At 34.9% G+C, this 57,671-nt stretch carries 51 protein-coding genes (1 of these 51 only partly in view); 33 read left to right on the top strand and 18 right to left on the bottom strand.

Annotated elements, in window-relative coordinates; all coding sequences use genetic code 11:
- From H6W52_RS07595 to H6W52_RS07585, 3 genes are all read right to left on the bottom strand, one after another.
- Positions 1-1,300: the 5' portion of a heavy metal translocating P-type ATPase gene (locus H6W52_RS07595; protein ID WP_372487771.1), read on the bottom strand. The gene continues 350 nt to the left of window position 1, outside the view; only the first 1,300 of its 1,650 coding nucleotides appear in the window; its start codon is at positions 1,298-1,300; its stop codon lies off the left edge, out of view.
- A 353-nt stretch (positions 1,301-1,653) separates the two neighbouring features.
- Positions 1,654-2,073, bottom strand: coding sequence for a Fur family transcriptional regulator (locus H6W52_RS07590; RefSeq protein ID WP_087706550.1), 420 nt, complete (start codon positions 2,071-2,073; stop codon positions 1,654-1,656).
- Between the two features lie 148 nt (positions 2,074-2,221).
- Positions 2,222-3,514, bottom strand: a complete 1,293-nt coding sequence (locus H6W52_RS07585; protein ID WP_185144398.1) for a hypothetical protein — start codon at positions 3,512-3,514, stop codon at positions 2,222-2,224.
- Between the two features lie 481 nt (positions 3,515-3,995).
- On the opposite strand from H6W52_RS07585, the gene H6W52_RS07580 reads away from it, so the two are divergent.
- Together H6W52_RS07580 and H6W52_RS07575 are read left to right on the top strand one after the other, a co-directional pair.
- Positions 3,996-4,979, top strand: a complete 984-nt coding sequence (locus H6W52_RS07580) for a helix-turn-helix domain-containing protein (protein WP_116097400.1) — start codon at positions 3,996-3,998, stop codon at positions 4,977-4,979.
- 42 nt (positions 4,980-5,021) lie between these two features.
- Entirely contained in the window at positions 5,022-5,429 is a 408-nt protein-coding gene (locus tag H6W52_RS07575) for a type II 3-dehydroquinate dehydratase (RefSeq protein ID WP_108410003.1), read from the top strand.
- A 65-nt stretch (positions 5,430-5,494) separates the two neighbouring features.
- On the opposite strand, the gene pckA is transcribed toward H6W52_RS07575, so the two are convergent.
- The 11 genes from pckA to rimP form a co-directional block, all read right to left on the bottom strand.
- A complete protein-coding gene (pckA, locus tag H6W52_RS07570) occupies positions 5,495-7,114 on the bottom strand; it encodes a phosphoenolpyruvate carboxykinase (ATP) (protein WP_116097398.1) in 1,620 nt (539 codons plus the stop codon).
- A 130-nt stretch (positions 7,115-7,244) separates the two neighbouring features.
- The gene (locus H6W52_RS07565) at positions 7,245-8,147 is read right to left on the bottom strand and encodes a GYDIA family GHMP kinase (protein WP_116097396.1); all 903 of its coding nucleotides are present in this window, start codon (positions 8,145-8,147) and stop codon (positions 7,245-7,247) included.
- Positions 8,148-8,159: 12 nt separating this feature from the next.
- Positions 8,160-9,035: an ACP S-malonyltransferase gene (gene fabD / locus H6W52_RS07560; RefSeq protein ID WP_116097394.1), complete on the bottom strand. Its 876-nt coding sequence runs from the start codon at positions 9,033-9,035 to the stop codon at positions 8,160-8,162.
- Positions 9,036-9,105: 70 nt separating this feature from the next.
- A complete protein-coding gene (locus H6W52_RS07555; RefSeq protein ID WP_228457542.1) occupies positions 9,106-11,046 on the bottom strand; it encodes a LysM peptidoglycan-binding domain-containing protein in 1,941 nt (646 codons plus the stop codon).
- Between the two features lie 259 nt (positions 11,047-11,305).
- Positions 11,306-12,892, bottom strand: a complete 1,587-nt coding sequence (bshC, locus tag H6W52_RS07550) for a bacillithiol biosynthesis cysteine-adding enzyme BshC (RefSeq protein WP_116097390.1) — start codon at positions 12,890-12,892, stop codon at positions 11,306-11,308.
- A 12-nt stretch (positions 12,893-12,904) separates the two neighbouring features.
- A complete protein-coding gene (locus tag H6W52_RS07545) occupies positions 12,905-14,839 on the bottom strand; it encodes a putative porin (protein WP_116097388.1) in 1,935 nt (644 codons plus the stop codon).
- Between the two features lie 90 nt (positions 14,840-14,929).
- Positions 14,930-16,333: a RagB/SusD family nutrient uptake outer membrane protein gene (locus H6W52_RS07540; protein ID WP_185216626.1), complete on the bottom strand. Its 1,404-nt coding sequence runs from the start codon at positions 16,331-16,333 to the stop codon at positions 14,930-14,932.
- A gap of 13 nt (positions 16,334-16,346) precedes the next feature.
- Entirely contained in the window at positions 16,347-19,184 is a 2,838-nt protein-coding gene (locus H6W52_RS07535; protein WP_116097384.1) for a SusC/RagA family TonB-linked outer membrane protein, read from the bottom strand.
- Between the two features lie 294 nt (positions 19,185-19,478).
- Positions 19,479-22,499 (bottom strand): translation initiation factor IF-2, encoded by a 3,021-nt coding sequence (gene infB / locus H6W52_RS07530; protein WP_116097382.1) that lies wholly within the window; start codon positions 22,497-22,499, stop codon positions 19,479-19,481.
- A gap of 79 nt (positions 22,500-22,578) precedes the next feature.
- Positions 22,579-23,814 (bottom strand): transcription termination factor NusA, encoded by a 1,236-nt coding sequence (gene nusA, locus H6W52_RS07525; protein ID WP_116097380.1) that lies wholly within the window; start codon positions 23,812-23,814, stop codon positions 22,579-22,581.
- 15 nt (positions 23,815-23,829) lie between these two features.
- On the bottom strand, positions 23,830-24,297 hold the full coding sequence (gene rimP / locus H6W52_RS07520; protein ID WP_076391758.1) for a ribosome assembly cofactor RimP: 468 nt from the start codon (positions 24,295-24,297) through the stop codon (positions 23,830-23,832).
- Positions 24,298-24,514: 217 nt separating this feature from the next.
- Between rimP and H6W52_RS07515 the strand changes: the two genes are divergently transcribed.
- The 24 genes from H6W52_RS07515 to H6W52_RS07400 all read left to right on the top strand — a co-directional run bounded on the left by H6W52_RS07515 (position 24,515) and on the right by H6W52_RS07400 (position 47,588).
- The gene (locus tag H6W52_RS07515) at positions 24,515-25,840 is read left to right on the top strand and encodes a UDP-glucose dehydrogenase family protein (RefSeq protein ID WP_116097422.1); all 1,326 of its coding nucleotides are present in this window, start codon (positions 24,515-24,517) and stop codon (positions 25,838-25,840) included.
- Positions 25,827-26,750, top strand: coding sequence for a glycosyltransferase family 2 protein (locus tag H6W52_RS07510; RefSeq protein WP_116097378.1), 924 nt, complete (start codon positions 25,827-25,829; stop codon positions 26,748-26,750). Before H6W52_RS07515 ends, H6W52_RS07510 begins: the two co-directional genes overlap by 14 nt.
- Positions 26,751-26,754: 4 nt before the next feature.
- Complete coding sequence (locus H6W52_RS07505; RefSeq protein WP_116097376.1) at positions 26,755-28,014, top strand: hypothetical protein; 1,260 nt, start codon at positions 26,755-26,757, stop codon at positions 28,012-28,014.
- Positions 28,011-29,090 (top strand): dTDP-glucose 4,6-dehydratase, encoded by a 1,080-nt coding sequence (gene rfbB / locus H6W52_RS07500; RefSeq protein WP_116097374.1) that lies wholly within the window; start codon positions 28,011-28,013, stop codon positions 29,088-29,090. The genes H6W52_RS07505 and rfbB overlap by 4 nt, the downstream gene beginning before the upstream one ends.
- 21 nt (positions 29,091-29,111) lie before the next feature.
- The gene (gene rfbA / locus H6W52_RS07495; RefSeq protein ID WP_116097372.1) at positions 29,112-29,975 is read left to right on the top strand and encodes a glucose-1-phosphate thymidylyltransferase RfbA; all 864 of its coding nucleotides are present in this window, start codon (positions 29,112-29,114) and stop codon (positions 29,973-29,975) included.
- Positions 29,976-30,151: 176 nt separating this feature from the next.
- Positions 30,152-31,000, top strand: coding sequence for an ABC transporter permease (locus H6W52_RS07490; RefSeq protein WP_116097370.1), 849 nt, complete (start codon positions 30,152-30,154; stop codon positions 30,998-31,000).
- 33 nt (positions 31,001-31,033) lie between these two features.
- Complete coding sequence (locus tag H6W52_RS07485) at positions 31,034-32,284, top strand: ABC transporter ATP-binding protein (RefSeq protein WP_116097368.1); 1,251 nt, start codon at positions 31,034-31,036, stop codon at positions 32,282-32,284.
- 60 nt (positions 32,285-32,344) lie between these two features.
- On the top strand, positions 32,345-33,283 hold the full coding sequence (locus tag H6W52_RS07480) for a hypothetical protein (protein WP_116097366.1): 939 nt from the start codon (positions 32,345-32,347) through the stop codon (positions 33,281-33,283).
- Positions 33,284-33,298: 15 nt separating this feature from the next.
- Complete coding sequence (locus H6W52_RS07475) at positions 33,299-33,697, top strand: sugar 3,4-ketoisomerase (protein WP_116097364.1); 399 nt, start codon at positions 33,299-33,301, stop codon at positions 33,695-33,697.
- Positions 33,694-34,155 (top strand): acyltransferase, encoded by a 462-nt coding sequence (locus tag H6W52_RS21375; protein ID WP_116097362.1) that lies wholly within the window; start codon positions 33,694-33,696, stop codon positions 34,153-34,155. The genes H6W52_RS07475 and H6W52_RS21375 overlap by 4 nt, the downstream gene beginning before the upstream one ends.
- Positions 34,148-35,248, top strand: a complete 1,101-nt coding sequence (locus H6W52_RS07465) for a DegT/DnrJ/EryC1/StrS family aminotransferase (RefSeq protein WP_116097360.1) — start codon at positions 34,148-34,150, stop codon at positions 35,246-35,248. The genes H6W52_RS21375 and H6W52_RS07465 overlap by 8 nt, the downstream gene beginning before the upstream one ends.
- Positions 35,248-36,144, top strand: coding sequence for a glycosyltransferase family 2 protein (locus H6W52_RS07460; protein WP_116097358.1), 897 nt, complete (start codon positions 35,248-35,250; stop codon positions 36,142-36,144). Before H6W52_RS07465 ends, H6W52_RS07460 begins: the two co-directional genes overlap by 1 nt.
- A 1-nt stretch (position 36,145) precedes the next feature.
- A complete protein-coding gene (locus H6W52_RS07455) occupies positions 36,146-36,967 on the top strand; it encodes a glycosyltransferase family 2 protein (RefSeq protein ID WP_116097356.1) in 822 nt (273 codons plus the stop codon).
- Between the two features lies 1 nt (position 36,968).
- A complete protein-coding gene (locus H6W52_RS07450; protein ID WP_087708757.1) occupies positions 36,969-37,847 on the top strand; it encodes a glycosyltransferase in 879 nt (292 codons plus the stop codon).
- Positions 37,840-38,676 (top strand): 2OG-Fe(II) oxygenase, encoded by an 837-nt coding sequence (locus tag H6W52_RS07445; protein ID WP_185216624.1) that lies wholly within the window; start codon positions 37,840-37,842, stop codon positions 38,674-38,676. The genes H6W52_RS07450 and H6W52_RS07445 overlap by 8 nt, the downstream gene beginning before the upstream one ends.
- 14 nt (positions 38,677-38,690) lie before the next feature.
- Complete coding sequence (locus tag H6W52_RS07440; protein WP_116097352.1) at positions 38,691-39,359, top strand: NAD(P)-dependent oxidoreductase; 669 nt, start codon at positions 38,691-38,693, stop codon at positions 39,357-39,359.
- A gap of 12 nt (positions 39,360-39,371) precedes the next feature.
- Positions 39,372-40,289, top strand: coding sequence for a glycosyltransferase family 2 protein (locus tag H6W52_RS07435; RefSeq protein WP_116097350.1), 918 nt, complete (start codon positions 39,372-39,374; stop codon positions 40,287-40,289).
- Positions 40,290-40,319: 30 nt separating this feature from the next.
- Positions 40,320-41,066: a class I SAM-dependent methyltransferase gene (locus tag H6W52_RS07430; RefSeq protein WP_116097348.1), complete on the top strand. Its 747-nt coding sequence runs from the start codon at positions 40,320-40,322 to the stop codon at positions 41,064-41,066.
- A gap of 25 nt (positions 41,067-41,091) precedes the next feature.
- The gene (asnB, locus tag H6W52_RS07425; RefSeq protein WP_116097346.1) at positions 41,092-42,888 is read left to right on the top strand and encodes an asparagine synthase (glutamine-hydrolyzing); all 1,797 of its coding nucleotides are present in this window, start codon (positions 41,092-41,094) and stop codon (positions 42,886-42,888) included.
- A 2-nt stretch (positions 42,889-42,890) separates the two neighbouring features.
- Positions 42,891-43,796, top strand: coding sequence for a GT-D fold domain-containing glycosyltransferase (locus H6W52_RS07420; RefSeq protein WP_116097344.1), 906 nt, complete (start codon positions 42,891-42,893; stop codon positions 43,794-43,796).
- The gene (locus H6W52_RS07415; RefSeq protein ID WP_116097342.1) at positions 43,793-44,746 is read left to right on the top strand and encodes a glycosyltransferase family 2 protein; all 954 of its coding nucleotides are present in this window, start codon (positions 43,793-43,795) and stop codon (positions 44,744-44,746) included. Before H6W52_RS07420 ends, H6W52_RS07415 begins: the two co-directional genes overlap by 4 nt.
- Complete coding sequence (locus tag H6W52_RS07410; RefSeq protein ID WP_123891946.1) at positions 44,736-45,809, top strand: hypothetical protein; 1,074 nt, start codon at positions 44,736-44,738, stop codon at positions 45,807-45,809. The genes H6W52_RS07415 and H6W52_RS07410 overlap by 11 nt, the downstream gene beginning before the upstream one ends.
- A gap of 10 nt (positions 45,810-45,819) precedes the next feature.
- Positions 45,820-46,650, top strand: a complete 831-nt coding sequence (locus H6W52_RS07405) for an FkbM family methyltransferase (RefSeq protein ID WP_116097338.1) — start codon at positions 45,820-45,822, stop codon at positions 46,648-46,650.
- Entirely contained in the window at positions 46,647-47,588 is a 942-nt protein-coding gene (locus tag H6W52_RS07400; protein WP_116097336.1) for a glycosyltransferase, read from the top strand. The genes H6W52_RS07405 and H6W52_RS07400 overlap by 4 nt, the downstream gene beginning before the upstream one ends.
- Here the strand turns inward: H6W52_RS07400 and H6W52_RS07395 are convergent.
- The 4 genes from H6W52_RS07395 to H6W52_RS07380 all read right to left on the bottom strand — a co-directional run bounded on the left by H6W52_RS07395 (position 47,580) and on the right by H6W52_RS07380 (position 51,911).
- The gene (locus tag H6W52_RS07395; RefSeq protein ID WP_228457543.1) at positions 47,580-48,509 is read right to left on the bottom strand and encodes a hypothetical protein; all 930 of its coding nucleotides are present in this window, start codon (positions 48,507-48,509) and stop codon (positions 47,580-47,582) included. The two genes, H6W52_RS07400 and H6W52_RS07395, sit on opposite strands and share 9 nt — an antisense overlap.
- A gap of 1 nt (position 48,510) precedes the next feature.
- A complete protein-coding gene (locus H6W52_RS07390) occupies positions 48,511-49,944 on the bottom strand; it encodes an MBOAT family O-acyltransferase (RefSeq protein ID WP_116097332.1) in 1,434 nt (477 codons plus the stop codon).
- Between the two features lie 142 nt (positions 49,945-50,086).
- A complete protein-coding gene (locus tag H6W52_RS07385) occupies positions 50,087-51,115 on the bottom strand; it encodes an acyltransferase family protein (protein ID WP_116097330.1) in 1,029 nt (342 codons plus the stop codon).
- Between the two features lie 25 nt (positions 51,116-51,140).
- Entirely contained in the window at positions 51,141-51,911 is a 771-nt protein-coding gene (locus H6W52_RS07380; protein WP_116097420.1) for a class I SAM-dependent methyltransferase, read from the bottom strand.
- Between the two features lie 87 nt (positions 51,912-51,998).
- On the opposite strand from H6W52_RS07380, the gene H6W52_RS07375 reads away from it, so the two are divergent.
- The 7 genes from H6W52_RS07375 (at position 51,999) to H6W52_RS07345 (ending at position 57,549) form a co-directional block, all read left to right on the top strand.
- Positions 51,999-52,838, top strand: coding sequence for a glycosyltransferase family 2 protein (locus H6W52_RS07375; protein WP_116097328.1), 840 nt, complete (start codon positions 51,999-52,001; stop codon positions 52,836-52,838).
- A complete protein-coding gene (locus tag H6W52_RS07370; RefSeq protein ID WP_116097326.1) occupies positions 52,838-54,001 on the top strand; it encodes a glycosyltransferase in 1,164 nt (387 codons plus the stop codon). The genes H6W52_RS07375 and H6W52_RS07370 overlap by 1 nt, the downstream gene beginning before the upstream one ends.
- On the top strand, positions 53,998-54,561 hold the full coding sequence (locus H6W52_RS07365; protein WP_116097324.1) for an acyltransferase: 564 nt from the start codon (positions 53,998-54,000) through the stop codon (positions 54,559-54,561). The genes H6W52_RS07370 and H6W52_RS07365 overlap by 4 nt, the downstream gene beginning before the upstream one ends.
- Positions 54,562-55,713: a glycosyltransferase gene (locus tag H6W52_RS07360; RefSeq protein WP_116097322.1), complete on the top strand. Its 1,152-nt coding sequence runs from the start codon at positions 54,562-54,564 to the stop codon at positions 55,711-55,713. It begins immediately after the preceding gene.
- Between the two features lie 42 nt (positions 55,714-55,755).
- The gene (locus H6W52_RS07355) at positions 55,756-56,313 is read left to right on the top strand and encodes a serine acetyltransferase (protein WP_116097320.1); all 558 of its coding nucleotides are present in this window, start codon (positions 55,756-55,758) and stop codon (positions 56,311-56,313) included.
- Positions 56,314-56,559: 246 nt separating this feature from the next.
- Positions 56,560-57,228, top strand: coding sequence for a carbonic anhydrase (locus tag H6W52_RS07350; protein WP_116097318.1), 669 nt, complete (start codon positions 56,560-56,562; stop codon positions 57,226-57,228).
- Positions 57,229-57,249: 21 nt separating this feature from the next.
- Positions 57,250-57,549, top strand: coding sequence for a hypothetical protein (locus tag H6W52_RS07345; protein ID WP_116097316.1), 300 nt, complete (start codon positions 57,250-57,252; stop codon positions 57,547-57,549).
- Positions 57,550-57,671 lie beyond the last annotated feature (122 nt).

Genomic DNA, 57,671 nt, shown 5'->3' with positions numbered 1-57,671 from the left:
TTGCTTTTATTTCCTTTACTTTATTCACTTTGTCTTCGGGAAGCAGATCTCCGTAAGCGTTCTGAATGCCTAATGTATCGGCAACGTGTTTCACGACAGAGGATTTATCTCCGCTCAGCATTGTGGTTTTTACTCCTAAAGATCTTAATTTACTGATGGTTAACTGTGCATCCGTTTTAATGGAGTCTGCAATCGTTAAATACCCGACAAACTTTTTATCATACGCAACAGCGATTAAAGTATACACCCTATTTTCAGGCTGAACATCATATTTGATACTGAATTTATCCATCAGTTTGAAGTTTCCGACCAACAGTTCTTTTCCGTTGATGGATGCTTTTAAACCATAACCTGCGATTTCTTCAACATTTTCCAACAGAATCGAATGATCGACTTCTCCCACATATTGATGAATAGCCGTTGCAACAGGGTGAGAACTTTTACTTTCCAGAGCATTAACGAGTTTTAAAATATCATCTGTATTACATTCATCATTAAAATTAACTTCCTGAACTTTGAATACACCTTCCGTCATCGTTCCGGTTTTATCCATCACTACATTCTGAACGTTTGCCAAAATATCTAAGAAATTGCTTCCTTTAAATAAAATTCCGTTTCGGCTTCCTGCTCCGATTCCTCCGAAATATCCCAAAGGAATAGAAATCACCAACGCACACGGACAGGAAATCACTAAGAAAACCAATGCTCTGTACAGCCACGCTCTGAACTGATACTCTTCTATAAATAAATAAGGTATAAATGTGATTCCGATTGCTAGAAATACGACAATCGGGGTGTAGATTTTCGCAAATTTCCTGATGAATAATTCGGTGGGAGCTTTTTGAGCAGTCGCATTCTGAACGAGTTCTAAAATTTTGCTCAGTTTGCTGTCTTTGTAAGCGGTTGTCACTTTTACTTCGCTTACTGTATTGAGGTTGATCATTCCGGCCAGAACAGTTTCGCCTTTTGTTTTGGTATCGGGTTTACTTTCTCCGGTTAAAGCAGAAGTGTTAAATGATGCGGTTTCAGATAATAATTCTCCGTCTAAGCCTAATTTTTCTCCGGATTTTAACTGAATAATATCTCCGATGTTTACTTTTTCGGCTTTCATAATCAGAGGTTTTCCGTCTTTTAAAACGGTTACTTCATCGGGACGCTGATCGAGTAAAGATTTGATATTGGTTTTGGCTCTTGTTACTGCCATTGCCTGAAAAACCTCGCCAACGGAATAAAAAAGCATAACCGCAACTCCTTCCGGATATTCTCCGATCGCAAAAGCACCTACGGTGGCGATTCCCATTAAGAAAAACTCGGAAAATACATCTCCGTTTTTTATGCTTTCGAACGCTTCTTTCAAAACCGGAAGACCAACCGGAATATAGGCGATGAAGTACCAAACCAGACGAATCCAGCCGGAAAACCATTCAGCTTTGATGAAATTATCCAAAGTAATGCCTACTAATAACAATCCAAAAGAGATGATTGCAGGAAGAAACATCCTGAAAACAGACTGATCTCCCGTCTCATGAGAATGATGGTGATCGTGGTCGTGACCTTCATGATGATGTTGGTGTTCTTTTTTCGGTTTTGTGCTGCAGCATTCTTCCATAACTTAAATTTTTATTCAAAATTACAGTCAAAATGCGTGCAATGCTATTGCAAACTTTCCAGACAGTTTTCGCAGATTCCTTTAGCAAAAAGCCTTATTTCGTCGATCCTGAATTGGGTCTGAATGTTTTCGGGAAACGAAATATCTTCTTTACAGGTGGTCTGTTTGCAGATTTTACAGTAGAAATGAAGATGCCAGTCTTTGTGGGTATGTTCATCACATCCATCGTGGCAGAGTTTGTATTTTGTTGTCGTATTTTCCTGAATGCTGTGAACAATTCCTTTTTCTTCAAATGTTTTTAAGGTACGGTAGATTGTGGTGCGGTCTGCATTTTCAAAATGATTTTCAATTTCCGACAGAGAAAGGGCGGCTTCCTGAGAACTTAAAAAATCATACACCAAAATCCTCATGCTTGTAGGTTTGGTATTTTTATTTATTAATTTATTCTCAATGTCCTTTTTCATACGATTCTATTTAACATCTCTATTCAAAGGTAATGGTTTTAAAGTTTGTTTCTGAGAATGTTTAAGCATTTTAAAAAAAGTTCACAAAAAAAGAGTGGCTCATTACAAACCACTCATGAAAAACACACTGCTTCAAAATACTGAAGTGTTAGTATAATCTTTGGATCGACAGATAAATTACTCTCATATTATCTGCTGTACTTGTTGTATTCATATTATCAACCGTTGGGAAATAATAGACTCTGTACCATTTATCATCTAAAGAAAGATCCATTGTAAGTACTTCCTGATGTCCTCCTTGCCCGCTTCCTTCTGTTCTTGGTATTGTAGATCCTAAAATATCATTATATCCTACTCCATAGTAAATTCCGTTATCCAGTTCCATGTACGCAGAAGGAGCAAGGGTAGCTCCTGAACCTGTAGGTGTGCTTGGAGCCAAAAGATAATTTGAGGCATTAAAACGGTCTACGTTGGTTAAGGCACTAAACCACAGTTTCACCGGAGATGAAGATGTATTTACCAGTCTTGGCCACATCGTTACGCTTCCGTTTCCTCCGTTGGAAGCTCCGTTGAACCATGCATCAAGTCTTATTTTTCCTCCGATAATCGGCAAATCTGTAATAAAAGCACTCATCCAGCCAGAGACATTTGCGGAAAATCCGGCTTTGTAAAATACGAGATCTCCGGGAGCCAGTCCGTCTCCTGCTCCAATTACGGCATTGCATGTTTTGCCTCCGATATTTAAAGAAAATGTAGTTGTAATGGGACTTGTTACGGTAGGTGTTCCGGAAACGGTATAACTCAGCGTTCCTGAGCCGGAGTTAAAATTTCCTGCGGATAAAGTTGCGGTAAGTCCGTTTACAGGACCTATTGTCTGTGCAGCATAAATTCCTCCGTTTCCTCCGGTATAAGGGACATTCATTGTGCCGGTATAAGGAACTCCTGTTGTGTATGTACTTGGAGAGAGGGTAATTCCGTTACAGGTAATTGTTCCTACTGTTCCGGGTGCTAAAGATCCGTTGTTGAAGGTTCTCCATTCTGTTCCGTTCCAAAAAACATATCCGTTATAGACTAATCCTCCGGTTCCTAGATTGTAAACCAAGAGTCCTGTTGCCGGAGAAGGGATGGTGATCTGGTCTGTCTGTGAAGTTAGCGCTGCTTTCGGACCCAAAAAACCTTTTTTGCTTCCTGAAGCCAATCCGTCTGCATTCACGTCCAGCAGTGCAGAAGAATTTGGTGAGTTGGTTCCAATCCCAACATTACCGGAAGAGGTTACCACAAAATCATTTGCCTGTTGTGCAGCCGTAGGATTTCCTGTTGATGGATTGTCTTTTGCTCCGTCTACATGAAAAATACCTTTTGGATTGGATGTATTAATCCCCACTTGGGAATAAAAAAGATTAAAGGCCACGATGGTCATCGATAAAATAATTTTTCTCATAAGAATGTTTTTTTAAGGGATTTTGAAAAAGACTTTTTAAAAACTCATTTTCAGTTTTGCTTCATTTGTTGTTTTTAGAATTTATAGACTCTGATTGATCTGTTTATTTTTTATGCAGATTAAATATTCTTTATATACTGACTTTATGAAAAATCGGAATGACGTGTTTAATTAATATTCATTATCAATTTATTTTCTCTAATTTTGAACTCTATTGTTCTTTTTGTTTGTAATAAATAAAAAAAGATCTTCATCACCTTGTCACAAAAATGCCCTATTCTTAGGAGCATTGATCTTGTACATTTTTTAGTTAAAAATTGTTTTGCAAAGTTATTTCCTCTGATAAATCAAAAAAAGAGCTATGCAAATCATAATTCTGAAAATGATTTACAATGATTATATTTGCTTACATATCAATACTTTAAAAAAGTCATTTATTGAAAATGCCTGCTTAAACTTGTAAAAATGAAGTAAAATACAAATGAGTACAAAATTTGAACAAATTGAAAAACTGAAACAGGAACTCATGGACAGGTATGTGATTCTCATGCTTGCCATTTTAGCTTTTTATATTTTTATCTTTACATTTTATACTTATGATAATTTTCTTATCTGGTATTTGGGATCGGCATTATTTTTTCTGGGATACACTTATTTTCTGATGAGAGGAAGATTTAAACAATCTACAATTGTTCATCTTCATCTTTTAATTGCGCCTCTTTTCAATATTTATATTGTACTGGCATTTTGGGATTATTCTGTGGTAAGTTTTTGCTGGTATCTGCCAATTCCTATCGGAGCCTACATTTTCTTTTCAAAAAAAGAGGTTTTTCTTTACACGCTTTATACCGTACTTATTATTTTAGCCTGTTATTTTATTACCGCAAATTTCAATCTGGAATTTCCTGAACGTACCCAGAAAACGGTTTTGTTCACAGATATTATCATCATTATTTCTAATATTTTAGTGGTTACGCTGCTTATTTATTATAAAGACAAAATAAGAAGGCTGGAAATTCTTTCGGAATTTGAGAAAACAGAAAAGATAATAATTGCAGAGGATAAAAAAACAGCGGATATCTCTGCCGAAAGTACTGCCGAAAACATAGAGAGTATGGAAAAACTTTTTTCCAGAATTGAAATTTCCATGAATGAAAAACTGTTATTTAAGGATATGAAATTCAACCTTTCTGCGTTGAGTGTTGCATTGGAAGTTAACAGCAGTTATATTTCAAAAGCAATCCGTTACAAAGGATATCCTAATTTTAACAGTTATCTGAATACATGCAGAGTAAGTTATGTGAAAAAGTTATTCACTGAAATCGATTTTCAAAAATCAACCCTGATGTATGTATATACGGAAGCCGGTTTTTCGAACCAGTCGACTTTTAACCGTGCTTTTAAACAGATTGAAGGGATAACGCCTTCGGAATATTTCCAGAAACATCTTAAAAATACCATTTAATTGTGTTTTTAAAATGTGCTATCTTTGAATAAATTATTTTCAATGAAAATTCTTATCGTGAATGGTCCCAATCTGAATTTATTAGGAACCCGAGAGCCCGAAATTTACGGAACAGTTTCCATGGAGGATTACCTGAATCGTCTAAGAACCGATTTTCCTTCCCATCAACTGGAATATTATCAGTCTAATATCGAGGGTGAAATTATCAATCAGCTCCAGAAAGATGAATTTGATGCCCTGATTATTAATCCGGGAGCTTTTACGCATTATTCTTATGCTATTGCAGATTGTTTAAAAAACATCCGAAAACCAAAAGTTGAGGTTCACATCAGCAATATTTACAAAAGAGAAGAATTCCGCCAGAAATCTGTAACTGCGGCAAATACGGATGCTGTTTTATCCGGTTTCGGGATGGAAGGCTACAGACTGGCTGTTTTAAGTCTGAAATAATTTCACGAGAAATTTTCAGGAATACAAATAAAAAATCCTCATCTTGCGATGAGGATTTTTTATTTTTAGTTGGTTGTCTGCTCTTGTAACTGAGGACCGGAAGGAATTAATTTTTTACCTTCTTCGGTGTTGCAGTACTGCTCAAAGTTTTTAATGTATCTTGAAGCTAAGTCTTTTGCTTTTTCTTCCCATTCAGAAGCATCATTATAAGTATTTCTCGGATCTAAGATTCCTTCTGAAACATTTGGCAATGCTGTAGGAACTTCCAGATTCATAATCGGAATTCTTGTTTTCGGAGCATTTTCGATAGATCCGTCGATGATGGCATCAATAATGGCTCTTGTATCTTTCAGAGAAATTCTTTTTCCTGTTCCGTTCCATCCGGTGTTTACCAGATATGCTTTTGCACCGTGTTCTTTCATTTTCCCGATTAATGTTTTAGAGTACATTGTTGGGTGCAATGTTAAGAAAGCTTCCCCGAATGCAGGAGAGAAAGACGGTTCCGGAGAGGTAATTCCTCTTTCAGTTCCCGCTAATTTCGATGTATACCCGCAAAGGAAATGGTATTGTGCCTGATCTTCATCCAGAATAGAAACCGGAGGCAATACCCCGAAAGCATCTGCAGAAAGATAAACGATCTTTTTAGCGTGTCCTGCTTTTGAAGGCAGAACAATTTTATTGATATGATAAATAGGATAAGAAACTCTTGTGTTTTCTGTGATCGATCCGTCTGTATAATCTGAAACTCCGTTGTTTACCACCACGTTTTCCAAAAGCGCATCTCTTTTAATGGCTCTGAAAATATCCGGTTCTTTTTCTTCCGAAAGATCAATTACTTTTGCGTAGCAACCTCCTTCATAGTTGAAAACTCCGTTGTTATCCCAACCGTGTTCGTCGTCTCCGATCAGATATCTTTTCGGGTCTGCAGACAAAGTTGTTTTTCCCGTTCCTGAAAGTCCGAAGAAAAGAGCTACGTCTCCTTCTTCTCCAACGTTTGCAGAACAGTGCATTGAAGCCATTCCTTTTAACGGAAGGTAATAGTTCATCATTGCGAACATTCCTTTTTTCATTTCTCCGCCGTACCATGTTCCTCCGATGATCTGAAGTTTTTCAGTAAGGTTGAACATCACGAAGTTTTCAGAATTCAGTTCCTGTGCTTCCCAGTTTGGATTCGTTGTTTTAGAACCATTGATTACGGTAAAATCCGGCTCACCAAAGTTTTCCAGCTCATAATGAGAAGGACGGATGAACATATTGGTAACGAAATGTGCCTGCCACGCTACTTCAACGATGAACCTCACTTTTAGTCTCGTATCTGCATTGGTTCCGCAGAAAGCATCTACTACATAAATTTTCTTTGCAGCAGCAAGTTGGTTCAGCACTAAATCTTTACAAGACGCAAAAATTTCCGGAGTAGTCGGCAAGTTTACTTTTCCGTCCCAGAAAATCGTTTCTCTTGTAACATCATCCTGAACTATGTACCTGTCTTTAGGAGAACGACCTGTGAAAATTCCTGTTTTTACTGATACTGCACCAGATTCCGTAAGCTCAGCTTTCTCAAAACCTTGATTTTCAAGAGAAACTTCAGCCTGATACAATTCTTCGTAAGACGGATTGTACACTACTTCGTAATTTCCTTTAATCCCTAATTTTTCTAAATCTTGGATGATTTTAGCGTGTTTCATTTTACTTATATTTTCTATTTCTTTTTTGGGTATAACAAAATTAAATATTAATTAATTGTTAAAGGTGGTTAAATATAATGATATAAGTCAGAATGACAAATAAAAAATAAACCTTGTAAAAAATTGAAAATCAAGCAATTATTTCAGACCATTCGAAAATTGTGTGAAAACCTTTTCCCCAAAAATAGTCCTTAAAGCCGTCAAATTTTGAGCTCATTACAAAATCTCCTCCCCAAGCTCCCAAACTTTTAACAAAAACAGGGCAATCTGGAAAAAATTTAGCCTTAACTGTAGGAATTTCAAGAAAATCTGATATTTTTTGCTCATGAATCAACATTAGCTCAGAAAATTTTTCCAATTCGTTGCATAGTAAAATATTTCTTGTAATATCCGAAAATTCATCAACCCTTTTTTGAGACCTGGTTTTAGACTTGTAAAAACTGATTCCTTCACGGCTGTCCTGTTTCTGATTTAAGTGAATAAAAATCAATTCATCTTTAAAAGAAGGATTAAAATTTATCTTTTCATATTTAATTTCAGGAACACTTTGATACAGCACTGCCGATTTCTCTTTTGCCACAGCAATATCGTATCCGCTTCCGCCCAGACTTATCTTATTTAAATAAAACGGATCGATCTCCGCCCACTCCGCAAGATTGGTCATTAAAGTAGAGCTGCTTCCAAGTCCGTAATCCGCAGGAAACTGAAGGTTGGTCTTTAAATGGTAAGTAAAATTATTTTTGAATGTAATAGCAGAAAGTGACTGAACATTTTTTAATGTTTTTAAAATAAATTCAGCACTTGCCGGAATATTGGTTTCTAAAATCTGCCAGTTCTGATAATCGATGACAGCTTTCAGCCATAATTTGTTCTGATGATAAGCTTCCCACACAATGAGAGATTTTTCATCATGAATTTCTTCAAAAGAAAACTCTTGTCCCAGCCTGGTAGGTACCGCTAAGACAAGAGCTCCGTCCATTGCGAAATATTCTGAAGTAAGCATCAGCTTTCCCGGTGAAAATATCTCGCCCATGATTTTTATTAATTAGATTGCAGAAGCTACATCTACAGAAGAATCAATTTTTTTGATGAGTCCCTGTAATGTTTTTCCCGGTCCTACTTCCACGAAGTTATTGGCACCGTCTTTAATCATATTCTGAACAGACTGCGTCCATTTTACAGGACCTGTAAGCTGTGCAATTAGGTTTTTCTTAATTTCTTCAGGATCAGAGATTGCAGTGGTAGTAATATTCTGGTATACCGGAATGGTTGCTTTTCTGAATTTTGTTTTTTCTATTGCCGCGGCCAATCTTTCCTGCGCCGGCTGCATCAATGGAGAATGAAATGCTCCGTTTACAGGCAATAATAAGGCTCTTTTTGCTCCTGCTTCTTTCAGCTTTGCACAAGCTTCTTCTACAGAGGCTGTTTCGCCGGAAATAACCAACTGTCCCGGACAGTTATAATTTGCAGGAACAACAACTCCGCTGATTGCTGCACAGATTTCTTCCACTTTAGCATCTTCCAGTCCTAAAATAGCTGCCATAGAACTTGGATTGGCATCACAGGCTTCCTGCATTGCTTTTGCTCTTTCGGAAACCAGTTTCAGACCGTCGTCAAAAGATAAAACTCCATTGGCAACCAATGCTGAAAATTCTCCTAAAGAATGTCCTGCAACCATTTCAGCTCCAAGACCGTTTACTGCTTTCAGGGCAGCAACCGAGTGGATAAAAATTGAAGGCTGGGTAACCTCCGTTTTTTTAAGATCTTCATCCGTTCCTCTGAACATCATTGAAAGGATATCAAACCCTAAAATTTCGTTGGCAGATTCCATCAGATCTTTGATGTCTTTTCTAGAATCGTACAATTCTTTTCCCATTCCTACGAACTGAGAACCCTGCCCTGGAAATACAAGTGCTTTCATGTATTAATTTAAAATATTATGCAAATATAATTATAATGTTAACAATATTCTTTAAAACACAATCAAATGATTAAGGAACCAATCTAATAACGCGGTATCCTGTGTTTACATAGGCTCCGTTTGCTTTGGACTTTACAAACTCAAATTTTGTGGCAAGCTGAGTCTGTACCTTATTCATCTGTTTGAAGATTTCTCCTTTTTTGTTTTCTCTGGTCAACATATCATTCACAATATCAAAACCTACGATGGCAAATTTTGGAGGTGTTTTACAGTATTTATTTTTATAAGCGGCAAGAATTTCTTTTTCGAAACTTCCTTCTGTATTGATCTTTCTGTCCATTAAATAGACAAGATTTGCCTGACTAAGATCATCTACTTTTTTCTCGAAAACAGGAGCATAATGCATACTGAAAGCTTTTACTCCCTGAACTTCTTTGGATAAAGCGATTACTCTGTTGGCGAAAGCTTCACCTGCCGAATCACTATCACTTGCTAAAATCGCGATCACCGGAGCAGACTGTCCTGTCATCATATTTTTATCAAGCTGAATATCCGCTGATGAATTTACGATGGTGATGTTTGGATTTTTAAGCGTTTTTTCAAGACCAGCTTTAATGTAGTTGGCATTTCCTTTTTTGGAATCGGCAACCACATAAATTTTCTGATCCGAGAATGCGGATTTTACTTCTTCTACAATTTTATCGGCATAAGTCTGATCGTTGGTTTCCACAATAATCAGGTTGCTGTAGTTGTACAATTCCGGAGAGTTTGCAAATGGTGCAACAATCGGGATTTTCTGGTTTTTCGTGAAGTCCAGAACATCTACAACGTTCGACTTGAAGAACGGACCGATAATTAAGTCTGTATTATCCGGATTTATCTGGGTTAATGAATTTCGGAACGAAGCTTCGTTTCCGGAATCCACAATTTTTATATCTAATTTTTGTCCGTTTCTGGCATTTCTTTCAATGGCAAGTTTTGCCCCCGTAAGAAAATCCAAAGCCATTGTACGATATTGTGTTTCTCCTGTGCTGTAGCCAAAAGGAAGCATCATTACAACACTTAATGCATCACCGTTTTTCTTTACATAGGCAGGATCCAGTTTTTTAATTTTTAAAACCATTCCTGTTTTTAGTCCTTTGGAAAGTTCAGGATTCAGCGCAATCAGTTCATCTATTGTAACTCCAAATTTATTCACAATCGAGAAAACGGTATCTCCCTGCTGAACAGTATAGGTTACATAATCGTCTTCCGAAGAAACCGTGTTTGATGAAGATTTTTCATTACCTGAATCTACTTTGGTTTTCGGATTTGAATTTTCTTCAAAAATATCAGCTCCGGAGTTTTTCGTTCCCGCTTTTTTTATTTTAATTGTTTCCCCCGGTTTTAAACCTTTTTCTTCCAATCCGGGATTCAGGGCAAACAATTCTTCTTTTGTTATATTGAACTGTCTTGAAATTCTGTAGTAATTGTCTTTCTGCTGTACAATATATTCGTCTTCCGAAGTTTTTGTGGTGTGAGTTTCAGCAACAGTTTCAACAGTTTTTTCTACCGGAGAAGTATGTACGGCAATACTCTGTTCTCCGCCATATTTTTTAATGCTTTCAAGAGGCAGGGTAACTTCATCTCCGATCTTCATGTGAGCATCCAATTCAGGATTCAGTTTTCTGAGGTCTGTTTCGGATATTCTGTATTGTTTCGTGATTCCGTAGATGGTTTGTTTCGGCTGAAGAATAATTTTTCCAAGCTGAGAATTATTTACAGGCTTTGAAGCAGCAGGTGTTTTTGATGAAGCAGGAGCTGCTTTATCATTTTTTACTGTAAGAACATCTCCAAGCGCCAATTTACCGTCCTTCACTTTAGGATTTAGTTTTAGCAATTCTTCTACAGTAAGTCCGTATTTTTTAGCAATGTTATAAGGAGTGTCTCCTTTTACAACGGTGTGCGATTTCTGGGCAGACATACCCAAAACCATACATAAACTGGATAGAATAAAAAACCTCTTTATCATATTCGGTGATTATAAATGCAAAAATACTTCTTTAAAATTAAATGACAATAATTATTGGTTTTGAAAAGACTTTCTGTTAACATTCAGAGTGTTACTTTGGGATAGAATTGAATTTCTTCGTTATGCTCCAAATAATAGATCTTTCAGTTTAAGAATTATTATCCTAAGAATTTCAGAACATCTTTTTTGTAGACGAAAGAGAAGAATTTTTCTGCATCATTTCATTTATTTTTAAAACGCAATAATAGATTCTTTATCCTTAATAAGCAATAATTATAAATTCTGATTTTTCTATTTCTATTTTTTCTAAACAAAAATCTAACCACTGATATCCATGATCTGCAAAAAATACGCTAAAATTATAAACTCTTTCCTGCCAATTCTTAGAAGGATTTACATCTAAAAACAGATTTTCCAGTCTTTCCATCAATTCGCTTTTTTTAATCTTTTCTGCATGAAGAAGACGTTTTTTCATTCTTTTAAAAGATTTCAACTGTCTTACTTCTTCGGCTTTCACCATGTTTCCGAAAGATTTTTCGGTGGTTTCGGCGATATTTTTAAGTTCGGCAAACTGACTGATGAGTGTATTTTCCTTTTGTTCCAACATTTCCAGAATGGAATTATCTTCCAACATTTTATTGTTGATAACCGTCGTAAAGTTCTGGAAGAAGTCTTCTACTTTCAGATTCAGTTTTTCTATTTTCCCGAGTGTTTTTTCTTTTAAAAACAGCATGGAATTTCGGGGAATCAGGATCGGGAAAGGAATATTTATTTTTGAAAAGTAATCTTTGAGTTCCAGCCAATACATGATTTCTGCATTTCCTCCAATGTAAGCAAGGTTGGGAAGAATGGTTTCCTGATAAACTGGACGCATCAGAGCATTCGGACTAAATTTTTCCGGATAATTTTCAAGTTCATTTAAAATTTCTTCTTTGGTAAACTGAATATTTTTATCTACCACAAAGTATTTCTGACCGTCAAAATCTATTCTGTCTCTCGTGTCCGAAAGGTAGAATAAATTAATTTCGCGCGGATTTACCTGAACTTTTCCATATTTTCCGGTTAAGAAATCCACTTTTTCCTTTGAATTTTTATATAAGCTGAAATTCAGCAGTTCATCTTTAAAGGTTTCTTTGATCTGATTTTTAAGAGCTTTAGAATCACCATCTAAAATCAGCAGACCGAAATCTGAAAACAGTCTGTTGACTAAGATCCGGATTGCCTGAGTTAATGTATGTCCGGTTTTATAAGCTTCTTTCAGCATTAAAATCAGTTCCGTCCCAAAAACATAGTCTTTGAACTCTCTTTCAAATTCAGATATGAAAAATGTATCGTTAATTTCTATCCTTCCAACCGGACCGCCTGATTTTTCGTTGATTTCGTAGAAATTGTTCTCGGTTTTAAAGTGATTGATTTCCGCAAAGTCGTGATCTTCGGAAGCCATCCAGTATACAGGAACAAAATTAAATTCAGGAAAATTTTCTTTTAAGTAAGTACAGGTTTTAATGGTCTGTAAAATCTTGTATATAAAAAAGACGGGTCCTGAAAAGAGATTCAACTGATGACCGGTTGTAATGGTGAAGGTATTGGAAAGTCTTAAATGATCTATATTTTCGTTCTGTTTAGAAGAAAGTTCAAGATGGGCAAGCTGCCTTTCTAAATTACCTGCTAAAATATTTCTCTGATCCGCTGTGAAAGAATTCTGTTTCTGCGCGATCTGTTTCTTAAAATGGTCTAAAGAAAATGTTTTTTCTTCAAATCCCTCAATTTCATGATTTAAAAAATCTTTGATTAACTGAGGAATGCTTTGGATATCCTGAAAAGATATTTTTTTTATAGTTTTCAACTTGTCTATATTTTAGTTGAACAAATACCATACAATTCCCAGATTCAGCCTAAAATCGTAGACCGGATAACTTGGAAATGCATATGCTTTGTTGTTAGAAAGGAAAGTTCCGACCTGTTGTCCTTCGATAAAAAAGAACATTTTTTTAACTTTCAGATTGAAGTAAACATCGGCAATCGGCTGTCCTCCGATAGAAAATGAATTGGAACCCGGCAAAATATATTCGTTAAGAATTGGAAAAAATTCCCGTGATGCAAATTTCGAAAAATAATATACTTTAATTCCGGTCTGAATTTCCGCCGCATTTTTAAAGGCTTTGGACTGGAAGAAGAAATTGGCACGACCTATAAAACTTGGTAACGGAAGCAAATCTTTATTGGTTAAAACGTTCTGGAAGTGCAGTCTTGTATTTAAATGAAATTTACCATAGCTAAAAGTAGCATCACCTCCGATCTGCGAAATATTAATGGGACTTCCGCTTTGCTGAGGCATTGCAATTGCATCAAAATAGGTATAATTATCTATCCTGAAATAGTTCGCGAACAATTCTGTTTTGAACCACTTTAAGCCAACACTTCCTCCGATTTCTGAGATGGTCTGGTTCTGGGCATTCTGAAAATAATAGTTGTAATTATTATACACGGAAGTATTCAACAGATAATTGAAGGACGGATAAGCGCTTTGAAAGTTAACTTTTGCATTCACAAAGTAATCTTTTACCGGTTCGAATTTAAGGTTGTTGGTTGTTTTTAAATAGGTTCCGAACTGGCTTCCGTTAGAAAATTCCAAAAATGAATTTAACTGGATTTTATCAAAAAGTTTAATCTGTAAATTTCCGACTGCCCCGATTCTGCTTTCTTTAATTTCTGTAGGAATCACTAAAATCGGAAGGGTAATTTCATTGGAGCCAAATTTCAGCATCTGATAACGAAGACCGGCATCAAGTTTAAATTTCTCATTGTCCCAAACCAGACTTATCGTATTGCTGAAATTGTCTGAATATTTTTTTGAAGTAAGCGGAGCTCCTGTCACCAGTTCATCCGGAGCATCGTACCAGTAAGTTTCAGCGGCACTTTGGGCATAGTAATATTTGTTTCCCTGATGAGAAATGGTATGTCTTATTTTAAAAGGAATTTTTTCTGATTTAAACGGGGCAAACTGATGGGTTAAATAATATCTTCTGTAGGAATACTGTGAGCTTGAAGAGGTAAGATTAACCTGCATATTCTGTCTATTTCTTGAATTACTGTCGCCGTTCTGAAACAAACTGTCTACTGCAATTCCACCATTTTCCTGATTGTTTACATTCTGATGGAGATAATGTGCAAACAATTCATAATTTCCGCTTTTTGAGACGTAATGTCCTGTAAACAAAGTATTGTTATTGGATGCCAATGAATTTCTGTACATTCCCTGTGAACGTAATCCGCTGTATTCCAGAGAAAAATTAAATCTTTTTCCAATGTTCTGCGTGTAAGAAGATCTTAAAGCGGCTCCATTTTTCATTGCATTATGATAAATGAAGGTTGCGGTCGGCGTTTTTACGTCATAGTAATTGATGTCATTAACGCCTAAAATCCAATATGATTTGTTGGTTGGTAATAGTGCTAAATTTTGTTCAGCATTCGCTTCGTACGTAAGCGGATTAAATCCTGCCCCTATGTTTGCGACCTGTGCTCTTCCAAAGTTATCTTTATTGTTATACTGAGAAAAAATATACGTTTTATCGAAAGTCATTACCGTATCAAAGACTTTTTTTTCAGAGAACTGCTTCTGATAGAGATAATCATTAATAGTTGGTTTAAATATTTTTAAAGAGTCTTTTTTTCCGGAATCGATAACGAGCGTGTCTTTATCTTTGGGAAGCTTATTGAAGTCTGTTTTGTTGACGACCTGGGCTTGAGCTGCCACGCTCAGGAAAAATATGATGGAAAATAGGTATTTCATTTATTTTTATTGTAAAGCAAAAATAAGAAATAATAGGGAATAAAAAACCCCGCTTGAATTGCGGGGTTGATTATGTATTTAATTAAACAATTAATTAGAATATCCAGGATTTTGCACTACGGGTGTACCCGGAACATTTATTTCTGCACGTGGAATAGGGAAAGCTAATAAATTATTTCCAACATTTCTCACCGTACCTGCAGCACCAGAAGTACTTCTCTGTGTAATTGGTTGACCTCTTCTTAATAGATCAAACATACCAAAACCTTCTCCTACAAACTCTTTCTTCTTTTCTTGATAAATATCATTAAGAGTTACACTAGTAACTGGAACATAATTTAAAATTCTATTTTGTAAAATAAGATTATAATATGTTACCGCTTTACTTGGTGTACCACCAGCATTTAATTCTGCTTCAGCTCCATTTAAAAGCGCTTCTTCATACCTAACTAGTTTGATGTTATCAAATGTATTTATGTATTTCCCATTCAAAACAAGCCCTGTAGTAATACCAGCCAATCTAATATCATTTGCATTATAAGATGCTCTTAATGCAGACAAAACCTTCATGTTACCATATCCATTTGGAGCCGTTAATAATTTATAGGATGTTGAAGTTGTTCCCAAGTCACCCAATGTACCCACCGCTAATTCGAACATAGAATTTTGAGCAGAATTACTTCTAAAGCTATTTGCATAATCTCCTCTTCCAATAACGGAATATTTGTTAGCTGCAACAATTTCATCAACAAGAGTTCTCACTCTAGCGTAATCTCCTTTATAAAGATAATATCTGGACATTAGAGTCTTTACTGATAATGTATTTAGAACTGTTTTGTCTGTCGCATCTAAGGATGGGCTCATTAAGGCCAAAGCCTGATCGAAATCACTCTCAATTTGAGTACGTGTTTGTGCTACAGATGATCTAGCTTGTAATGATGTAGGATCATACTTTGTAGGAACCACAACTCCAAGGGTTCCTCCAGCATACTCCTGACCATAAAGTCTTAATGCATCAAATAAAGCTAAAGCTCTTGCTGCATAAGATTGTCCTTTCAAATAGTTAGCTTTAGCGGTAATAGCTGCGGCATCAGAACTTACTTTCCACGTAAGTGGTGAAGCAGGCTGATTATTGATAACAGTATTTGCTAAAGCAATAACTCTATACATTTGAGTATATGGTCCAGAGGCATATGTATCATTAGATAACATTGAGTAATTACTCACTGTATTATAATAACCACTGGCATTATTTGAAAACATATTATCACTTCTAATTTCCGCAATCATTGGAAAATCACAACCGTAATACGAAGCATTTCTCATAGCATTATATTGTCCTCGAACCGTGGATTCCATCTCTTCAATCGAAACCAAAGGTCTTTGTTCGATAGATTGAAAAAATTCCGTCTCGATAAAATCATTGCTGCAAGATGTCATTAAAGTACCTACAGACAAGCATACAAATGCATATTTTAATATATTATTTTTCATTTTTTTAAGTTATTTAAAATTGCAGATTAAAGCCTAAAGAATAAGTCTTTTGAATTGGTAAATTAAGATTATTTGTTGTATTCAAATTATTTTCAGGATCAAATCTTAAAGTATCATCATATAAATGAGTCCAAATATTATTTCCTTGCACATATACTTCAAAACCATTCATCCCTGTACCTTTTAGCATTTCTGCGCTAAATTTATATCCAATTTTGATATTACTTAATCTCAAATAGTCCGTCTTTGATAAAAATCTTGTTGAAACTCTATTTGACAAAGTTGAATTATTATAAATAGGTTTTGGATTCGCTGCATTAGGATTCTGAGGAGTCCAGAAGTCGAGCTGATCTGTACTACCTGCATAATTGTAACTATATTGTCCGTCTGACTGTGTATAGTTTGCCCAATCATTAATCACTTTACCTCCAAAACCAAAAGTAGCTAAAGCTTCTAGTGAAAAACCTTTATACATTACTCTTGTATTTACTCCTCCATAATATTTTGCAAAATTACTGCCCTGAACGGCTAATTGTGCATCATTATAATTTGATGTTGTTTCTCCATCCACTCCATTTTTATACCAAAGCGCATTTCCATTTGAAGGGTCAACACCAGCCCATTTTCTCATATAATACGTTCCAACAGCTTCACCTTCTCTTAAAATTGTAGAACCTGATATTATATCTTGCCCTCCGTAAAGTGATGTAATTTTATTTTTAAGTGTACTGAAATTACCTCCTAAAGACCAATATAAATTCCCGTTATTTATAATTTCTCCATTAATCGCCAATTCTAAACCTCTATTAACTAAAGACCCAATGTTTCTATCCATAGAGGCTAATCCCTGCGCCAATGAAAGAGGCTGTGCAAAAACTAAATCCTTTGTTTCTTTGTTGTAGTATTCAACTGTAAATGTTAATCTATTTTTAAACAAGCCAGCATCTATCCCTACACTTAAAGGATTAATTGTTTCCCATCTTAAATCAGGATTATATACTCCTCCATATGTTGCTGCAGCCAAATCATTATAATTTGTTGTAAATGAATAAAGCGAATAAGGGCTACTTGAAATTTGATTTCCTACCTTACCATATGATGCTCTTAATTTGAATAAAGAGATTTTATCTAAACTTTTCACAAAGTTTATTCTTGCTAAATCAACCGCCAAACCAAATGAGTAAAAATCGCCCCATTTTTGATCAGGTGTAAAATTAGACAGTGCATCTCTTCTGTAAGCAGCGTCTAACGTTACAAGTCTATCATAGTTGTAATTGATCGTAGCTGCATATCCTGTTCTTGAGCTTTTACCTCTTTCTCCTAAAAATGAAGCAGGTTTAACGAAGTTGCTTAATGATTCTAATGTAGGAGAACCTACTGAAGTTGCACTTGCGCCAACAGCGTGATTTTGTCTTTGATATGCTTCCTGAATTAAACGTAAATCAAAGTTATTTTTGTCACCTACTTTGAAATTATAGCTTAATACGTTCTGTAAATTCCAGTTAAAAAACCTTTCAATAGATTCTGTTTTTCTACCATTTACCTGATATCCGTCACCATGGATTGGATTTAAATAAGTATTATTTTCTACATTTAAAAATTCTCCACCTAGAACGAATCTATAGTTTAAATTCTTTAAAATCTTATAGTCTGCATTTACATTTGCGAATATTCTTGCTGTTTCAGCTCTATAATAATTGTGATCAGCCAAATAAGCATTATTAAACAAATTATTACTCAACCTACCTGCAACACCTAAGTTATAGCTTCCATCTGCATTATATGCAGCATCAGTTGGTCTGGCAAACAATTCTGTCAATATAGGATTTGAAAAAGCCCCTCCGTTATTCAAAGTATTTATTTTACTGTACGCCATCTGAACATCAGAACCTATTTTCAGTCTTTCAGAGGCATCATAATTTACTTTACTTGTGAAAGCCATTCTTTTAAAATCAGACCCCTTAATTTCACTTTCCTGCAAGAAATAACTCGCTGAGTTATAGTATGTAACTTTATCATTACCACCACTAATTGAAGCATTGATTGACTGTTGATAAGCAGATCTGCTTAAAGCTTTTCTCCAGTCCGTATTATTTGTTGTGGTATAAATATTCTGAAGATCTGTACCATACTTTCCGCTAATTGCATTGGTAATAAATTGTTGAGGAGTAAAACCAGCTGCTTCGCCTAAAGCAGCAGGATTATTAGCAAACGTGTATGATAATAAGTATCTGTATTGTTCAGTATTTAAACCTCTTTGTCCTTCTATTGCTCTAGAGTTAGTACCATGTTCAAAATTGATATTGATTTTTGGCTTTCCTTTTTTACCGGATTTAGTTGTAATAATAACAACACCCGCTCCTGCGTCTGCTCCATAAACAGCTGTTGATGCAGCATCTTTCAGAACAGTCATACTTTCAATATCATCGGTATTTAGATTGGCTAAAGCATTTGCGGTAATTGCACTTCTGGTTAAATCTCCGGCAACAACTCTTACTCCATCAACTATATAAATAGGATTAACTCCACCATTGACAGAGGAAATACCTCTTACCCTAACGGTTGCAAATCCTCCAGGCTGTCCTGAGGCATTACCAGTTTGTACCCCAGAAACTCTACCCTGCAACATTTTATCAATTGATGCAACAGGCACATTTTCAATTGCGTCAGCCTTAATAGTACCTACAGCTCCAGTTAGTTCTGTAACGGTTTTCTTTTGCCCAAAACCAACCATTACTACTTCTTCGATCTGTTGTTCCTTTACAGTATCTTTCTTTGTTTTTTGCGCTATAGCTGTTCCTCCAATAAAAAAAAGGACTCCCGCGCTTAATACACGTAATTTCACATTCATATTAACAAGTTTAATATTTAACAAAAGCAAATATGTTAATAAATTTTAACATTAACAAATTTTTAACTTTTTATAATTTATTTAATCTAAAAAATCATTAAAAAAAATAAAAGCTTAGCATAAGTATTTTATTTTTTTGATTTAAAATTGATTTATTATTATGATTATTTGTTTAACAAATAAAAATTTAACATTTTAAAGCATACCACAATCAAATAATTTAGACTAATTATAAATAAAAAATAATCCGACTCAAATTGAGTCGGATTATTGTCTCATATAGATAAAATATTACTATTTTAACTTCTTCTTCACAGCAACTTCCTCATAAACTTCAAGAATGTCGCCTTGTTCGATATCGTTGTATCCTTTCAGGTTCAATCCGCATTCGTAACCTTTTGTTACTTCTTTCACATCATCTTTGAAACGTTTTAAACTTTCAAGTTCACCATCGAATTTCACGATACCGTCTCTTAGCAAACGTACTTTAGACTGTCTGGTAACTTTTCCGGTAAGAACCATACAACCTGCAATGGTTCCCACTTTAGAAATTTTGAATACTTCACGAATCTCAACATTACCGATAACCTGCTCCTGAATTTCAGGAGAAAGCATTCCTTCCATCGCTTCTTTTACCTCATCAATCGCTTTATAGATAACAGAATAAGTTCTGATTTCAATTTCTTCACGGTCTGCAAGATCTTTTGCATTGGCTCCGGCTCTTACGTTGAATCCGATAATAATTGCATCAGATGCTGCCGCTAAGTTGATATCAGATTCTGTGATCTGCCCAACACCTGAGTGAAGGATTTTCACGCTGATCTCTTCTGTTGATAATCTCTGTAACTGATCAGAAAGTGCTTCTACCGAACCGTCAACGTCACCTTTAAGGATAATATTCAACTCTTTGAATTCTCCTAAAGCAATACGTCTACCCAATTCTTCAAGTGTCGTATGCTTTTTAGTTCTGATGGAAAGCTCTCTCTGAAGCTGTTCTCTCTTGTTAGCAATTGCTTTACCTTCACTTTCATCGGCATAAACACGGAATTTGTCTCCAGCTGTTGGCGCTCCGTCCAGACCTAAAATAGTTGCCGGGATTGAAGGACCTGCTTCTGAAAGATTTTTACCTCTTTCGTCAAGCAAAGCTTTTACTTTACCATGGTTTTTACCAGCTACCACATAATCACCAACTCTTAAAGTTCCGGTTTGTACCAACATAGTTGCTACATAACCTCTACCTTTATCCAGAGAAGCTTCAATAACTACTCCGTTTGCAGCACGATCAGGATTTGCCTTTAATTCAAGTAATTCAGCCTGTAATAAAACTTTTTCAAGCAATACATCGACATTGTTACCAAATTTAGCTGAAATTTCCTGCGCCTGAACATTTCCTCCCCATTCTTCTACCAAAATATTCATTCCGGAAAGCTGCTGACGGATGTTATCAGGATTAGCATTCGGTTTATCAACCTTATTAATTGCAATAATCATTGGAACTCCTGCTGCCTGTGCGTGAGAGATCGCCTCTTTTGTCTGAGGCATTACATCATCATCCGCAGCAATTACGATAATTGCAATATCGGTAACCTGTGCACCTCTCGCCCTCATCGCCGTAAAGGCTTCGTGACCCGGTGTATCTAAGAATGTAATTCTTTGTCCGTTTTCCAGTTTCACGTTATAAGCACCAATGTGCTGAGTAATTCCTCCTGATTCACCAGCGATTACATTGGTTTTTCTGATGTAATCCAGTAATGAAGTTTTACCGTGGTCTACGTGACCCATTACCGTTACAATCGGAGCTCTTGGAAGAAGATCTTCTTCATTATCAATTTCATCTTCAGAATCTGAATCTTCAAGATCCGCATCAGAGAATTCTATTTTATAACCAAATTCATCAGCTACCAATAATAAGGTATCTGCTTCCAGCCTTTGGTTCATGGTAACCATTACTCCTAATGAGAAACAGGCAGAAATTACTTCTGTAGGAGACACATTCATTAAACTTGCTAATTCACCAACCGTGATGAATTCGGTTACTTTTAATGTTCTGTCTGCTGCATCAATTTCCTGCTGACGCTCGTCCTGTTCTCTACGGAAGTTTCTCTTATCTTTTCTGTGCTTAGCAGATTTAGATTTACCTCCTTTATTGGTTAATTTTTCAAGGGTTTCCTTGATCTGGTTTTTAACTTGTTCATCCGTTAATTCAACAGGCATTGTTCTTTGACCCGGTCTGTTACCTCCTTGTCCGCCTCTGTTGAATCCACCTCTGTTTCCACCTTGTCCACCCTGACCTTGAGGACGGTTTCCTTGTCCGCCCTGGTTATTTCCAAAACGGTTTCCACCTTGACCTCCCTGTCCTTGTGGACGGTTTCCTTGTCCACCCTGACCTTGAGGACGGTTTCCTTGTGCGCCCTGGTTATTTCCAAAACGGTTTCCACCTTGACCTCCTTGTCCTTGTGGACGGTTTCCTTGTCCCTGATTATTTCCTCCTTGTTGGTTATTGTTTCCACCCTGCTGATTTCCTCCGCCCGGTTTCTCAATTCTCTTTCTTTTCTTTTTAGCTCCCGCTCCAGGTTTAGGAGCAAACTGAGTTAAATCGATTTTTTCTCCAACAATTTTAGGGCCATCAAGTTTTTGATAAACCGTTTCAATTTTTTGTGGTTCCTGAGATTCCTCTTCTGCTTTTGCAGGTTCAGCCGTTTTTTCTTCAACGGGTTTTGCAACCGGTTTTTCAGCAACAACAGGTTGCGGAGTTTCTTTTGCAGGTTCTGCAGGTTTAGCCACAGGTTTTTCTTCTTCTTTTTTCTCTTCCGCTTTTGGTTTATCTTTTTTCACAGGTCTGTTTCTGGATTCGATCTGGGAAAGATCTATTTTATCAAGAACTTTAAATTCCTGCTTTTCAGGAGTTGCCTTTACTTCAGGAGCAGGTGCAACTTCTTCTTTTTTCTCTTCCACCACAGGCTGTGGTTTTGGAGCCGGAACTTCTTCCACTTCAGGTTTTTTAGGTTCTAAATCTATTTTACCTAAAATTTTAGTTTCCGGTTTGTTAGCTTTAGCTCTTATTACTTCAGGGGTTTTCTTTTCTTCAATTTCCAGTTTTTCTTCCGGAACTTTCGTGATCACCACCTCATGGGAAGCTTTACGCTGTTCGCCGTCCTTGGCAAACTCAGCCTCCAGTGCAGAATATGCCGCTTCTTCTAATTGAGCGTTAGGATTGCTTTCAACCTCAATGCCTTTTGACTGTAAAAATTCTACTAATCTGGACATCGAAATATTGAATTCCTTAACCGCTTTATTTAATCTAATTTTTGGCATCTATATTATTTACTATTTTTTTAATTCTTAAAATTAAAGTATTTCTTTTTTACTGTTTATTAAAATTTATTTACAAATCTTAATCTTCGAATTCTTCTCTAAGAATACGCTTCACTTCTTCAATCGTTTCCTCTTCAAGGTCGACCATATTCAGCAAGCTTACAGTTTCTTTATCTAAAACTGATTTTGCAGTAGTAAGACCTACTTTTTTAAACTCATCCAAAATCCACTGCTCGATATCATCATTAAACTCTGTAAGTTCAACATCATCATCTTCGCTGGACTCTCTGTGTACATCAATCTCGTAACCTGTCAACCAAGAAGCAAGTCTGATATTCTGACCCTGTTTTCCGATTACTTTAGAAATCTCTTCAACCGGAGTGTATACTAAAGCGTATTCCTGTTCCTCGTTGATATCAATTTTATTGATGGTAACGTTTCCTAAAGCTCTCTTCACCAAAATCTCAGGGTTTTTAGACCACTGAATAACATCGATGTTCTCATTTCTCAACTCTCTTACCACGCCGTGAATTCTGGATCCCTTCACTCCCACACAAGCTCCTACCGGATCAATTCTGTCGTCGTAAGCATCTACTGCAATCTTCGCCTTTTCTCCAGGAATTCTCACTACTTTTTTAAGAATAATAGTTCCGTCCTGAATTTCAGGGATTTCCAGCTCTAATAGTTTTTCTAAGAATTTAGGTGCAGTTCTGGAAATAATAATCTGCGGTTTTGAACCTTTGAAATCTACTGTTTCAACAATAGCTCTGATATTCTCACCCTTTTTAAAGAAATCGGATGGGATCTGGTTTTCTTTAGGCAAAATGAATTCGTTCCCTTCATCATCCAGCAAAATCACGTGCTTATGACGGATATGGTGGATCTCTCCTACTACAATTTCCCCGATTCTGTCTTTAAACTGCTCGTACAACATCGCATTGTTGTGCTCCTGCAATTTTGTAGCCAAGATCTGCTTCAGGGTAAGAATATTTCTTCTTCCCAACTGTGCAACAGGAATTTCCATCGTAAAATCTTCTCCTACTTCAAAAGTCGGATCGATTTTCTTAGCTTCAGAAATCTCGATTTCCAGATCATCATCTTCAGACATTTCGTCCTCCACGATGGTTTTATTTAAAAATATCTGAAAATCTCCTTTATCAGGGTTTACAATCACATCAAAATGATCATCCGAATCATATCTTTTTCTCAAAAGTGTCTTCAGAGAATCTTCAATAATTGCCATAAGATCAATCTTACTGATCCCTTTTTCGTCTTTAAAATCACCGAAGGATTCAATCAACGCTATATTGTCCATTTATTCTTTTTTCTTTTAAAATTTAATTGTTACTAATGCTTTTTTAATCTCAGAGTACGGAATTTCTTTTTCCTCCTCCACATCCACTTTTCCTTTACCGATGTCTTTCGGCTTGCGGTAACGCAGGATCAGTGTAATTTTTTCTTCATCTACTTTTGCCAGTTCACCTTCCGTTTTCGTAGAGTCATTCAGTAAAACTTCAATTTCTCTTCCGATATTTTTTGCAAACTGTCTTGGAGTTGCCAAAGGCTCGCTCAATCCCGCAGACATTACCTGCAGGCTGAAATCATGTTCTTCGCGATCCATATTAAATTCTATCGCGCGGCTTGCATCAAGGCAGTCCTGTAAAGAAACACCATTGTCACCATCCAAAATCACTGTGATGTCATCCCCCGCAGAAATTTTCAGATCAATAAGAAACAGATCTTTTCTGGTCTCGAGGAATTCATGTAATAATTCTTCAATTCTTTTTCTAAACTCCATATTTTAAAATCTTGATTTACCAGTACGAAAAAAGGCTTTCTTCCGAAGGCCTTCCCATGTTTTTCCGTAAATCCATTGCAAATATACGACTTTTTCTTAGAAAAGCAAAATATCTTATTATCAATATGATAACTTAAATTTTATTTACACGAAATTAAAGACTCAGATCATGGTATTTTTATTACTTTTGTGTTTGAATTTTTTAAAAACATACATTTTGAATATTACTATTGTAGGAACAGGTTATGTAGGACTGGTTACAGGAACCACTCTGGCAGAGCTTGGCAATTCAGTATACTGTGTAGATATTGATGAAAAAAAAGTAGAAGGTATGAAAAACGGCGTAGTTCCCATCTATGAGCCGAATCTTGAAGAAATGTTCCTGAGAAATATACAGGCTGAAAGATTATTTTTCACTACCAATCTAAAAGAAGCTTTGGATAAAAGCGAAGTTATTTATTTAGCCTTACCTACTCCGCCCGGAGAAGACGGATCCGCAGATCTTTCTTATGTACTGAAAGTGGCGAACGATATTGGCGAAATGATGACGGAATATAAAGTTGTTGTCAATAAAAGCACCGTTCCCGTAGGAACAGCCGATAAAGTACGTGAAGTTATCGCTTCAAAAACCCAGATTCCTTTTGATGTGGTTTCCAATCCTGAATTTTTAAGGGAAGGTTTCGCAGTAGAAGATTCCATGAATCCTGCAAGAGTGGTTGTTGGAGCAAGTTCTGAAAAAGCACAGGAAATTATGGCTAAAATTTATCAGCCATTTACTAACACCGGAGTTCCTATTATTTTTATGGACGAAAAATCTTCTGAACTCACAAAATACGCGGCCAATTCATTCTTGGCAGTAAAAATTACGTTCATGAATGAAATTGCCAATTACTGTGAAAAAGTAGGTGCTGATGTAGACAAAGTGAGGCTTGGAATGGGAAGTGACGACAGAATCGGGCATCGGTTTTTATTCCCGGGCATCGGATATGGCGGAAGCTGTTTTCCGAAGGATGTTAAAGCATTGATAAAATCCGGAAAGCAGGAAGATTTTAATTTTCAGATTTTAGAAGCGACAGAAAATGTAAATATTGCCCAAAAAGTCATCCTTGTTTCGGAGATTGAAAAGTATTTCGGAGGAAATATCGAAGGAAAAACGGTCGCAATGTGGGGATTAGCCTTCAAAGCGAATACCGACGATATTCGTGAGGCTTCTTCTTTAGACAACATTGCGTTACTTCTGGAAAAAGGGGCAAAGATTGTTGCTTATGATTCGGTTGCAGAAAATAATGTTCAGAAATTGTTAGGAGATAAAATCCAATACGCAAGAAATATGTACGAAGCTCTGGACAATGCAGATGCTTTGTTTATCGCCACAGAATGGCCGGAATTCAAAAATCCGAATTTCGAAATGATGGCAAAAAGAATGAACAATAGGGTAATTTTCGACGGACGAAATATGTATCCGCTGGAAATTCCTGAGCAGAATGGTTTTTATTATAAAAGTATAGGACGTAAAACAGTTTCTGCAAATGGAGTCTCATAAAATAGCTGTACTTGTTCCCTGCTATAATGAGGCTTTAACCATTGGAAAAGTGGTCCGGGATTTTAAAACATATCTTCCCAATGCAGATATTTATGTATATGATAATAATTCCAAAGATGAAACGATCGCCATCGCAAAAGAAGCCGGAGCTATTGTAAGACAGGAAAAACGTCAGGGAAAAGCAAATGTTGTCTTTAAAATGTTCAGAGAAATAGATGCGGATCTTTACATTATGATAGACGGTGACGATACTTATCCTGTAGAATGCGTTCAGGAAATGGTGGAGCAGTTTATTGAGAATAATTGCGATATGTTAGTAGGCGACAGACTTTCCAATAACAGTTACAGAAAAGAAAACAAAAGAGCTTTTCATAATTTCGGAAACAATCTGGTAAGAAATCTCATCAATGTTTTCTTCGGATCTGAATTGAAGGATATTTTATCCGGTTACAGAATTTTCTCCAAAAAATTTGTAAAAAATTATTCAAGTTCGATAAAAGGTTTTGAGCTGGAAACAGATCTCTCTGTATATTCTTTAAATTACGGACTGACGATTGAAGAATATTCTATTAATTACCGGGACAGACCTGAAGGAAGTGTTTCTAAACTGAATACTTTTACTGATGGTTTTAAAGTTATCAAACTGTTTTTTAATTTGGTAAGACTGTATAAACCGCTTTTATTTTTCGGTTCCGTTTCTATTATTCTCTTTATTATCGGTATCATTTTTATGATTGTTCCCATCAGAGAATATTTTGAATATAAATATGTCTACAAAGTTCCGACGCTGATATTTTCTATCATGTTGACGATCGTCGCTTTGCTTGCATTTACAACAGGGCTTATCCTGGACAACATCAGTATAATTGATAAAAAAAATTTTAAAGTAAGATATAACAACACAAAGTAACACGATGAAAGAAAAATTTATTTTTCTTCTTTTTACCATTATCTTTTTTCTGAATATCCAGTTCAACCTTTTTCATCTGATCCCTCGTGAAAAATTTGAATACAGCAAGCTTGAAGAATCAGAAACACTGGTTATAGGAAAACTTTTAAATTCCCAACACGGATCGGTTTTCGATGACGGTGGATTTACCGGCACCTATTACTCAGATTACATTTCGGGAAGAAAAACCGGCGGAAAGAAAGCCTATGATGCCTATATTAATAATAAAGTTCCAACAAAATACAGTTACGATGCCTACAAGTCACAGATTGGCGGTCAGGCAATTTTATACAGTATTTTTGATAAGGTTTTCGACTTAGATAACAAAATAAATTTGGAAATTTTCAGAATGTTTAATTCTTTATCATTAAGCATTCTTCTCGCCTTATTTTTAGTCTGGGTAAAAAGAAAATTTGGAATTATGACTTCAGTTATATCTTTTTTACTGATTCTTGTTAATTACTGGATTTTTCTTTACGGAAAGAGTACATGGTGGTGCAACTGGGTTTACTTTTTACCTTTTGTGTATGGTCTTTTCTTTTTTGAAAAATATAAATCCGCGAATTTCAGAAAATATATCATCGTTTTCTCAACCTTATTTTTCATAAAATTCTGGTTTACAGGTTTTGAATTTATTACCGTCTTTCTGATAGGTTCTTCGATACCTTATTTATATTATATATTCGAAAATAAACTTTTTTTTTATGTTCAGTTCATCAAAAGGCATTTTATCATAACAATAATTCCACTGTTGCTATCTGTTTTATTTCAATTGTACCAATTTAAACTTTTGGCAGGAAGCTTTAAAGCAGGGATCTTACATTTAGCAGACGCCTACTCAAGAAGATCGAGCGGAGATTACTTTTACGAAGAAAAATTCAGCTACCTGAATCAACTGAAAAAATACCATTTGGACATTATTACAAGGTACGTGGGAAATTCTTTTATTAATGAAGATCTTACTTTCGTAAAAGTTCCTTTTTTGATTCTTATTATTGCAGGAATTATTTCTTCTGTGATATTATTTATAAAAAAGAGAGAAAGAAGATTGGTCGCTGTAACATGGTTTTCCATTGCCGCACCCTTCAGTTGGTTTATATTATTTAAAGAGCACGCACACATCCATAAACATATTGATTTTTTTGTTTGGTACTGTCCGTTTCTTATTTTAATTATACTTTTAATATCTTTGACACTAAACTTTGTTTTTAAAACAGCAAAATGAAAAATATAATCATTACGGGAGGAGCTGGCTTTATCGGCTCGCACGTGGTAAGAGAATTTGTAAAAAATAATCCTGAAACAACGATCATCAACCTTGATGCACTTACGTATGCAGGAAATCTGGAAAACCTGAAGGACATCGAAAACGAACCTAATTACGTTTTCGAAAAAGCCGACATTACAAAACCTGAAGAACTTAGAAAAGTCTTTGAAAAGTACAATCCAGATGCTGTTGTGCATTTAGCGGCTGAAAGTCATGTAGACCGAAGCATTACAGATCCGATGGCATTTATTAATACCAACGTGAACGGAACCGCTAACCTTCTGAATCTTTGCAAAGAATTCTGGACGTTAAATCCGGATCATACGCATGGAAGATTCCCGGATGAGAAGAGAACGAATCTTTTCTACCACGTTTCCACAGACGAAGTGTATGGAAGTTTAGGCGAAACAGGTTTTTTCTTAGAAACCACAGCTTATGATCCGCAGTCTCCGTATTCGGCTTCAAAAGCGGCTTCAGATCATTTGGTAAGAGCTTACGGAAATACGTACGGAATGCCGTTTATCATTTCAAACTGCTCAAATAATTACGGTCCGAATCATTTTCCGGAAAAGCTGATTCCTCTTTGTATTTCAAATATCATTAATGAAAAACCTTTGCCTATTTACGGTGACGGGAAATATACAAGAGACTGGCTTTTTGTAATCGATCACGCCAAAGGAATCCACCAGATTTTCAATGAAGCTAAAACAGGAGAAACATACAATATCGGAGGTTTTAATGAGTGGCAGAATATTGACTTGGTAAGAGAATTAATCAAGCAAATGGATGCTAAATTAGGTAGAGAAGAAGGCTACTCTGAAAAATTAATCACTTTTGTAAAAGACAGACCGGGACACGATAAAAGATATGCTATTGACGCTACAAAACTTAATTCTGATCTCGGATGGAAACCGTCTGTAACTTTCGAAGAAGGTTTGGCAAAAACCATTGACTGGTATCTTGAAAATAAAGAATGGCTGGAAAATGTAACGAGCGGAGATTACCAGAAATACTATGAAAAACAGTATCATTAAAAATTAAACACAGATTAACCGATGAAAGGTATCATTTTAGCCGGAGGTTCCGGAACCAGACTCTACCCTCTTACCATCGCTGTCAGCAAGCAGTTAATGCCTGTTTACGACAAACCGATGATTTATTATCCTCTTTCTACATTGCTATTAGCAGGAATTAAAGATATTTTAATTATAACAACGCCACACGATCAGGAAGGCTTTGTAAAATTATTAGGAGACGGATCTCAGATTGGATGCAATATAGAATATGTGGTTCAGCCAAGTCCGGATGGTCTTGCACAGGCTTTTATTCTGGGAGATCAGTTCATTGGAAATGATGCGGCCGCCTTGGTTTTGGGTGATAATATTTTTTACGGCTCAGAAATGGGAACTTTGCTTAAAAACAAAACCAATCCGGATGGAGGTGTTGTTTTCGCGTATCACGTTTCAGATCCTGAAAGATATGGCGTTGTAGAATTTGACGATAATCTTAAAGCCGTTTCAATAGAAGAAAAACCTTTACAGCCGAAATCAAATTATGCTGTTCCCGGGTTATATTTTTACGATAACGAAGTGGTTGAAATTGCCAAAAATATCAAGCCTTCCGCGAGAGGAGAACTGGAAATCACGGACGTGAACAATGTATATCTTCAAAAAGGAAAACTGGAAGTTGGTGTTCTCGACAGAGGTACAGCATGGCTGGATACAGGAACTTTTGATTCTTTAAACGATGCTTCTGAATTTGTAAGAGTAATCGAAAAGAGACAGGGCTTCAAAATCGGCTGTATTGAAGAGATTGCTTTTAGAAACAAATTCATCAACGAAGAAAAATTACTCGAAACCGCAACCAAATACGGAAAAAGTGGTTATGGAGAATACCTGAAAAAAATAGTCAGTAAATAATCTGCTAAATTAATACATTTTAAAACTATTGGCTTTATAGCTGATAGTTTTTTGTTCATAACGACAAATATTAATATATTAGTTGATATTTTCTTAATTTAAATGAATAATAATTCATAATAAATAAAAAAGAGAATCAATTAAATAGTATAAATTTGCATTAAAATTTTACACAGATGAATGACCCACAGCAAAAGTGGACAGAAACTATTGAAACCCAGCATTCTTTACTCGACTTAAAGCTTAAAGAAGTATGGCGGTACAAAGATCTTGTCTATATGTTTGTAAAAAGAGACTTTGTTTCCAGTTTCAAGCAAACCATTTTAGGACCGATCTGGTTTTTCATTAATCCTATCTTAACGACAATTGTTTATTTGGTTATTTTTGGAAAAATAGCCAACCTCCCAACTGATGGAGCGCCACAGCTGCTTTTCTATCTCGCAGGAGTTACCCTTTGGAACTATTTTTCATCCTGCCTTTTAGGTACATCCTCAACTTTTGTGGGCAATGCCAGTATTTTCGGAAAAGTATATTTTCCAAGATTGGTTACTCCATTATCTATTGTGATCTCAAATCTTATGCGTTTCGGCGTACAGTTTTTACTTTTTATCATTGCCTGGTGTTATTATTTATCGAAAGGTGAAATACATCCAAACATTTGGGTATTGGCAACTCCTCTTTTAATTATTTTAATGGCATTATTTGCTTTGGGAGTGGGAATGATCTTTTCAGCGCTCACTACGAAATATAAAGACCTTACAATGCTTCTGGGATTTGGAGTAAGCTTATATATGTATGCTACGCCGGTTATATATCCCACCTCAGCTTTACCTGGTGGTTTTAAAAAACTTTCCTTTTATAATCCTTTAACCGGAATCTTTGAGTGTTTTAAATATGCCTGGCTTGGCGTTGGAGATTTTTCGCCATTAATGCTGGGAATCAGCTCAGCAATCATCGTTATACTCTTGGCTGTTGGTATTGTAATTTTCAATAAGATTGAAAAGACCTTTATGGATACCGTTTAAAAATCTTTTTAACATTTTTAATCATAAGAAAATATGCTCGCTCTAAAAGCAGAAAATATATCAAAACAATACCGTCTCGGACAAGTCGGAACAGGAACTCTATCTCATGACCTTAACCGTTTTTGGCATAAAGTAAGAGGGAAGGAAGATCCTTATTTAAAAATTGGTGAGGCAAATGACAGAACCGCAAAAGGAAAATCTGATTATGTATGGTCTCTACGTGATATTAATTTTGAAATTGAACAGGGTGATGCCGTAGGAATCATCGGAAGAAATGGAGCCGGAAAGTCCACTCTTCTTAAACTTTTAAGTAAAGTCACAAAACCCACAACCGGAAAAATTTACACCAATGGCAGAATTGCCTCTCTTCTGGAGGTAGGCACAGGTTTTCATCCGGAAATGACTGGTCGGGAAAACGTTTACCTTAACGGAGCGATTCTTGGGATGACAAGAAAAGAAATCACACGAAAATTTGATGAGATAGTTGATTTTTCGGGAGTTGAAAGATATATAGATACTCCCGTCAAAAGATATTCTTCAGGAATGTATGTGCGATTGGCATTTGCCGTTGCTGCTCACCTTGAATCTGAAGTCTTAATTGTAGATGAAGTTCTTGCAGTAGGCGATGTTGAATTTCAGAAAAAATGCCTTGGAAAAATGGGCGATGTTACGAAAGGTGAAGGAAGAACCGTTCTTTTTGTAAGTCACAACATGGCAGCTATTAATGAATTATGCAACAGCGCAATCTTATTAGATAAAGGTACTGTTTTGATGCAGGGAGATAAAGACAAATGTATTATTGAATACCAAAAAAGAAGTGGACATCTTTCTTATTATAATGCATCAGAACATGATTTTAAAATAGAGAATGACAAAATTAAAGTATTATCTTACACCGTTGAGCCGATACATGGCAATGTATTAAATATTAATTCTGGAGCTAAATTTGAAATTATTTTTTCGAGTAAAGTTCAAAACTCCACATTGGATCTTTCTTTTTATTTAAGAAATTCTCATGAAGTAACAATTCTGAGTAATGGATTTATTATAAGTGAAAATGGCGAAACAGGTGATTATTCGCTTGTATTTGAAATTCAGCCTAACATTCTTAATGAAGATTCTTATTATTTTGAAATGTTCTGGGGAATCAATCGTTCTGAGATTGCACTGAAAACAGAATCGTTTGGTTTTGAGATTAATGGAATTCGAAATCAATTCGGCGATATAAGAAAATCGCCGGGTGTTATTTTCCCCAATATAATTTCAAATGTAAAAAAAATTTAGTTTAACGGTCTTAATTAAATATTTATGCTTTTAAATATCATTTTTTCATACAATCGTGCAATGCAGGTAGACTATCTTCTATTCACCATTCTAAACAGGCTGAAGATACCTGATTACAGCACCGTTATTCTATATCATACAACAGGCGATCATCATTTAGGTTATAAAAAATTAATAGAAAAATATAAGACATATCCTAATATTAGCTTTGTTGAAAGAAAGGAAGTTTGGTTTGATATTTCTTTTTTAAAAACTTTTAACAGTAAAAAGAATTTTAATTTTTTTCTGGAAAAAAATCTAAAAAACAAAAAGGGAGATAACTTTAAAGGTCTTCTACAAAACTTATTAAAAAAAACCAAACATGATTTTGTCATGTTTAATACTGATGACGGAGTATTTTATGATGATGTTATTTTAGATAATGATGTTATTTCCGTATTTAGAGAAAACCCTAATACAACTTCTTACAGAATGTATGTTGGTGATAACATAGATGGGTTTCCAAATTATATTGAAAAAAAAAGTAGCTATTACCAATGGGATTATTATACAGATAAGAACATTACGCACTGGTCTTATCCTTTTTCTGTAGACGGAACTGTTTATAATACCAAATATTTATTATCCGTTTTAGAAAAAGTACCATACCATAATCCTATAACGCTTGAAGAAAATATGTTTAGATACGCTTTAGAGCATAAACTTTTCAGAAACGGTATCAGTCCTTTAAGTACAAAATTAGTTGGAACAACATTAAACAGAGTTTCAACAGATAATTCTAATCCAACTATAAATATTAGTGTCGATTATTTAAATCAGAAATTTACTGAGGGATATACTCTTCGTCTTAATTTTCCTGAAAAGATAACGGTAGTAAATATTGTGCCTTTTGAGGTTATTATAGAAAAAGGAGATGAGAAAATCATTATTTACTCTATTGACGATGAAGGAAAAAAAGTCCAAAGTTCCTATGGAATTGAAGGAACAAAAAAAGATTAACAAAACAATAAAATTATGCCTCCACATATCATAGAATTTTCTAAAATAGGTTCTCAGGATTTAGGATATATTACAGTAGCTGAAGAGCAAAAAAATGTTCCTTTTGAAATAAAAAGAGTCTACTGGACGTACTACACGCCACAGGACGTTATTCGTGGAGGACATGCACATAAAGAGCTTCAGCAGATCATCTTTGCGGTTTCCGGAACTATAGAGTTTAATACATTAGATATGGAAGGAAATAAAGAAACTTTTATATTGGATACACCTTCTAAGGGATTATATATTCCAAAACTGATCTGGAGAGATATAAAATTTAGTCATAGTGCCGTTTTGCTATGTCTTGCTTCAGAATTGTATGATGAGAAAGACTATTTTAGGGATTTTGAAGAATTTAAAAATTATAACAGGTGATACATTCTTTAGCTGACGTACAAACTCAAAATATAGGTGAAGGTACTACAATATGGCAATTTTGTGTAGTGCTGAAAAATGCCGTTATTGGCAAAGACTGTAACATAAACTGTCAGGTACTCATAGAAAATGAAGTTATAATTGGGGACCATGTTACCATAAAACCCGGTGTACAGATCTGGGATGGGGTTACCCTTGAAGACCATGTTTTTATTGGTCCCAATGTAACTTTTACGAATGATCTCTTTCCAAAATCTAAAAATAAAGAATTTAAACTTATAAAAACTCTGGTAAAAAAGGGTGCTTCCATTGGAGCAAATGCAACCCTATTAGCAGGAATAACGATCGGGGAAAATTCTCTTGTAGGAGCCGGAAGTGTGGTAACAAAAAACATTCCCGATAATGAAATATGGGTGGGAAATCCCGCAAAATTTTTAAAGAAAAATAACAATGATTAAATTTCTGGACTTACAAAAAATAAATCTTTCTCATCAACAGGAAATTGAGGAAGCTTTATTAGAAACTTTCCGTTCCGGATGGTATTTGCTAGGAGAGAAAGTAAAAACCTTTGAAGAACAGCTTTCTGCCTATTGCAATGTTCCTCATGCAATAGGAGTTGCCAATGGTCTGGACGCTTTAAGACTGATTTTTCGTGCATATATAGAATTAGGAGTGATGAAGGAAGGAGATGAAGTTTTGGTTCCAGCGAATACATACATTGCATCACTTCTTGCGATCACAGACAACAAACTGGTTCCGGTTTTGGTAGAACCTGATATTGAAACATATAATATTGATATTCATAAAATAGAAGAAAAAATCTCTTCTAAAACCAAAGCTATCCTTTTGGTTCATTTATACGGAAGCATAGTTTTCTCCGAAGATGTAAAAACTCTTGCCGAGAAATACAATCTGAAAATTGTAGAAGATAATGCACAGGCTATCGGAGCTGTCTGGAAGGAAAAAAAATCAGGAACTTTAGGCGATGCAGCAGGATTCAGCTTTTATCCCGGAAAAAACCTAGGTGCTTTAGGCGATGGAGGAGCGGTTTCTTGTCAGGATGAAACCCTTGCAAAATGCATCAGAGCTTTAGCCAACTATGGTTCTCAAAAAAAATATGTTAATCAGTATCAAGGCTATAATTCAAGATTAGACGAAATTCAGGCGGCTGTGCTTTCTGTAAAACTTAAATATTTAGATGCGGAAAACAACAGAAGAAAAGAGATTGCCAATCGCTATCTTGCCGAAATAGCAAATCCGGCAATTATACTGCCTCATCATAAAATTGAAAAAAACAGTCATGTTTATCATCTTTTTGTAATCAGAACCGAAAAGAGAGATGAACTTCAGGAATATCTTAATGAAAATGAAATACAGACTTTAATTCATTATCCAATCCCACCTCATCATCAGGAAGCTTATTCCGGGATGAAACATCTGCAGTTGCCAATAACAGAGAAAATTCATCGTGAAGTATTAAGCTTACCTATCTCTCCTGTAATGACGGATAACGAAGTCTTCAGATTGGTAGATATAATAAATGCGTTCTAATGGAAAATCCTTTAGTAACAATTATTGTTGTTTCCTATAATCATTCAAAATATATTGAGGAAAATCTTGATAGCATAAAAAATCAGACCTATAAAAATATACAGCTTATTGTAGCTGATGATGCTTCAAAAGACAATTCCGTAAAAGTTTTTGAGAACTGGCTTAGTGAAAATAATTATCCTGCTGAAAAAAATTTTCATCAAAAAAATACAGGTCTGGCAACAATGCTGAATGAATGTATGGAATCCGTAAAAGGGAAATTTGTAAAAGTGATTGCTGCAGACGATTATCTTCACCCTGAAGCCATTGAAAAATCTGTTAAAGAGCTTGAACGACTGGGAGATGAGTACGGAATGGCATTCACAGACACTTATTTTGTAAATGAAAAATCTGAAATTACTGAAGATCTTGCCGATTACAATACATTAGGAAATATTGATAAAGATTTATTTCGAAAAGAATTAATTAAAAATAACCGAATTGCTGCTCTTACTGTTTTAATGCGAAAAGATGTCTTAGTTGAAACAGGCAAATATAAATCGGATTTATTAATTGAAGATTATTTCAGATGGCTAAAAATTAACGCTTTATATTATATTGCATATATTCCAGAAAAATTAGCTTATTATAGAACTCATACAACCAACATTTCATCATTAGCAAAAGAAAGAATTGAAAAGGAAACCCTTTTGCTTCAAATGCTTTTTGATGAAGATGGAGCCGTAAAACAAAAGATTAACAGCAAAACACAAAAACTGTATCTTAATGGAGAAAAATTTTCTCAGGAATATCTTCAGGCATATAACAATTATCCCTATCACCTTAAAAGGCTTAATTTTGCTTTAAAAAATAAAATTCCGAGACCTCTTTATAAGCTTTTGAATAAAATTATCTAAAATGATTCCTATAATTTCCATCATTGTTCCGTGTTACAATCAGGCAGAATATCTTGATGAATGTCTGCAATCGGTTCTGGATCAGACTTTTCAGGATTGGGAATGTATTATCGTTAACGATGGTTCACCGGATCATACAGAAGCAGTATCTAAAAAATGGATAGAAAAAGATAATCGCTTTACTTATCTATATAAGGAAAACGGAGGTCTTTCTTCAGCGAGAAATGCAGGAATTGAAATAGCAAAAGGAAAATGGATTCTTCCGTTAGATTCCGATGATAAAATCGGAAATCAGTATTTGGAACTGGCTTCACAAAAATTTAATGACGCATATACCGTAATCTATTGTAAAGCTGAGTTTTTTGATAAAGTAAATCATCCATGGAAATTACCAAGCTACCAATATCAACATTTACTGGTAGAAAACTTAATATTCTGTTCCGCATTTTTTAAAAAAGAAGATTGGAAAATCGTAAATGGGTATGACATTCATTTGATCTACGGAAAAGAAGATTGGGACTTTTGGCTGTCTATATTGGATGGGAGCAAAAAAGTGTTATGTTTGGATTACTTAGGCTTTTTTTATAGAAGAAAAGAAGAATCTATGGATATTGCAATTAATCAGGATAAAAATAAAATAGACTTCTCTCTAAACTACATTTATAAAAAGCATCTTAAAAAATACCTGCCAAAAAATAAAAATGCTATTGAAAACTTTGAGCAACAGGTAAATTTAAAAAATAACTTAGATTTTTATAACGAAAAAGTAAATAAAAATTTCATCAACAGAATATTATTTAAACTAATTATAAAGTTCTCTTAGAATGCTCTCCATCATCATTTCATCCTATCAGAAACACTACTTTGATCAGCTCACTGAAAACATACGTGAAACGATCGGAGAAGGTTTCCTATATGAAATTATCCAGATATGGAACCCGAATTTGATGAGCATTATGGAGGCTTACAACTCTGGAGAAGAAAAATCTAGATTTGAAAATCTTCTTTTTATTCATGAAGATGTTGTATTTCATACTCATAACTGGGGAGAAAGATTAATAAAACATTTAAACAAACCTGGTGTTGGAATTATAGGTATATCAGGATCATCATATGTTCCTACCGCGCCTTCAAGCTGGACTGTATCAGAAGAATATCAGGAAACCAATATACTTGAAAGCACGAAAGAAAATCCCATTCCCAGACATACTCAGACGACAAAAAAAAACATGAATGAAGTTTTTGGTGTAGACGGAGTATTTTTAGCTGTAAAAAGAAGTGTTTTTAGAAACTATAAATTCAACGAAGATTTAGGAGGATTTCACGGTTACGATTTAGATATAAGTCTACGCATCTCTAAAAAGCTACAAAACTATGTCGTTAATGATATCTTAATTGAGCATTTTTCAATGGGAAACTTAAATAAAGAATGGTTTGATACAAATATAAAAATAAGACAAACGTTAGGATCTAAATTTCATAAAAAAAAGTCGAAGACCGAATTAAATGCTTTTCTAGGTTTTTTAACCCGTTATTTTATGTATTATCCAATAACAAAAAAAACAATATTACAAACTCTTAAATTTTATCCTTTTAAATATTTAACTATTGCTGGTCATTATGTAATTTTAAAAAAATATTTCAATTACATACTATATTCTTCAGATATCAATAAAAATCATAAAAACCACTATAATGAATAAATTTTTAAACTCCCACAATCAAGACTTGTTAAAATTTGCAGAAGAAAATTCTGAAAAATATAAAAACGGGATTCCTTTTCCAAGTATTTCATTTGAAAACTTTTTTAATCCTGAGCTATTAGAAGAGGTTTTGAGCGAATTTCCGGACTTATCAAAACAAGATGCAATCAGCTTTAATGATCCTTTACAGAAAAAATTTGCAGGTAAAGGTGAAAAATCTTTTGGCCCAAAAACAAGAGAATTAATGTATTTTCTAAATTCGGAACCTTTTTTAAATTTTGTAAATAAGGTTACTGGAATAAATGAAATTTTATACGGTGATCCCTATTTTTCCGGAGGGGGACTTCATGAAATAAAAAGAGGAGGACTTTTAAAAGTTCATGCCGATTTTAATAAAAATCCTACTACCGGATTAGACAGAAGAGTTAATGTTTTAGTATATCTTAATAAAGAATGGAAGGATGAATACGGAGGTCATTTTGAATTATGGAATCAAGATATGACAAAATGTGAAACAAAAATTGCTCCTAAATTCAATACATTGGCAATGTTTTCAACAACATCAAATTCTTATCATGGGCACCCGGATCCTATGAACTGTCCTGAAGAAAGAAGCCGTAAATCATTGGCATTATATTATTATTCCAACGGCAGACCTGAATCTGAAGCAATTGCTTTCAAAGAAAATCACAATACTCTTTTTGTACAGAGAAAAGACTCCCACAAAGACACAAATGCGTGGAATGAGAATGAGCAGAGAAAAAAACAGCATCTTTCCCCAAAAACATCTTTAGCAAAAAGGGTGTTTAATAAAATTTTCAGAGGCTAGCAAATAAAAGCATAATGATCATAGGAAACGGACTCATTGCCAAATCACTAAAAAATATCGATACCGAAGAGCATCTTTACTTTGCTTCCGGAGTTTCAAATTCCCTCGAAACAAGAAGCTCGGAGTTTGAAAGAGAATTTTCTCTTCTAAAAAACAGCATTATACAACATAAGGAAAATAAGCTTTTTTATTTTTCTACTTTAAGCGTGAATGATCTTTCCAAACAGCAAAGTCCATATGTTCTTCATAAGCTGGAGATTGAAAATTTTATAAAACAGCGCTGTAAAAACTATATCATCCTGAGAATCGGTAATATTGTTGGCAATGGCGGAAATCCCAATACTCTTTTCAATTTCCTTAAAAGTCAGATTATACAGGGGAATCACTTCATGCTACACCAAAAAGCCAGAAGATTATTGCTGGATATTGATGATATTACGAAATTTTTAGAATCAAACTGTACAAATGTTAATAACCAAACCATTAACTTTGCCTATCCGTATTATTATGATTTAAAGGAAATTGTAGAAGCCATCCGGAATAAGCTTCAAAAAGAAGCGAATTATCAGGAATCGGATGAAGGAGACTTTTATAAAGTTGATTTTGATGAATCGGTCAACGATTTCTTTAAAGGAACAGATGCTGAAAATTATTTAAAAAATTTAGCTGACAAATATATTTAGAAGAGAACACAAATGCCTAAAATTTATTTTATTATTGTAACCTACAATGCCATGAAATGGGCAGAAAAATGCTTTACCAGCTTAAGGCAGTCTTCTGTTCCTGTTCACTGTATTGTGGTAGACAATGGTTCTACAGACGGCACACAAAAATTTATTACGTCCAATTTTCCCGAAGTTGAATTGATTCAGTCCGAAAAAAATTTAGGATTCGGTAAAGCAAATAATATCGGAATCGAACAAGCCTATCAAAAGGGAGCCGATTTTTTTTATCTGATGAATCAGGATGCATGGATTTTTAGTGACAGTCTGGAAAAGCTCCTTCATGTTTACAATCTTCATCCTGACAAAAAAGAAATAGGCATACTGAGCCCGATGCATATCGACGGAACCGGAAAGAAACTGGATATTTTTCTTGATAAATACATTGCCCATAATTTTGAAACAAGACTGATCTCTGATCTCTATTTCCAGACTTTACAGCCCTTTTACGAAATAAGCTTCATCAATGCTGCTCATTGGTTTTTACCCAAAGAAACCATTGACGTGGTAGGAGGATTCAACCCTTATTTTTTTCATTACGGCGAAGATTTAGAATATGTAAACCGCATTTTATTCCACAAAAAGAAAACGTTACTTGTTCCTGAGAGCAAAGTGGTACATGACGGAAAACAGTCTCTGTCTAAGGTTGATTATACAAAATACGAAGACCTCAGAATAGAAACCAATATCATGAATCCCTCTATTCCGGATTCTCTGAAGGCAGAGAAAAAAGCACTCAAACAAAGTATGCTAAAAAATATGTTTCTCGGGAAGAAAAATCATTATCAGAAATTAGCTACAAAATATAAAAAGATCGTTTTTGAAGAGAAAAAATTAACAGAACTCAGAAATACGGTAGCCAAGAAAGCCCCCTCATTTCTGAATCTGTAAATCCATATTCAATATTTAAAAATACTTAAAATGATAAATAAAATTGCAAACAAAATAAAACTACTTTCCCATTCAGGTTCCACCTATCACTGTCCCTATTGCGGTTACGACTCTAAAGATCTGGAAGTGGTAGGACATGACCTTAAAGTCCTGAGAGATAAACAGGTAATTGGCGGCGGAAGACGCGCTGCAGGTTGCTACAAATGCCATTCAAGAGACCGAGAGAGACTTTTATATGCATTTTTAATTGAAGAACTGAAAGTTACAGACAACAAAAATTTCAGCATTCTCCACATCGCTCCGGAACCGAAGCTTTCCAATATATTTTTAAAATCAAATGTAAAAGAATACATCTGCGGAGATTTATTTACCAAAGGTTATGATTATCCAAGTCATGTAAAAAACATGAATGTGATGGATATTCCTTATGAAGATGATCATTTTGATCTTGCCATCTGCAACCACGTTTTGGAACATATTCCGGAAGATACAAAAGCAATGAAGGAACTTCACAGAGTCTTAAAACCGGGAGGTCATGCTCTTTTGCAGGTTCCTATTTCAAAAAACAACCAACAAACTCATGAAGACTTTACCATTACCAACCGAAATAAAAGAGAAGAATTATTCGGGCAGTTCGACCATGTGAGAATTTATGGGCAGGATTATGTTACAAGGCTGGAAAGTGTTGGTTTTAAAGTAAAAAGAATAAATATTTCGGAAAAATATAAGAAATTTGGTCTTAATCCTGATGAAGACATTTTCTACTGCGAAAAATAAGTAAGATCAATTAAAATTAAAAGGTATGTGCGGAATAGCGGGAATCATTACCAACAACGCCAGAAATTATCAGGAAGAACTGAAAAAAATGACCGATGCCATTGCGCATCGCGGTCCGGATTCTTCTCATTTTGAATTTTACGAAAATGCAGCTTTAGGACATCGCAGACTTTCTATTATTGATCTTTCTGAAAACGGAAAACAACCCATGTTTTCCTCTACAAAAAACGAATGCATCGTACTTAACGGAGAAATCTACGGTTATCAGGATATTAAGACACATTATCCAGAATATCCTTATCGAGGAAGTTCAGATACGGAGGTAATTTTTGCCATGTATCAGAGGAAAAAAGAAAACCTCATCCACGATCTTCCGGGAATGTTTGCTTTTGCCATTTGGGACAACGAAAAGCAGGAACTGTTCTGCGCCAGAGACCGTTTTGGGGAAAAACCTTTCTATTATGCTATCGGGAACAATAATGAATTTATTTTTGCCTCAGAAATCAAAGCAATCCTCGCTTCAGGGCTTATCCGTCCAAAAGTAAGCAATCTGGCGCTTTCTCATTACCTTCAGCATGGTTATGTAAGTACATACCAAAGTATTTACGAAAACATTCATGCGCTTCCTCCTGCTCATCAGTTGATCTGGAAAGACGGCAAAATATCCGTTTCAAGATATTACAGTCTTCCCAAAAAAGACAGAATCATCAGTTTATTGGATGCTAAAGATGAATTTACTTATCTTTTAAAAAATGCTGTTAAAAAACAGTTGGTAGCCGATGTTGAAGTAGGTAGTTTTCTGAGTGGCGGTTTAGATTCTTCTTCTATTGTAGGACTTGTTGCCGAATTTTTACCGAAACAGACAACCATCAGCTTTGGTTATGATCATGAAGACAGCGAACTGAAATATGCCAAAGAAATAGCCGATAAATACAATACCAATCATATTGAAGTTCACGAAAAAAAGGAAGATCTCGTAACGGCTCTTTTAAAAACTTCTCCTTTTTTCGATGAACCTTTTGCGGATTATTCTTCCATTCCACATTTTGAAATTTGCAGAAATGCGCGTAAAAATCTTACCGTTGTCCTTTCTGGAGATGTAGGAGATGAATTATTCGGCGGCTATAACTTCTATACCATTGAAAATAAACTGAGAAATCATTTCAGTTACAAAAATATTATTGCCCAGTTTGGATTAAAACTGTATCAGAAATTAAAGCCAATTTCTTTTATCAGTCAACAGAATATTGAAAACAAAAATATTCTCGACTTCCACCAAAACTATGTAAGAAGGGCTTTCTCAAAGCAAGAAAGACAGGCTTTAGGACTGCATTCAGATTATGAGCAGCCTTACAGCTTTATTCCGGATCCGGATTCATTAAATGATATCATGCGATTGGATATCGAGGATTTTGTGCCTTCGAATATGATGGTAAAATCCGACAGAATGGCAATGGCAAATTCTTTAGAAGTAAGAACACCGTTTCTTGATCTGGATTTCGCAGAATTCTGCATTCAGCTTCCGGAAAATCTTAAACTTAGTAACGATAACGATAAAATTATCCTTCGCGAAGCGATGGGTTCTTACTGGACGGAAACCATTAGAAAAAGACATAAACAGGGATTCGGGATGAATGTTAAAAACTGGTTTACAGAAGACAGCCTTCTTCGCTTTTCCGATGAACTGTTAAAAAATCCCAATCAGAAAATTTTTAATTACATCGATTTTAAGGCGACTCAGAATTTACTGACCAAAGATTATAAACACTGGTGTCTTCTGCAACTGGCTCTTTGGGCTCATAACAACGAAAAATATTTGTAATCATGAGTCTGAAAAAAAGAATTACTTCCCGTTTCTATTATTATCAGTGGCTTTTTAATACCCGAAAGCTTCGTGCAGACTTTCCGTCTTTCCGTATTCTGAATATAAAAGATACTATTGATGATATTATTAAAAACAAACTTTCCGTAAGCAGGTTTGGAGATGGAGAATTCAGATTGATGCTTCCGCAGTACGAACTGGAATTTCAGGAAAACAGCGAAAGAATCCGGAAAAAAATGTGCGAAGTGATTGCTTCAGATCTCAAAAATCACTTGGTATGTCTTCCTGAACCGCTTGCGTCAGTACATTCTTTTGATATTATTACAAAATATTGGTGGAAAAAATTCATTAACAATTACGGTTCCAGAGTTTCTCCTTTTTTAGATAAAAACAAAACCTACGGAAATTCATTCATTACAAGATTTTATCTCGGTTATGAAGATAAATCTGAAAAAAGGAATTTAGACATCATTAAATCTCTCAAAAAGATATGGGATAAAAAAGACATCCTGATTATTGAGGGAAAATATTCCCGATTGGGAGTAGGAAATGATCTGTTTGACAATGCAGCTTCTCTTAAAAGGATTATCTGTCCCGAAAAGAATGCATTCAGATGTTATGATAAAATTTTTGAAGCAGCAGCACAACTGGGAAAAGACAGACTTATCTTGGCAGCTTTAGGTCCTACAGCAACCATTTTGGCTTACGATCTGGCTAAAGACAATTATTGGGCAATCGATATCGGACATATTGATATTGAATACATCTGGTTTTTGAGAAAAGCTACGGAAAAAATTGCGATCGAAGGACGTCATGTTAATGAAGCGGAAAGCCAGGAATCCTTCGATATTCCGGAGGAATTTGCTCGATCTTATCAAGAAAGTATCATTTTAGAAATAAAAGAATGAACCTGAATATTTCTGTGATCATCCCCGTTTATAACGCTTCCGGGTTTTTGAGAAAATCCGTAGAATCTGCTCTGCAATTTGATGAGGTAAAAGAAATTATTTTGGCAGAGGATTGTTCTACTGACAATTCTTTAGAAATTTGTAAAAAGCTAACCTCAGAAAATTCCAGAATTAAATTATTCCGACATCACGATGAAGGAAATCATGGAGCCGGAGCGACAAGAAATTTAGGAATTGAAAAATCAACCGGCGATTTTATTGCTTTTTTGGATGCAGATGATTATTATCTTCCCCACCGTTTTGATGCGGAAAAAGAAATTTTCAAAGATTCTAAAATCGATGGTGTTTTTGGAGCAATTGGCGTGGAATACATAACGGAAAAAGGCAAACAGGAATTTCAGCAGAAATTTAAAGAATCTAATCTTACCACCGTAAATTATCCTGCGGAAGGAAGAGATGTTTTCAGAGGTTTGTTGGGCTTAACTTCAAAAACATTTGGCTCTTTTTTTCATCTGAATGCTTTAACAGTAAGAAAATCTGCTTTAGACAAAGTTCATCTTCGTTTTAATGTAAATCTCCGAGTACATCAGGATTCTGATTTCAACCTTAAACTGGCATATCTATGTTATTTAAAATCCGGAATTATCGATCAGGCTGTTGCTATAAGAGGAATACATGATGATAACAGAATTACCAAGATAAAACCTTATTCTTCAAAATTTTACAAAAACAGCTTACTCTACAATGAGTCTGTTTATTTATGGAGTAAAGCGAATTCTTTAGAAAAAGAATATACAAAAAAAATAGCTTTGGACTATTTCAGTTTTAAAATAGCGAATCAGAAGGGATTAAAAAAATGGCTTTCATTTTTGGTTACAGCACTGCAATATCCTGAATTTCTGAAAACAAGATATCGGTTTCACGCTTTAAACAATCCTCATGATGAATAAAAGAATTAACCAGATCAAAAGACTTGTGAGCGATTCTCTGGCTTATGTGAAATTAAAGTTTTACAATCCGCCAAAGAACGATAAAACATTGCTAATCAATTTTGAAAATCCGAATCTTTATCATCGCTTTTTTTATTTACTAGTTAAATTCTACCAGCTTTCAGGATATCATATTGTGTATCCCATGAATTTTGCAAGATTCAGAAATTTAAGAAATAAAGACCGCTATTTGGGACTTATTGTCCGGGAAAAAAACTTTTTAAGCATTCACAAAAAAGATCTTCCTGAAAATTGTATTGAAATAAATGATAAAATGTTCAGTCCTGATTATTTTTCCACTTATTTCGAACATAATAATACTGATGAAAATGCTTTTCATGTTCCTATGAGCTTTCATCCTTTTATGTACAATCAAGAGATCTGGAATCATAAAATTGATACAGAAAGAAAGAGATTTAACTCCATTTTCTGCTATGGAAATTTTGATGCTAAAGCTTATTTGGATATCAAAAGAACTGCTTTTACAGTGGAAACACGAGTTGCGCTTTTAGATTTTTTTCAGAAAAAAGAGAACTTTGTTTCTATTCATGGTAAAAATGATATCGTCTCTTCAAATGAGAATTTAGATGAAAAATATGTTTTCGCGATCAAGGAAAATTATCCCATAAAAATGGAGGATATCCGGGAACTACTCTCCTATTTCAACTTTTATTTATGTTGTCCCGGAGTCGTAATGCCGCTTTGTCATAACGTGATTGAAGCAATGTCAGTTGGCACCATTCCTCTTATACAAAAAGAATATGCTGAGGTAATGTATCCTAATCTTCAGCATAAAATGAATGCCATTATATTCGAAAACCTTAATCATTTAGAACAGATTCTTGAGCAGGAAATTTTCACTTTACAGGAACACGAAATTGCTGCAATGAGAAAAAATGTTTTAGATTATTATAGCGACTATCTCACTCCGCAAGCTCTGGTAAAACGCCTTAATAAAAGCATCGAAAAGAAAAAACTTATATATTTACAGGCGGAACACAGAAGCATAAAATTTATCCGATAAAATTATAAACATGAATACAGTAAAAAAATTTAGTAATGTCCTATTTAAAGAAGGAGTTTTCAATTTTGTTAAAAGAAAACTCAATATCTCTTACCTCGACAGCGTTACCACATATACCATAAAATATAGAGAAAAAGAAACCAAAATAATTCTAAACAGACAATTCGGATTTGTTGACATGATGATCTTTAAAAATGGTATTTATGAAAAAGACATTATCGACGATATGTACAATGAGCTGGATAAAGGCAAAATAATGCTGGACATAGGTTCGAACATCGGTCAGCACAGTTTAATATTAAGCTCGTACTGCAAAGAAATATATGCCTTCGAGCCTATTCCCAAAGTATATCAACAGTTTAACAGAAGTATTGCGAAAAATAATATTAAGAACATAAAAACTTTTAATTTAGGAATAAGTAATAGAAAGGAAACCAAGGAATTCAATTTTATTGAGGATCATGCCGGAGCAAGTTCTTTTATAGACAGAGCTAATGAGCATACCAATAAAATAACCGTAAAAACAGATACACTGGAAAACACAATTGGAGAAATTCATTTTCATCTCATGAAAATAGATGTTGAAGGGTATGAAGCTGTTGTAATTCTTGGAAATAAAGAAATCATTCTGAAAAACAGACCTGTTATTTTTCTGGAATATGACAGACAATGGATTTCGGAAGAAGGCTCTTACACTCCTGATGATCTTTTCAACTTTTTCAATGATAATAAATTTGAAATATACAGCAGAGTGCATAATAAAGTCATTCAGAAAAGTGACTTTTCAAATGTATTCCAGGACAACTGGATTATAAAACCAATTAACATAGAGCTAAATTGAAAATCTCCGTCATAACTCCCGTTTACAATGCCGAAAAATATGTAACCCAAGCTGTGGAATCCGCTCTTCAGTTTGAGGAAGTATATGAGGTTATTTTAATTGAAGACCAATCTCCGGATAATGCCTTAGAAATCTGTAAAAAACTGGCTGAAAAATATGATCGGGTAAAGCTGTTTCAGCATCCCGACAAAGGAAATCACGGAGCAGGAAAAACAAGAAACTTAGGTCTGGAAAAAGCAACAGGAGATTTTATTGCTTTTCTGGATGCAGATGATTATTATCTGCCGAACCGTTTTGACGCCGAAAAAGAACTATTTAAAGATCCAAAAGTAGAAGGTGTTTACGGTGCTTTAGGAGTTCATTACTATTCTGAAAAAGCAAAAGAACAGTACTATAGCCTTTTTAAGGATAATTTAACTACCGTTTATAAGAAGCACGATCCCAGAGATGTTTTTCCGGGTCAGCTCAATATGAGAGGAAGCTTTGGGCTTTTCAGTATCGATTGTTTAACGATCAGGAGAGAATCTATGGTCAGAAAGCTCAATCCTTTTTTCAAAACGCATTTAAGGCTTCATCAGGATACAGAATTTTTGTTCAGACTGTCTTATTATCTTGATCTTTATCCCGGAATTCTGGATCAAGCAATAGCCATGAGAGGCGTTCATGAAAGCAACAGAATTACGGCTGTAGATTCTAAAAAAGTAAATCCTGCCATCACGCGGGTTCTGCTGTGGAAAGAAGTGAACGATTGGGCACGGAATGAAAAAACTATTCCTGAAGACGTAAAATTACACATCAAAAGAATGCACAGAAGCTACGAAATTGCTCTGACTCCCACTCTGAAAAAATGGGGAATGATCATTAAATATCTTTTTACAGATTACAGAAGTATCCGCTCTGGGCTTTACAATATTAATTTCAGAGAATATTTATTTTAACTGCTTTGTATTCGAAAGTATAGAATCCGCAATTTGTGAGGTAAAAACTTTTCCGGATTCTTTGTACATATGGTTTGCGTCTGTATAAATATAATCTTCAGCTTTTGAAGAAAAATCAAAGTACACTACATGATATCTTTTTGAAATAGTTTCTATACGTTGACTGAAATCAGGACTATATCTGTTTTCAACATTCATAATTTCACCCGAAGCAGGGATTCTTACAAGATATACACTTCCTTTATCTTTTAGAAATGTAATCATATCTTCCAGTGCCTGAATTCTTTTTGCAGATATTTTCTGTGTTTTAGCAAGATCTTCTTTGTAAAATTTCAGCTTGGCTTCTGCTCTTTTTTGTACAGAATCTTTTTCCATGCTTACATTTACTTCAAGCCATCCATTTTTATGTAAAAAAGTATTGGATCTTCCCGATTCTTCTCTTTCGCTAAAAATTTTAAACCAGCTTCTTGGATAATTCTTTAAAAGATATTCGTAATTAGGCGACATATCATAGCTGTACATATTTCCTAATGGAGAATTTTCTTTTTCCGGAAAATCTTTAGACTCATCAAATGATTTATTGACAGATAAATTCCAGGGATCAACAGTCAGTATAAAAACGCCATTTTTTGTATTCGGTTTAATTTTTCTTTTTAGAGCTTCCAGATAAACTTTTCCGTAAGGTGACTGAACGACATTGATGGCGAAATTATCAAACTTTTTATGAAGCTTACCTTCTAAAATATCCGGCTGAACAGCCTGAGAACCTCTGGAATCTCCCAGAATAATATTTTCAGGCTTTTCTACTGCGAAATGCATATAATTATCGTCTGTATTTCCATCTGCGAAAGAGCCGAGAACAGCCAAAACGACAGCACAGCCTACCAGATAAAATGATAATTTGAACAAAAATTTTTTCATACTAAAACTGAAAATAAATAAATTCATTATTCCCGAAATTAGCATACCGGAAAATGATAAAAATAATCACTGCGTACATAGCTCTTCTCAGCCACGGATGAAATCTTTCAATTTCCAAACCGTGAAAGCGGCTTCTGTTGAGCCATTCAACAATAAGCATTATTCCAATAAGAGCCATTACTTTATATGGAAAATGAGGAGGAACTGAAAAAATCGTCTTATTAAAAATTTTCCCAATATAAGAAACAGCCTCAAAAACAGATGCCGCGCGGAAAAAAATCCATGTAAAACAGGTAAGAGAAAAGGTAATTAAAATCTGAAAAATCTCCCTGATAGAAGGTAAAAATTTATCCATGGCAACAACTTCAAGATTTTGCCTGTTTTTATCCATCAGTAAAAGAGGCATAAAATACAAAGCATTCAATCCGCCCCAGATGATAAATGTCCAGTTAGCTCCATGCCAGAAACCCGAGACTAAAAAAATGATGAAAGTATTGCGGATCTTCATTATCAGTCCGCCCTTGCTCCCTCCTAAAGGAATATAAAGATAATCTCTGAACCATGAAGAAAGAGAAATATGCCACCTTCTCCAGAATTCTGCAATATCTCTTGAAAAGTAAGGGAAAGCAAAATTCTTCAGAAGCTCTATTCCAAAAAGTCTGGAAACTCCAAGAGCAATATCAGAATACCCCGAAAAATCACCATAAATCTGAAAAGCAAAAAGTATGGCTCCCAAAACCAGATTACTGGCACTTTCGGTGTGATAATGTGCGAAAATTTCATTTACCAGAGGCGCACAATTGTCTGCAATAACCATTTTCTTAAAAAAGCCCCAGAGAATTTGCCGCATTCCGTCTGCAGCTTGTTCATAATTAAATGTCCTTTTTCTCTGAATCTGTGGCAAAAGGTGGGTTGCTCTTTCAATAGGTCCCGCTACCAATAAAGGGAAATAACTTACAAAAACAGCATAATCTATAAAATTCCGCTCCGCAGAAATTCTCTTTTTATAAATATCAATCACATAAGAAAGACCGTGAAACGTATAAAAAGAAATTCCAACAGGAAGGACTATTTTTAACAGCCAGATATTGATGTGGAAACCAAAACTTCCAAAAAGTTCTGAAAAACTTTCTATAAAAAAATTATAATATTTGAAAAAACCTAAAAAGCCCAGATTTATAATAATACTGAGTGCTAACCAAAATGTGGATTCTTTTTTGCTTTTGCTTTTTTCGATCATAATACCGGAAACAAAATCCAGCCCAATAGAAAACATCAGCAGAAAAAGAAATCTCCAGTCCCAACAGGCATAGAAATAGAAGCTTGCTACCAGAACAAGTACATTCTGATGTTGGTACTTTTTATTAAAAACAAACCAATAAAGTATAAAAACGATTGGCAGAAAAATTAGAAAACCAATAGAATTAAATAGCATAGTATTCTTTTAAATTGAAGATTTTAAGAAAAACTTATGCAGAATATATTGATAAACAGCTATTATCAGGAACGAAAATAGGAAAAGGGAACAGCATTTCTGTCATAATTTATTCATTTATGTTTAACAAAAGTAAATATTTTTATCCGAATTTTATCTTCTTTAAATAATCTCTGCAGGGTTTTTCTATCAATTGATAAAAAATGCCTGAAATAATTATTAAAACAGGAATATAGATCCAAAAGATGATACTTCTATCATAGATTCTGAAATAATCCCACAAAAACGACCTTAAAATAAACAGAACAGGAATGTGAACAATGTAGATGGCATAGCTGATTTCTCCCATATATTCTAACGGCTTTATAGACATTATTCTGGTTAAAAAACCATTATTCAGAGAGATTAAAACAATCAGCGGAACAAAAAATACAGCCATTAATCCATCATGATAATATAGAGGTACAAACAGCAGGGAAAATAATATTAAACTGAAAACCAGAAATATCGCCCAGTCATAGTTTTTCTGTTTAAAATTTTTAACAAAAAATATTCCTGCAAGGTTTCCGATTAAAAATTCGTTAATATGCAATAACGGAAAGTATGAAATAAAATCATGACTTTTGGAAAATCTTCCTTCATACAATCCGGAAAACATAAAATAGTTGCAAAAAATCTGAGTGGCAATCCAGATTATAATGGCAATGATCCAAATCGATTTATTCTTTTTGGCATAAATATAATTGTATAGAAAAGGAAAGATCAGATAAAAGAAAAATTCTACCGAAATCGACCATCCCGGAAAATTTAAAATTAAAGCTTTACCGGAAAGCCAGCTCTGGACACCAGACAAATATGCAATAATCGGGAAAAAAGCAGTTTCCTGAGACCGAATCAACAAATAGAGAAGCAATCCAACTACATAAAGTGGATAAATTCTTGCGACCCTGTTGCGGTAAAAATCAATATAATTTATTTTTTCTTTGGAATGATAAGCAACGATCATTATAAATCCCGAAAGAATAAAAAAATAACTTACTCCGATATTCGCCTTAGCAAAAATCTCCGATATATATTTTATTTTATAAACGAAAACGCCTTCACCATAATGAAAAATTACAATTGCTATTGCGGCTAAAAATCTTGTAAACGTAATCTGACTAATTTTCACGAATCAAAAATACATTTAAAAGTTTTTATTTAACAAAAACACCAATGTATTTTCCTTCGTATTCTACTACCGTAGTTTCAATATTATTTTTTTCACAGAAATCCTGATATGCAGAATTGTCTCCAATATCATCGCTAATAAAAACTCCGCCTTTTCTCAAGTGCCTGTAAAGCTCATTATAAGCCCAGAATCTTCCGTTATAACTCTTATCAGAATCATAATGTACAACGTCAAAAGATGCGTTGTCTACAAAGATTTTCGGTAACGATTCTTTGTCTGCAAAACGGAATAATTTCCAGTGAGATTTCAGATTTTCAGGAACAATACATCCCACATACTGATCGCCGTCCTGCGCCAAATAAGGCATATCCGAACTGTATAATGTTCCGTTTCTCTTAGTTAAGGAAAGTAATGCTGCCAAAGAAGACCATCCATACGCAACGCCGGTTTCCACTGCATTTTTAGCATGGGTAAATTCGCAGGAATAATAAATCAGTTCTAAAGCTCCTGCTCCTCCCATTTTAATCGGGCATTCATTCTGTCTTCTTTCAGAATCTTTTAAAATTTCAGCGAAATCTTTCTGAAAAGGATCAATATCGATCCCGAAAAGCTGAGAAACCGCCTGCTTTTGAGAAACCGCTCTGGATGCAGCCCAGGAATTTGTTTTTTCTTTTCCTTTAAAAGCATTTCCCCGGTTTACGGTATTTTTTACAATTTTACGTCCTAATTCAGGGTAAAGATCGGGTCTTTTAAGATAGGCTATAAACGTTTTGAGAACTCTGGATATTTCGCTCACTGTGTTAAATTTAAGCAACAAAAATAAAGATTTTTCTGTTATCTTTAGGATATAATTATCTTTGTAAAAATTTATTAACACAATAAGATGAAGTTTTCTGTTCTGATTGCCAATTACAACAATGGAAAATTCTTTAAAGAATGCTATGATTCTATTATAGCACAAGATTACAAAAACTGGGAAGCGATTATTCTGGATGACGCTTCTACAGACGATTCCGTGGAGGTAATTAAAAAATTAACCGGCAGTGATGAACGTTTTAAAATTTACAGAAATGAAGAAAACAGCGGTGTAGGAATCACAAAAAGCAAACTGATTGAACTGGCAGAAGGTGATATTTGCGGCTTTGTAGATCCTGATGACGCTATTACACCGAATGCGCTCTCTTCAAGCATAAAAATTTTTCAAAAGCAACGAAATGTTGTTCTTACTTACAGTAAATTTGCAAAATGTGATGAAAATCTGAAAATTCTGGAGGTTCCAAAAATCGCTCAGCAGGTTATTAATAACAGTCCGTACTTTTTTAACTGTCCCGTAAATATCGTGCATTTTGTATGTTTCAGAAAAGAGATTTACAACCAGACAGAAAAGATGAATACTGTGATGAAAATTGCAGAAGATCAGGATTTGTATCTGAAAATGTATGAAAAAGGAAAAGTAAAGTTCATTAATGAAACAAATTACCTATACAGGCTTCATTCCGGAGGTATTTCTCAAAATGACAACCGCCCCAAATCGAGGGAATATTTTGCCAAAGTCATTTTCAACACCATGAAACGCAGAAAGTTATCTTCCATAAACGGAAAGGCAATCCCGAAAGAGTACAACAGTTCTCAGGAAATCTACAGACTTTTAGAATATCAGAATTCACTTTCATTCAGAATAAAAAAGAAACTGATCATACTTGCTCAACAAATCTTTAGTTAATGACGAAAAATAATAAAATAAAGGTGCTTTTCAGGCATCGTTCTATGGAAATGGGCGGTGTGGAAAAAGTAGTTTTAAGTATGTTGAATCATCTTAACAAAGATACATTCGACATGACGATCTGTTTAAATATGAATCAGGGAGAGCTGAGAAACGAAATTCCCACTCATGTAAGAAAAGTTTACCTTACTGAAGGCAGAGAAGATCTTTCAAAAAATCCGCTTATCCAAAAACTACAATTAGCAAAAAGAAAATTAAGACTTCAGAATGCTTTGAGAAATCCTTCCATCGCTCAGAAAATTCTTAATGATGAATATGATGTAGAAATAGCTCCTACTTACGCTGCTTTTTCTGCGGTTCTCCATTCTGTTAATAAAAAATCAAAGAAAATAGGCTGGTTTCACTCCGATATTACTTTGCCGAAACTTCAGCCTTTGGTTCCTGAAATTTTAAAGCAGATTCCTCAATTTGACTATTTTATTTTTGGATCTCAGCAAACGAAAGATATTTTAATTCAAACCTATCCTGATCTTAAAATTCCCGAAAATCAGGTTATCTTAAATGCGATTCCTATTGATGAATTAAAACAGAAAGCTTTAGCTTTTAAACCTGACTTACCAAACAAACCTGTTTTCGTTTCTGTTGCGAGACTTCACAGCCGAAAAGGTTTTCATAAACTCATGGAAGCGCACGCAAAATTACTGAAGGATGATTTCGATCATCATATCATCATAATCGGCGACGGCGAGGAAATGAATAACCTGAAAAAACAATCGGAAGAACTTGGAGTAACGGACAGTTTTAAATTATTAGGATCTTCTATGAATCCTTATCCATATGTAAAAAATGCAGATTTTTTCATCCTTCCATCCGAATCTGAAAGCTGGCCTCTGATTATTGCCGACAGTCTGATCCTTCAAAAACCAATTATTTCAACCAACGTAGGAGGAATTCCTGAAATGATAAAACACGGAAAGACAGGCTACCTCATCAATTATGAAACGGAAGAGATGTATGAATCCATGAAAAAATTTCTTACAGAACCCGAATTAATTGCCGAAATCAAGAAAAATCTCATCAATATTGAAGAACAGTTTGATAATCAGAAGATTTTTAATGCTGTAGAAAATATCATTATTAATTTAGCAAAAAAAGAACAATGATTTTCCTTTACCGTCTTATTCTGAAAATTCATACCACCTATCAAAAGATCATTCAGAAGATTTATATTAAAATTTCTGTTGCGAGAGGACTGAAGGTGGGGAAAGATGTAATTTTTGTTGAAGCTCCTGATTTTGGTTCAGAACCTTTTTTAATTGAAATCGGCGACAGAACAAAAATTACGGCGGGCTGCAAATTTATTAATCATGACGGCGCAATGTATGTCATCCGAAGTATGGAAAAATATCAGGATGCAAGAAATTTTGGAAGGATAAAGCTGGGGAAAAATTGTTTTGTAGGAAACAACTGTATTTTTCTTCCCGGATCTCAGATGGGAGACAATTGTATTTTGGGAGCCGGTTCCGTACTGAATTCAAGTATGCCCGACAATTCTGTTTATGCCGGAACTCCGGCAAAATTTATTTGTACGATGGAACAATATGGAGATAAAGCACTGGAAAACAATGTAATGTACCCGAGAGAACTGGAACCTGAAAGAGCAAAACTTGAAGCTTACATTAAAGAAAACATTCCTCATGTTTACAAACCCGTAAAGAAATAAATGGCTGAAAAAAAGAAAATTCTTATCCGTATAGGCTCTCTGCGTCATGGCGGAGCAGAAAAAGTTTTGGTGACTTTTTTGAAAAACCTGCCTTCCGATAAGTATGAGATTGATTTGCTGCTGAATCTGAATTCAGGAAAATATCTGCCTGAAGTTCCCGGCTGGATCAATATTCTGCATCTTCATCAAGGTGAAATGATTACCACGAACCGTCCTCACGAAATTCCGAGAAAAGCAGCACGGGTAATCCATGAAAAGATTCTTAAAAAATTTCCGAATCTTCTTTATAAGGGTAAATTAAAGAATAAGCAGTACGACATAGAGTTCGCTGCCATCCACGGAATGCGGGATGAAATTTTAGGATCTCCTTTAAAAAGTTCAAAAAAAATAGTCTGGATTCATAACGATCTTTCACAGGTGAAAGGTTATACCAATGATGAGATCCGTAAGTTTTTCGGTTTTGACAAAATCATGGTGATTTCTGAAAAAATTAAGCAGCTTTTTCATGATTTAGCTAAAAATGAAACGGAGAAACAGAAAATTGTAAAGATTTATAATCCTTTAGACACCGAAGAGTTTCTCGCCAAAGCAGACCTTCCAGTTCTAAACTATCAGTTTGATCAGGATGTTCCTACATTTATATCCGTAGGAACTGTTTTTCCACAAAAAGGGTTCGACAGGTTACTGAAAGTTCATAAAAAACTTTTGGATGAAGGTTTTCAGCACAAAGTTTTAATTGTTGGCGACGGGTATGATTTCGAAAACATTAAAAAACTAAAATCCGAGCTTGGCATTGATGAAACAGCAACCATGTTAGGATTTACAGACAATCCTTATCCTTATTTTAAAAATGCTGATTTTTATATTTTAAGTTCGAGGTATGAAGGTTTTCCAACTGTTCTTTTTGAAGCCATTACCCTGAAAAAGAAAATTATTTCTACGGAAGTTTCCGGAGCAAACGAAATGCTAAATAATGGTAAACTGGGTCTCATTGTCGAAAATTCTGAAGAAGGAATTTATAACGGAATGAAGAAAGCATTGTCTGAACCTGAGTTTTTCAACAAATATCCGGAAAGACTTATGAATTATGAAATGCCTTTTAATCTGAAAAATTCCGTAAGCAAAATTGTTTCTATTGTGGATGAATTGTAACTGATTAAAAATTTAAACCTGTAGAATTATTACATTTGTGGTATGGCAGAAAACTATTCCATTCTTCAGAAAGATTTTTACCGGGAAAGCGGAAAATGGCTTTCTCCATTTCAGATCTGGGCAAAATGCATCAATCCGAACCTTCATTTTATTTATGTTTTAAGAAAAGCACAGCAATATCTAAAAACGCCGTTGCTGAGTATTTTCTGGAAACTTGTTTTAAGACATTATCAGATTAAGTACGGCTTCCAGATCTATCCCGAAACAGAAATCGGGGAAGGTTTTTATCTAGGGCATTGGGGAAGTCTTGTGATTAATCCCAATACTAAAATCGGGAAAAACTGTAATATTGCACAAGGCGTAACCATCGGACAGCAGAATCGCGGAAAAAATCAGGGATTTCCAGCCATTGGAGATGAAGTGTGGATTGGAACCAATGCCGTTATCGTGGGAGGAATTACCATTGGAAACAATGTCCTTATCGCGCCAAATGCCTACGTAAATTTTGATGTCCCTGAAAATTCTGTCGTGATGGGTAATCCGGCAAAAATTTATGAATCCGAAAAAGCAACTGAAGGGTATATTAATAATAAGATCTGATAAATAAAAATATTTTAGCTATCGTCATCAAATTGTTTGTAATTTTAGCATAGAATTATTACAACCATATAAAAAAACATAAATTAATGATCTCTTTTATGATTTTAAGCATATTTTAATATTAAACTTTGTTAAAAGTAATTGGAATGTGACCAAAAATTATATTTTTGCATCATTATCGATTTGGTCTATTGATTTTAAAATTAATTTAAACCAAATAAATAATTAATCCTTTAAAAAGCTCTTATGTCACAGTCGTACAAAGCTATTTTTGAAAACAACAGAAAATGGGTAGAGTCTAAAATTGCGGAAAACCCTGAGTTTTTTCATGATCTTGCCAAAACCCAGCATCCGGATTATCTTTACATCGGATGTTCAGACAGCCGCGCGACTGCAGAAGAACTGATGGGAGCCAAACCGGGAGAAGTTTTTGTCCACAGAAATATTGCCAATGTGGTGAATACTCTGGATATGAGTTCTACAGCCGTTATTCAATATGCCGTGGAACACCTTAAAGTAAAAGACATTATTGTTTGCGGACATTACAACTGCGGAGGTGTAAAAGCAGCAATGACTTCTCAGGATCTGGGATTGCTGAATCCATGGTTAAGAACCATCCGTGATGTATACAGACTGCATCAGGCTGAACTGGATTCTATTACAGACGAAAACAAACGCTACGACAGGCTTGTAGAGCTGAATGTACAGGAACAGTGCATTAACGTTATCAAAATGGCGTGTGTACAGGAAAGATATATTTTAGAGGAATATCCCGTAGTTCACGGTTGGGTTTTCGATCTGAGAACCGGAAAAATCATCGATCTTGAGATCGATTTTGAAAAAATATTAAAAGATATCCAGAAAATTTATAACCTTACCAGCTCAGACTGGGTGATGAGCAGAAAGACCAAATAATTTTTATATAAAGAATGTAAAATGAAACTCTGGAGTATTATTACATTACTGTTTTTTCTCAACTTTACGGCTTTACCGAGTATTGCCGAAGTTTTCGGTTGGGATCTTACAAGAACCAATGTAGTAATTAATGAAGAAGAGCCACATTCCCACCCTTCAACTTTTACCGTTTACGAAAAAACACTTCCTAAAACTTTAGATGTTTTCGATTATCTGAAGTTTTATGAACCTTCACTGGAAGACAGATCGTTTGTACTGATAGACGATTCTTTTCATCTGTCTCCATTACTTACCATATTTTCTCCGCCTCCGGAAGCGTAATTTTACCGTTAGATTTTTTTGATAGCTATTCTTTGTCATACCATTGATATTGAATAAACACGTGCTTTAAAAATTACATTTTCCAAACTTTACAACGGTCTGTTCATAAAAACAGATCACTA

Source organism: Chryseobacterium sp. C2(2020) (genome assembly GCF_014218915.1).
Taxonomy (GTDB): Bacteria; Bacteroidota; Bacteroidia; order Flavobacteriales; family Weeksellaceae; genus Chryseobacterium; species Chryseobacterium mucoviscidosis.
Note: the sequence above shows the minus strand (reverse complement) of the source record. Positions and strands in the feature narration are given on the sequence as shown.

Coding starts and splice junctions, on each gene's coding strand:
- H6W52_RS07455 (WP_116097356.1), top strand. CDS start 36,146: ATGATTCCTATAATTTCCATCATTGTTCCGTGTTACAATCAGGCAGAA.
- H6W52_RS07375 (WP_116097328.1), top strand. CDS start 51,999: ATGAAGTTTTCTGTTCTGATTGCCAATTACAACAATGGAAAATTCTTT.
- H6W52_RS07590 (WP_087706550.1), bottom strand. CDS start 2,073: ATGAAAAAGGACATTGAGAATAAATTAATAAATAAAAATACCAAACCT.
- rfbA (WP_116097372.1), top strand. CDS start 29,112: ATGAAAGGTATCATTTTAGCCGGAGGTTCCGGAACCAGACTCTACCCT.
- H6W52_RS07450 (WP_087708757.1), top strand. CDS start 36,969: ATGCTCTCCATCATCATTTCATCCTATCAGAAACACTACTTTGATCAG.
- H6W52_RS07405 (WP_116097338.1), top strand. CDS start 45,820: ATGAATACAGTAAAAAAATTTAGTAATGTCCTATTTAAAGAAGGAGTT.
- H6W52_RS07475 (WP_116097364.1), top strand. CDS start 33,299: ATGCCTCCACATATCATAGAATTTTCTAAAATAGGTTCTCAGGATTTA.
- nusA (WP_116097380.1), bottom strand. CDS start 23,814: ATGGACAATATAGCGTTGATTGAATCCTTCGGTGATTTTAAAGACGAA.
- asnB (WP_116097346.1), top strand. CDS start 41,092: ATGTGCGGAATAGCGGGAATCATTACCAACAACGCCAGAAATTATCAG.
- rimP (WP_076391758.1), bottom strand. CDS start 24,297: ATGGAGTTTAGAAAAAGAATTGAAGAATTATTACATGAATTCCTCGAG.
- H6W52_RS07505 (WP_116097376.1), top strand. CDS start 26,755: ATGAAAGAAAAATTTATTTTTCTTCTTTTTACCATTATCTTTTTTCTG.
- fabD (WP_116097394.1), bottom strand. CDS start 9,035: ATGAAAGCACTTGTATTTCCAGGGCAGGGTTCTCAGTTCGTAGGAATG.
- H6W52_RS07565 (WP_116097396.1), bottom strand. CDS start 8,147: ATGGGCGAGATATTTTCACCGGGAAAGCTGATGCTTACTTCAGAATAT.
- H6W52_RS07360 (WP_116097322.1), top strand. CDS start 54,562: ATGGCTGAAAAAAAGAAAATTCTTATCCGTATAGGCTCTCTGCGTCAT.
- pckA (WP_116097398.1), bottom strand. CDS start 7,114: ATGAAACACGCTAAAATCATCCAAGATTTAGAAAAATTAGGGATTAAA.
- H6W52_RS07430 (WP_116097348.1), top strand. CDS start 40,320: ATGATAAATAAAATTGCAAACAAAATAAAACTACTTTCCCATTCAGGT.
- H6W52_RS07440 (WP_116097352.1), top strand. CDS start 38,691: ATGATCATAGGAAACGGACTCATTGCCAAATCACTAAAAAATATCGAT.
- H6W52_RS07540 (WP_185216626.1), bottom strand. CDS start 16,333: ATGAAAAATAATATATTAAAATATGCATTTGTATGCTTGTCTGTAGGT.
- H6W52_RS07555 (WP_228457542.1), bottom strand. CDS start 11,046: ATGATAAAGAGGTTTTTTATTCTATCCAGTTTATGTATGGTTTTGGGT.
- H6W52_RS07510 (WP_116097378.1), top strand. CDS start 25,827: ATGGAGTCTCATAAAATAGCTGTACTTGTTCCCTGCTATAATGAGGCT.
- H6W52_RS07370 (WP_116097326.1), top strand. CDS start 52,838: ATGACGAAAAATAATAAAATAAAGGTGCTTTTCAGGCATCGTTCTATG.
- H6W52_RS07545 (WP_116097388.1), bottom strand. CDS start 14,839: ATGAAATACCTATTTTCCATCATATTTTTCCTGAGCGTGGCAGCTCAA.
- H6W52_RS07580 (WP_116097400.1), top strand. CDS start 3,996: ATGAGTACAAAATTTGAACAAATTGAAAAACTGAAACAGGAACTCATG.
- H6W52_RS07480 (WP_116097366.1), top strand. CDS start 32,345: ATGCAGGTAGACTATCTTCTATTCACCATTCTAAACAGGCTGAAGATA.
- H6W52_RS07585 (WP_185144398.1), bottom strand. CDS start 3,514: ATGAGAAAAATTATTTTATCGATGACCATCGTGGCCTTTAATCTTTTT.
- H6W52_RS07390 (WP_116097332.1), bottom strand. CDS start 49,944: ATGCTATTTAATTCTATTGGTTTTCTAATTTTTCTGCCAATCGTTTTT.
- H6W52_RS07415 (WP_116097342.1), top strand. CDS start 43,793: ATGAACCTGAATATTTCTGTGATCATCCCCGTTTATAACGCTTCCGGG.
- H6W52_RS07445 (WP_185216624.1), top strand. CDS start 37,840: ATGAATAAATTTTTAAACTCCCACAATCAAGACTTGTTAAAATTTGCA.
- H6W52_RS07485 (WP_116097368.1), top strand. CDS start 31,034: ATGCTCGCTCTAAAAGCAGAAAATATATCAAAACAATACCGTCTCGGA.
- infB (WP_116097382.1), bottom strand. CDS start 22,499: ATGCCAAAAATTAGATTAAATAAAGCGGTTAAGGAATTCAATATTTCG.
- rfbB (WP_116097374.1), top strand. CDS start 28,011: ATGAAAAATATAATCATTACGGGAGGAGCTGGCTTTATCGGCTCGCAC.
- H6W52_RS07345 (WP_116097316.1), top strand. CDS start 57,250: ATGAAACTCTGGAGTATTATTACATTACTGTTTTTTCTCAACTTTACG.
- H6W52_RS07490 (WP_116097370.1), top strand. CDS start 30,152: ATGAATGACCCACAGCAAAAGTGGACAGAAACTATTGAAACCCAGCAT.
- H6W52_RS07365 (WP_116097324.1), top strand. CDS start 53,998: ATGATTTTCCTTTACCGTCTTATTCTGAAAATTCATACCACCTATCAA.
- H6W52_RS07465 (WP_116097360.1), top strand. CDS start 34,148: ATGATTAAATTTCTGGACTTACAAAAAATAAATCTTTCTCATCAACAG.
- H6W52_RS07435 (WP_116097350.1), top strand. CDS start 39,372: ATGCCTAAAATTTATTTTATTATTGTAACCTACAATGCCATGAAATGG.
- H6W52_RS07535 (WP_116097384.1), bottom strand. CDS start 19,184: ATGAATGTGAAATTACGTGTATTAAGCGCGGGAGTCCTTTTTTTTATT.
- H6W52_RS07420 (WP_116097344.1), top strand. CDS start 42,891: ATGAGTCTGAAAAAAAGAATTACTTCCCGTTTCTATTATTATCAGTGG.
- H6W52_RS07410 (WP_123891946.1), top strand. CDS start 44,736: ATGATGAATAAAAGAATTAACCAGATCAAAAGACTTGTGAGCGATTCT.
- H6W52_RS07575 (WP_108410003.1), top strand. CDS start 5,022: ATGAAAATTCTTATCGTGAATGGTCCCAATCTGAATTTATTAGGAACC.
- H6W52_RS07355 (WP_116097320.1), top strand. CDS start 55,756: ATGGCAGAAAACTATTCCATTCTTCAGAAAGATTTTTACCGGGAAAGC.
- H6W52_RS07460 (WP_116097358.1), top strand. CDS start 35,248: ATGGAAAATCCTTTAGTAACAATTATTGTTGTTTCCTATAATCATTCA.
- H6W52_RS07350 (WP_116097318.1), top strand. CDS start 56,560: ATGTCACAGTCGTACAAAGCTATTTTTGAAAACAACAGAAAATGGGTA.
- H6W52_RS07395 (WP_228457543.1), bottom strand. CDS start 48,509: ATGAAAAAATTTTTGTTCAAATTATCATTTTATCTGGTAGGCTGTGCT.